A 57,541-nucleotide genomic window follows, 5' to 3' on the forward strand; every position below is an offset into this window, starting at 1 on the left:
TTCCGTATAATCCTCTTCATGATAAGGGATATCCCAGTATCGGATGTGCTCCATGCACAAGAGCTATTATGCCAGGCGAAGATTTCAGGGCCGGCCGCTGGTGGTGGGAGAATGAATCCACTAAAGAATGCGGACTGCATTGGGTGGATGGAAAACTGGTAAGAAAAAAAGGATCAGAAGTATGACGACTAGAACTCGATTGTCGCATCTCCAACAACTAGAGGCGGAATCCATTTATATACTTAGGGAAGTTGCAGCTCAATTCGAGAGACCTGCACTTTTATTTTCAGGGGGGAAGGATTCGATCACCTTGGTCCACCTTGCACTGAAAGCGTTCCGTCCTGGAAAATTCCCATTTCCATTGGTACACATCGATACGGGCCATAACTTTCCGGAAGCATTACAATTTCGTGATGATCTTGCGAAACGTATCGGAGAAAAATTAATCGTTAGATACGTTCAGGATTCCATAGACCAAGGAAAAGCTGTGGAAGAAAAAGGTAAGTTCCCTAGCAGGAATGCGATCCAAACCGTTACTCTATTGGATACGATCGAAGAGTTCAAATTCGATGCATGTATAGGCGGAGCCAGAAGGGACGAAGAAAAAGCGCGCGCGAAAGAAAGAGTATTTTCAGTTCGCGACGAGTTTGGAAGCTGGGACCCTAAACTGCAAAGACCCGAGCTTTGGAATATTTATAACGGAAAGATCCACGTGGGAGAGAACGTAAGAGTTTTCCCAATCAGTAATTGGACCGAGCTGGATGTTTGGGAATATATTAAGGCCGAAAATATTCCTCTTCCTTCATTATATTTTTCTCATAAAAGACAGATTGTCTGGAGAGAGAATGTAGTATTTCCCGTTTCAGAATTCGTGACTTTGGATTCTTTCGATAAGGTGGAAGAAAAAACCGTTCGTTTTAGAACAGTGGGTGATATGACTTGCACTGCTGCGGTGGAATCCGAAGCGAATTCCTTAGATGATATTATTCGTGAGATCCAAACTTCCAGAACTACGGAAAGAGGATCTAGATTGGACGATAAACGTTCCGAAGCTGCGATGGAAGAACGTAAAAGAGGCGGTTACTTCTGATGGACTTATTACGTTTTATTACTGCGGGAAGTGTAGACGACGGAAAATCCACACTGATCGGTCGTCTTTTATACGATAGCAAATCGGTATTCCAAGACCAGTTAGAAGCGATCGAGAAAACAGGCCAGGTAAACGGTCAGATCAATTTAGCTCTTCTTACGGACGGACTAAAAGCGGAGAGAGAGCAAGGGATTACGATCGATGTGGCCTATAAATACTTCTCCACTCCGAAAAGAAAATTCATCATTGCTGATGCTCCGGGACATATCCAGTACACTCGAAATATGGTGACAGGCGCTTCCAATTCAGAGCTTGCGATCATTTTGATCGATTCTCGTAAGGGAGTGATCGAACAAACTTACAGACATTCATATATCGCTTCTCTATTAAAAATCCCTCATGTAGTGATCTGCGTCAACAAGATGGACTTGGTGGATTTTTCCAAAGAACGTTTCGAAGAGATCGTGGAAGATTATAAAAACTTTGCCTCCGATCTGGATTTTAAAGGGTTGGAGTTCATACCGATTTCCGCTCTGAATGGAGATAACGTCGTAGATCCTTCTCCCAATATGACTTGGTGGAAAGGTAAAACTCTTTTAGGTTATTTAGAAGACCTAGAGATCGAAGTGGATGAGACAAAACACGAACCTAGATTTCCGGTTCAGTATGTGATCCGTCCTCAAACGGAAGACCATCACGATTACAGAGGGTATGCCGGTCAGGTCAGAAGCGGCGTTTTCAAAAAAGGAGACGATATAGTTGTTCTTCCAAGCGGATTACGTTCTAAGATCAAATCCATTCATACTTACGAAAGCGAAATAGAAGAAACTTTCGCTCCAATGTCTGTTACTATTCTTCTGGAAGATGAAATAGATATTAGTCGCGGCGATATGATCGTAACCGATAAACACCAGCCTACTGTCTCACAGGATCTGGAGGCCGAAGTTTGTTGGATGGACGCTAAGTCTTTGGTGCCGGGAAATAAATATCTTTTAAGACAGACCACAGGTTCCGTGAAATCCGCAGTTAAGGAAATTTCCTTTAAGATAGATATCCAAACACATGAAAAATTGGAGTCTTCCCAATTAGCTCTGAACGAGATCGGAAGGATCAAGATCAGGACAGCAAAACCTATCGCGTTCGATAGTTATTCCGAAAATCGCGGAACAGGAAGTTTCGTTTTAGTGGATGAAGGTACCAATAATACTGTGGGTGCCGGAATGATCGTAGGAGCCTATTGATCTAATTTGATGAATACCGAAGTGGGAAAAGTATATTTAGTGGGAGCAGGTCCCGGAAATCCGGAACTTATGACCTTAAAAGCCCTGAGAATATTAGAAAAAGCAGAAGTAATTCTGTACGACGCTTTATTAGATTCTTCCTTTTTGGAATTTTTTCCTTCTACTTCGATTGTTCATTATGTGGGTAAGAGAGCGGGCCAACATTCCGCAACCCAAGAAGAGATCCAAGATCTGATTGTTAGATATTCTCTCCAAGGTAAGACCGTCGTACGTTTGAAAGGAGGGGATCCTTTCGTATTCGGCAGAGGTGGAGAAGAATTACTAACTTTAAGAAAACATAAAATTCCATATGAGATAGTTCCGGGAGTAAGCGCTTTGAGTGCAGGATCTTCCGGTGCGGGTTTTCCTTTAACTCATAGAGGATTATCCAGACAGGTTCTGATCATGGATGGTCATACCGTTCTGCAAGAAGACACTGATTGGAGATGGTTTGCAGAGTTCAAGGGAACAATCGCTCTTTTTATGGGGACTTCATCCATCGTACAGATCTCTAAAAATTTGATCGATAACGGAGCTTCTTCTCTTGTTCCGGTGGCTCTTGTGGAAAACGCGAGTTTAAAAAATCAAAAGACAACCGTAACAAGTTTGGGTAGAATTATCGAAGAAGGTTTATCCAAACAAAGTTCCGGACCCGGAATTATATATATAGGTCCGGTCGTTCATCTGATCGGGGAAAATCCTGAATTAGATTTTCAAGGATTTGCTTCCCAAGGAGAAGAAGTATGAACAAACTTCTTCCTGTTTTTATAAAATTAGAAAATAAAAAGGTGCTAGTAGTAGGCGGAGGAAATGTCGCTCTCGAAAAATTGCAGCATCTAAAAGATACTGGCTGCACGCTTACGGTCATCTCTAAAGAATTCAAATCGGAAACCGTTCGTCTGCTTTCATCCATTAAAGATGCGAAGATAGAAACAAGAGAAGTCCAGCTTTCCGACCTAGACGGTTTCGATCTGGTATATTCTGCAACCAACGATCGACAGACCAATCGTGACTTGGTGGAATACGCCAAACAAAAAAAGATTTGGATCAATTGTGCGGACGATCCTTCTCTTTGTGATTTTTATTCTTCTGCATATTTCGACAGGGGGCCGATCCGTGTGGCGGTCTCCACCCAAGGAGGGTTCGCGGGACTTGCCGGAACCATCCGTACTATTCTTGAAGAGATCCTTCCTAAGGACCATGACCAAGAATTGGAAAACTTATTAGAAATCCGTAATTTGAGCAAACGTAAATTAGGTGATCCGGAAGAAAGGAAAGCCGCTCTCAAGTTTTTGTTGAGCGAGTTTAAACAAAAATACTTATCAACGGATACGAAATAATAGGAAGCTAATCCAAAAGGACGAATACGATCGATGTCAGAGCAAAAAGAACTTAGCGAAGTCGAGCATATAAAAACCGCCTCTAAGGGACTAAGAGGAAAGATCGGAACTGCTATCGAAACAGGTGCAGAAGGATTCGAGGAAGATGACAAACAGTTGATCAAATTCCATGGAATGTACCAGCAAAAGGACAGGGACCGTAGAAAGGACGAGGCCGGAGAATTTATCGAAAACCCGACCTCCTTTATGATCCGTGGAAGGATCCCTGGAGGAAGGCTTACTTCTGAACAATACATGGTTTGGGATGATCTGGCCGATAAATTCGGCGGTGGTGCTTTACGTTTAACTACTAGGCAGTCCATCCAAATGCACACGATCCTTTTAAAGGATCTGAAACCGATCATGCAAGCGGTGCATAAGGTAAATCTTTCCACTATGGGAGCGTGTGGTGACGTTGTGCGTAATGTGACTCAGGCTTTGAATCCTTGGGGAAACAAAGAACTAACCCAGTTGGATCCGATCGCTCAATTATTATCCGATCATTTTAAATATAAAAGTAATGCATACGCCGAACTATGGTTAGGCGAGAGCCAACTTAATAAAGAGGATGAGCCTGATCCGATCTATGGGACCACTTATCTTCCTAGGAAGTTCAAGATCGCCGTTACTCTTGCGGGAAATAATTCGGTCGATATTTATACGAACGATATGGGATTCGCAGCGACTTTAGACGAAAACGGTAAAATAGACGGTTATTTCGCTTTTGCAGGTGGTGGACTCGGCATGACTCACAATAAGGCTGAGACTTATCCTAGAGCGGCAGACTTGCTCGGTTGGATCCCTGAAAAAGACCTGATCCCAGTTGCAGAAGGTATAGTGACTTCTCATAGAGATTTTGGAGATCGTACCAACCGTAAACATGCTCGTCTAAAATACGTTTTAGCGGAGAAGGGTGTGGAATGGTTCCGTTCCGAAGTGGAGCGCAGATCCGGTGCAAAATTCGATATTGCTCGTAAACTTCCAAAATGGGAAACTCCGAATTATTTAGGATGGACTGAAAGAGCGGACGGAACTCTTGCATTAGGATTCCATACACTTTCCGGAAGGATCAAGGACTTTCCTGAAAAACCGTTAAAGACGGCTTTAAAAGATATCATTTCCACTTTCAAATTGAATGTCCAGGTAACTGCGGATCAAGATTTGGTCTTAATGGGGATCAAAAAAGAGGATAAGGAAAAGTTAGAATCTAAATTAAAAGAATATAATATTAGTCCGGCCTCTCCTAAACCTTTATATGACCGCGCGCTTGCATGTCCTGCACTTCCTACTTGTGGTTTGGCGTTGACCGAATCCGAAAGGACTTTTCCTCAACTATTGGAATCTATCCAAAAAGTGATCGATAAATTGGATCTGAACGACAGAGCTCCTATCGTGAGAATGACCGGATGTCCAAACGGTTGTGCTAGACCTTATTCAGCAGAAGTGGGTATCGTAGGGCAACAAGCCGGAGGGAAATATTCCTTATTCTTCGGTGGAAATCCGGAAGGAACGAAAGTAGGAGACTATGTAGCTAAGAAGGTCCCATTCGCGGAGATTCCTGTCCAACTAGAGAAGGCATTCGAAGTTTGGAAAAAAGAAGGAAACCCGAACGAAAGATTCGGAGACTTTGCCGCTCGATATTCCTTGGATAAGTTTAGGGAATTATTGGGGTCGATGTAAATCGGATCTACCTAAAAAAAGCGCTCCAATCGGGGCGCTTTTTTGTTTAAAAAAACATTTCTAAAGTTTCAAACTTCCACTTCCAGATTTTTTGAGTGGAAAATCCCGCAAGTAAAACTCCCGATCCGTATTGTAAAGCGGAAGTAATCGATCCCAATTTATCCGAAGTATTATCCATCAAAGAAAGACTAATGTCGCCTTCTTCATTCATGGAAAGTATATAGGCTAATTTTCCTTCTAACGGGCGAAAGAAAAACGGAAGTGCAGCGATCGTCTTTTTCAAGATCGGAAAGTTTTGTATCCTATCGATTGCCACATGTCTGGGAGAAGATAAAGCGATCCAAAAATTTCTCTGAGAGTCCGAGGTGATCAATGCAGGGCTTCCAGGAAGATGTGTGATCATAAACTGGTCCTTACCCGCATTCTTCCCTTTTAACCAAAAACGAGAAATACGATGTCTGTATTTTTCTCCGAAAACCAAAAAATCTTCGGAAGAAGATAAACTGATCCCGGTTGGATGATATAGATCTTCTAGAACTGTTTTTACTTCTTGGGTCCTTGGATTGTAAGAAAGAATTCTACCGTTAGGTTTGGATTCCAATTCTTCCAAATATGAATCTTCGTAAGAGAATTTTTTGCTAACTTCCGTAAAGTAAACGGTTCCGTCGGATGCGATATCCAAACCGAAAAGATTGGTTAATGGATTTCCGTCTGAATCTTCTCGGAGTAATACGTTCTCATTTCCTTTTGGATCGTAAAATGTAAGTCCTAGTCCAGACACGCAAGCTACTAGATTTTCTTTTCCGTCGAATGCAAGTCCTAAGGCTCTTCCCGAAGTTTTTGCAAATAACTCGGTTTGTCCGTCCGTTTTGATCTTATAAATATTTCCATCGGATGATCCAGTATAAACGGCTCCTCTGGAATCGACCGCAAGGCCGAAAGGTTTTTCTATAGGGGACTTTTCGTTTACTGGATTAGAGATAAATAATATATCTCTTTCTTCTTGGCGGATAATATCGTCAGGTTCGTAATCCGTCGGGTCCGTTTTGGTCCAACCGAATAGAATGAAGATCCCGAAGATCAGGAATAAAAAAGTAATAGGGATAAATATCCTAACTGCAGGATTGGAAAGTGATCGTTGGAGCATCAGACATGACCCTTAAATATGGGCCTTTGTCTCAAACTATTTCTCAATACTTCAAAATGTAAATGAAATCCGGTGGCTCTTCCGCTCATTCCGACTTCTCCGATCAATTGGCCTTTTTTAACTTTAGCACCCGCAACAACTAACAATTTACTTAAATGTCCATATTTGGTTTCGTACCCCGATCCATGTTTTAAGACGATTAGACTTCCGTAACCTCCTCTTGTCCCAGAAAAGGAAACTTCTCCGTCTGCGGACGCGTAAACCGGTGTTCCCTCTTCCGCCGCAAGATCGATACCTCCGTGAAAGGTATCCTTTTTTGTGAACGGGTCCTTTCTTCTTCCGAACTTAGAACTCAGTCTTCCTTCTTCCGCTAGCGGATCGGAGAATGCTAATCCATAAAAAAAGTTTTTCTCTTCTTTAGGTAATCCTCTTCCTGGAACGAACCAGGATTTTCTGAGGTCATCATAGTATAAGAACTTGGGAGAGATCCGAAAACGGGCTGCGACTTTTTTGCGGGAAAGTTCGTCGGGAGAATGTTCTTCCGAGTCATAAACTCCTCTCATATTCGGGATCAAAAGTTCCATCCCAGGATATATGTCTTGCGGAGAGGCTAATTCGTTTACCGAGGAAAGTGTGTCCAAGTCCATTCCGGTCCTGGCCATAATCTTAAAAAAAGTGTCTTTGGGTCCTACTTTGTAGACAAGGAATCTAAGATGGACCAGATCTTTTTGGTCCAAATTGGAAACTGAAATTTGAAGGTTATATTTTATCTCTTCTCTGACTCGGATGATCTTCGAGTCCGAATATTCTAAACTTTTTAAGGGAAGACGATCGTAAACCGCGTGGACCTCGGTTAGTGAGATTAGTATGAGTGCGGATAATAAACTGAGATGTCTTTTTAAGGAAGGCATATCGTTTCTCTAGTCGGCAGATTATAAAAAAACAATGACGCAAAAAATCCCCCATAAATGATTGGAAGGGCCCTTTGGAATGGATTTAGAAAAGGAAGATCAAAAACTCGCACCCGGCAGAGACGTTCTGCTTATGGGTCTGATCCAGGTTTTCGTACTGTTCATCGGTATGTATTCCTATATGAGGATTACTCGATTCCAAGTAGAGAGCACTCTATCTTTAAAAGTTTCCAAACAAAATTTCACAAAAGCAAAAGAAGTGATAAATACGGTTCCTTCCGAAGTGGTTTGGAACGAACCTGCTTCCGCTGAAAAGGCTGTTAGAGAATATACCGAATTTGTAGTAACTAAGCGCCCCTGGTTATTGTCTTTGGACAGGATCATATGGGGATTATGCTTTTTGGTCCCCTCTTACTTTTTTATCCGAAAGATCGCAAGGATCGAAACTGCAGAGTTTACAGACTCCGCGAGCGGTAGGGATATACTTGCAGGAATTGCCACCGGATTTGCTACATTCTGTTTTGTGAATGTAGCTAGTAGCCTGATCTTTTTTATCATCGGTAAGCCCCAATCTAATTATCTAGAGATCATCCTAACCAAAAATCTTTTCCTAAATTGGAAATTGTTAGGATGGACCTTAGTCGCGATCGCATTCGGAGCCGGAATTTTTGAGGAATTTTTCTTCAGAGGATTTTTGCTGAAATACTTTGAGGAAAAAAACTTAGGCTCGATAGGGCTAATCATCACCTCCGTTATTTTTGGAGTCGTACATTTTAACGGAGGATCCTATGTGGCGCCGATCCTGCTTATATTTGTAGGGCTTTCATTCGGAATTTCTTATTTAAAAACCGGTAATATATGGGTGCCTGTGACTGCGCATATCACTTATAACGCATCCATGCTTTTGGCCGGATTTCTCCTTGGGGATCGGATCTCTTAATGAACATGCAAAAAAGTATTCAACATAAAATTTCAAAAATCATATTCGTATTTCTATTTCTGTCTTCTTTCTCTACTATTTACGCTGGAGAAGTATTCGAACTAGAAGGTGATCCCGGAGAGAACGATATCCGACTTCTTTCCGCATTGAATCGATTGACTTATGATAGAGTATTATCCAACCAAAACACGAAAGGTTTTGCGTTTAGATATACTTCTAAATGGTATTCTCCCTTACAACTAGACGTATTCGTTTTGGGATTGGCAAAAAGAGATAGGATGAGCTTGATCCGAATCGAATCCTCTAAAAAAGGATCTGAAAGAGTTTTTAGGAATTTTTTACAGGAAGAACTTACTAAAAAAGAGTTAACCGGCGGGTTAACGAATTATAGCGATGTTTCAGAAGACGCTAAATTCGAACCATATCGTAAAAATTATTTTTGGAGCGAATCATTGGCGTTAGTCCAACCTGCCGCCTCCGTCTTTTATAATTCTTACAAATCCCCTGTTTATGGCGGTTCGGATAGAGTAAAAAGTATGTTCGGTTATATCGGTTTGGATCTTTTGCTTGCGGGCATTGGATACTATTACGCGACCACCACGATGGAAAAGAACAGTGCACTCGAGACATATTTTTTAAAACCTACTCCTTCCGGAAACGTTTTGGACTCTCCTGGAGCTCCAGTATTTATCGGTCTATTGATCCTTCCTAGATTGTATAGGATGATAGGCGGCTGGCAGGATACATATACTCATAATCGGATCATGGAGATTTCAGTTTCCAAATCATTTTAAGGATCTTTTATGTTTGGAAAAGTTTTCTCTCAATTCAAACAGGGACTGTTATCGTCTTACTTTACGATTAAAGGTAGAAGGTCTTTATATCTATATTGCGTCCTGACGGGTATTGTTTCCGGTTTAGGCGCCCTTCTTTTTTCGAGAGCGCTTGCATGGGCGGAATACATCTCCTTAGAATCTGTATCAGGTTTACATAATACTCATTCCGGTGGAGAGTTTTATGTTTCTCTGGAACCGATCGCTTCTATTCATATAGGAAGGTGGGCACTATTGGTAATTCCTCCTTTAGGAGGGCTGATTGCAGGTTGGATTATTTGGAAGTTTTCTCCTGATTCTGCCGGAACGGGAACTGATTCCTTAATAGATTCTTTTCATAATAAAGAAGGTATGGTAGATCCGAAGGTACCTCTGATCAAGTCGATTGCGACCGTATTCACATTATCGTCCGGAGGAAGCGGAGGAAAAGAGGGTCCGATCTCTCTCATAGGTGCAGGATTCGGTTCCTTGGTCGCAAATTTAACAAAGGCAGGCGCAAGAGCGAGGCGTACTTTACTACTCGCAGGAACTGCAGGCGGACTAGGTGCCATTTTTCATGCTCCTTTGGGAGGCGCATTAACCTCCGTAGAGATGGTGTATAGAGAAGATATAGAAAGTGATACGTTGGTTCCTTGTATTATTTCTTCGGTTACTGCATTCTTAACATACTCTTCATTTAACGGATTCGGTTCCGTATATAAGGTTCCCGAGATCGGATTTATAGAATATAAAGAACTGATCTTTTATTTGTTTTTAGGGATCTTATGTTATCTGAACGGCGCCTTTTTAATTAAGATCTTTCAATTTATGCAGGATTGGTCCAAGTCCTGGAAACTTCCCATGTGGATAAAGCCGGCTTTAGGCGGAATTCCCGTCGGACTGATCGGTTATTTTTTGCCGGAAGTTATAGGAACAGGTTCGGGCGTTTTACAAGATGTGTTAGAAGGTAGTTTTCAATTTCCGAATTACAGTTCTTATTTGGATCGAGATCTGCAGATCATATTCTTCTTTTTACTTCTTGCATTCTTAAAAATTATCACTACGTCGTTTACTATCGGGAGCGGTGGATCCGCAGGAATGTTCGGACCTTCTTTATTCATAGGTGGAATGTTGGGAGGAGCACTCGGTACATTTGCAAAATTAGTTTTAGGTTACCAGGTATCGGTCGCTTCTTTTGTGTTGGTAGGGATGGGCGCTTTTTATGCGGGGATTGCGAGCGCTCCGATTGCAGGAATGGTAATGATCTGCGAGATCATAGGAAGTTATTCCCTTCTTCCCCCCTTGATGATCGTCTCTATCATCACTTTCGTTCTTTCTCACAAACTGAATTTGTATAAAAGCCAGAAGAACACTCGCTTCCAATCTCCGGCACATGATTGGGATATGAACAGAGATTTGTTGGAAGGGATCCGAATAGAGGATATACGAAACAGATTAAGAAATATCGCAGAGGTCAAAACATCTGTTCTTCTTTCTAAGTTGGAAGAGGAGGCTCTCAAGATAAATGCCAGCGACTATATCGTCTTAGAGGAGAACGGAAACTATTTCGGAATGATCTCTCTTCGAACCAGCCGGTTATTTTTAGAAGGAAGAGATCTAACTCAGAACTTGGTTCTTGTAAAAGATGTAACTGACACATCTATCTTGCCGATTTCTATCCGGACAAACCTTGCCACTAGCTTTAAAACCCTTTTGGATATGGGGATGGATAAGATTCCTGTGGAAGAGAATGGAAAATATTTGGGATATTTACGTTATGCTGACATCATTTCGATATATTTTGAAAAGACTCGGTCCACGAATCCTGTTCCAGGCGTTTAGATCGAGTTTTTGGTCCTTCTTTAAAACCTAAAAATATATGTAGCGTTCATTCTTTTATGATAATGAGCACTTATCTTTTAATATTGCTTATTTTCTTTATATTACGATTAAAAACGCCTAAAGGCTCTTTTTTTGATTTTGGTGGACAATTTTAGGCTTTCCGCTAAGATACGGAAAATTTTTAAAAAATAACTGATGTGTAATAAAGAGATCAGCCAATTCTAAATGGGTTAGGGTAAGTTATGGAATTGGTTCAAAGCAGGAAGGAAAATGCGAAACAGAGTTTCTAGTCAAAAAATTATCTCCGGGTCGAGGATTATCCTCGCAGTTTTGGGGATATTAGGAGTCGGCACTTCTGAGCTGACTGCCGGTAGTTACGGGGATATTTATGGCGCCCATGCAGGTGCAGCCGGGATGGCTGGAGCAGTTACAGCTACGGTTAATAACTCATCTGCGGTTTTCTATAATGTTGCTGGTTTGGGACGATTGAACGAAGCGGATTTGTTCATCTCTCAATGGGAACAAAAGGAAAAAGAAAAAGAAGCAGCGGCTAGCGGAGAAGCTCCTAAGGATGCAAATGGGAATCCTATTCCTCAGGAAGGTCCCTTGCTGAACACCGAGCCTCAAACTGAGGAAGGTGGAGCTCCTGCTAAATGGTACAAAAGAGCCTGGTTTAATTTCAGAGACGGTTTTGCGAATATGGGAAAGGGGATGTTCACGTATCAACCACTTCTCCGCCCGAACCGTCCTTATCATGAAGTGTCTTTTTTGGGAACTTACGCTAACCCTACGTTAAAGAACAACGCTCCTAAGAACGAAAACACTAAGAACCCAGACGATAGTTATGTTGGTCTGGGTTTTACAATGAACCTAAACGAAATTTTCGATATAGGTAGGACCATTCGTTTCGGATTGAATGCTATCGTTCCAGCTTCCGGAAACCTGATGGTAGTTAACGATCAGAACCCAACCGTTCCTAGATACCTTCAATCAGGAAAAAGTAATGAACGCCCTACCATCATGGCCGGTGTCGGTGTGGAACTTTGGAAAGATCGTCTTTTTGCCGGAGTCGGTATCACCGCGCTTGCAGGTGGTTCCGGTGCGATCTTGTTAAAAGACGTTCCGATCTCTCCTGATCCAGTTCAAGCGAACTCACAAGTAGTTCTAACTTTAAAACCGATCATCAATCCTACTTACGGACTCCAATTCACTTACGGTAAATGGAGCGCCGGGGTTTCTTATAAAAGGGAGACTTATTTGTCTGCCGATCCGATTCCTGCTCGTGCTCAGACTACTCTTTTAGGGATCCAATTGGATTTTGATCTTGCTTTGTTGGATCAGTATAACCCGAGAGTTTGGTCTTACGGTATCGGATTTAGACCCACTGAAAAACTTTTATTAAACATGGATGTAAACAGAGAGATCTGGAGTTTGTATAAACTATCCAGAATTAAGGAAAAGTATTCCGAGCCTCTAGATTTTCACGACACTACTAACGTTCGTATGGGAGCAGAATACGCTTTTCGCCCATTCTTGAAGTTCAGAGGAGGTATCGGAAAAAGACCTAGTCCGGTTCCTCATTATGCGGGCGCAAATAACTGGATGGATAATGATCGTATGATCTATTCCATTGGTGTTTCCTATATATTCAACGGAAGGAACTTTGCATTCTTGAAAGATAGATTGAAAAATCCCGTAATTTTCGATTTAGCGATCACGAACCAACAGTTGAAAAATGTGGAGATCAATAAAACTTTCCCTTCGGAAAGGAATCCTAGCTATAATTACGGCGGATATATCTGGTCCGTAAACTTCTCCGTAAGCTTATTCTTCTAATCTTCTTCCCTTTTCTGGGAAAATGAAATAACATCTGTTATCTAATAGCTCCATCTGAGGCGGAATTCAAAAACCGCCTCGGTTCTTTTTCTTGACCGAATGATCGCTACAGAGATATTCGAAACTCGGTAATAGAGATGGAAAAGAATATAATAGAACTGATTACTCCCGTATTTTTCGTTTTGATAGTCGTAGAACTGCTTTATTCCGTGTTTGGTAACAAACCGTTCTATCGTTTTAAGGACTCCATCAATAATCTTTCGGCCGGCATTTTTATGCAGATCTTTACGGTGTTTATCTCCCTTGGATTGATGGCTGTTTATTCCTTAGTATATGCAAAATTTGGAATATTGAATATTTCAACCGATTCTTGGATAGGCTGGGTGTTTTGTTTCGTTCTGGCCGACTTCTTTTATTATTGGTATCACAGATTCGGACATGAGATCAATATCTTTTGGGCTTCCCATGTCCCTCACCACCAAAGCGAGGATTATAATTTTACGGTGGCCTTAAGACAAGGAGTCACTCAAAATACATTCTCTCTTCCTTTTTATCTTCCTTTGGCGTTGATGGGATTTCCACCTATCATGTTCCTTCTTTGTATACAGATCAATTTTGCATACCAGTTCTGGCTTCACACTAGGGCAATCCCAAAGTTGGGAATTTTCGAGTGGGTTTTCAATACTCCTTCTCAGCATAGAGTCCATCACGGAAGAGATCCTAAATATATAGATAAAAATTATGCGGGAACATTTTCGATTTGGGATAGAATGTTCGGATCTTATAAAGAGGAAGAAGAAGAGCCTATTTTCGGGATCGTAAAACCTATGCAGACTTGGAGTCCTCTTTGGACACAATTCCATTATTTCGAAGAGTTGTTCCTTCTTTCCTGGCAAACCAAAAGCTGGAAGGATAAATTTTTAGTTTGGTTTAAACCTCCTGGTTGGAAGCCGAAAGATCTGGGCGAATCGGTTGTTCCTCCGGAGATTAACCGATCTACTTACCAAAAATTTAATACATATATTCCTTATACATTGTTGGCGTATTCTATAACTCAGTTCTTTTTCGGGCTGGGAGCTTCGATGGTTTACATAGAGTTTAAAAAGGAATTACCTCTATTTGAAATGTGTGCTTTAGGTTTTTATGTTCTTTGGACTCTTTGGAATATTGGCGCTATTTTCGAGCTGAAAACTTCGGGTATCGTTTCCGAATTGATCCGTCTGGCATCTATCGCGGCATTAACCTACGTATATCCTTTCGACTTTACTCATGTGGAAAAATTGACTGCTGTCCTTCCGACAGAGACTTTACAGTATCTTCCCCAACTAATGAAGCAGGTCGCATTGATCTCATTCTTTGTATTGGGAGGCTTTCTAATATCTCAAAAAAGGTTTTTCAGTATCAAAGGATACACGCCTAAAACAGTTTAGTTCCGGATTTTTGAGCTAGTTTTTAGAGTGAAAAGCGCCTTTTCAAATAAGGCGCTTTTTTTATGGTCGTGAAAATAAATTGACGAACTTTGTTTCGGCAATATCCACTTAGAACCTATGATTTCTCGTTTTTCTTCTTCGGTTCTTGCAATATCCTTCTTGATTTTGTTAGGGTCTAATTTTTACGCCCAAGAGTCTGACCCTTCTGCAAGCGAGACACCCACTGCCATTACGGAAGAGGAGAAGGCTTCTAAGTCGCCAGTCTCCGTTTCTTATGCAAAAATCGATTCAGTTCTTCTGTATTCCGACTTAGTCTACGTCACTAGACAATCCGAGGTGAAACTTCCTGCGGGAGTTTCGGAAGTTTTATTGGGAGAGGTCCCGATCGCATCTTTAGATAAGAGTGTGATCGTCACATTTACTGATCCGAATAAAAAATTTAAGATTAAAGGAATCAGAGTTTCTGAAAAAGCTTCTAGAAGGAAAAAATCCCAAGAAGCGGAAGAATTAGAAAAAAGGAAAGAAAGCCTTCTTTTGGCTTTGAGTACAAAATCCAGAGAGGTCCAAGATCTTTTGGATTGGGAAGCTTCTATCAAATCGATTAAACCTGCGATCCGAGAACAAGATGGAGTAGTGGAAAAGATAGATTCCGAGAATTTTTCCTCCTTCCGAAAAACATACGCAGAACTTGCGGAAGATAATACAAAACTCAGATTAGCAAAGCTTGAAGAGTTAGATCGTATCCGAGAAGAATTTTATATAGTCACAACTAAGATCGCTCATCTTGCAGAAGGGGATACTCTTCGTAGAAAAGAGATTCGATTAGATGTGGAATCTGATTCTGCAAATGTTTATCCTTTTGAGTATAAATATCTGATCCGAGGTGCGAACTGGTATCCTCGTTATACTTTGGAATTGAATTCTAACGGACAAGAAGCGGAGTTAGGTTGGCATGCTTTGGTTCGAAATGAAACGGGAGAAGATTGGAAGAACGTTCGATTAGAATTTTCCACAGCAAACCCGAACCAAGATATAGATTTACCCGAATATAGGGAATATAGGATCGCTTCCAAGGAAGTTGCAACGTATTCCGGAGACGAAGATTATTCTCCTGCGGATAAGGAGTATGACGCGCCTTCTAAACCTTCTGCAAATGCTGGAAGCGTACTCCGGAGTAAAAAAGAGTCCAAAAAAGCGGCTCCTGCTCCCAAGGTCTCTCAAAGAAGTAAGGCAGAACAGAGAATTGACGATGTGTATTATCAGGAAAAGAACGATAGTCCTTTGATGCAGTCTCGAGCGTTGATCGAAGGAAATTATAAGGATAGATCCAATTCGCTTCGAGTAGAAGAGAATATGAACAGACTGCAAGGAGAACTTGCGAACCAAAAATATTCCTTTGACCAAGGATCTTACGAGGAATCCATTCGATACGGAAAAGAAGCACTCCGTAGATTTTCGGGTTTAAGAGAAACTTCCAGAAAAGAATTAAAAGAACTCGAAAATGAAGTACAAAATCTTTTGAATAGGTCTTCTCAATTAAGTTCTGATAAAAAGTATTCCAATCAACTGATCGCCCCGGGAATTTCTTCCGAAGGATTTGATTTCAGATATATCGCTCAGTCACGCGAAAGAATTCCTTCCGATCGCACTTTGAATAGAGTCTTTCTTCGCAAAAGAAATATCACAGTTCGTCCCGGCTATGAGACTTCTCCGCTCACTAACGATGGAGTCTTTCTAAATGTGGTTTCTTCCAATACGGAAAGAGAACCTTTGCTTGCGGGACCTCTCGAAATTTATTCCGGCGAAAATCTTCTCGGAACAACCACTGTCTCTACTTTAAAACCGGGACAAGAGATCAAAATGGAACTTGGACCTGATAGAGATATCAAGGTGGAAAGAAAGCAGGAAAAACTGGACGATAAGTCGGGGATCATCTCTCGCAAAAAGAATATCCGATATAGAGTTACCGTCTCCATTAAAAACAATAAACGAAGGGCGGTACCTGTCCGTTTGATCGATCGTATTCCTTATACGAACGACGATAGTGTGAAAGTGGAATGGTCGCCCGGTACTGATAGTCCCAAGTCCAAAACGGACGATGGAATTCTGACATACGAGTTAGAAATCGGTGCAAACTCCCGCAAAACCGTTCAATTTGAATACACAGTCTCCTATCCAGCGGACAATATTTTAAGAGAAACTCCGGGTTCGGATTCTTATTGAGGCTTATTATGAAAAATTATAAAAATATAATGTATTTGTCTTTCGTTAGGTTTTTTATCCTTTTCGTTTTGGTTTCTTTACCGGTTTTCGGAAAAGAATTCAGCCTACCGATCAAGGAGGTGACTGTTCACCAAGGCACTGCTCAAATCCTTAGATCCGGAAAAGTTCAATTGGAACCCGGAGCAAATAAGATCGAAATCTCTTATTTGCCTGTATCTCTTTTAGAAGAGACTTTAACTGCAGCGGTAACTTCTCCTCAAGTCGAGGTAACTGGTTCTAGGACTTGGAAAGAAGAAGGTACTGCGGCTTCCAATCCGGAGGTTGCTCTTCTCCAGAAAAAAGTACAACAACTGGAGAAGGACCTGGAAAGTCTTTTGGCGAAGGAGAATGATCTAAAATCCGAAAAGGATCTATTATCCGAGATGCGTAAAAAAGTTTCGGATGTTGTGGGCCGAAATCTTCTCTATGGAAGGATAGAAGGAGATGGAAAAAATTGGGGAACGTATCTCAAAAAAACCAGAGATGAAGCTATTTCCATTTTTGCTTCCTGGGAGAAGTTGGAAAAATCCAAACGTAAGGTCCAAACCGAGTTGGAGGAATCTCGGGCCCAACTTTCACTCTTACTGTCGCAAGCAGAAAAAAGTACACGCACTACTTGGGTTCAGATCGTAAATACAAGTTCCGAGGCCAAAAGTATAGAACTCCGTTTAAGCTATTTGGTCCCGAATGCGGATTGGAGGCCTGCTTATATTTTGACTGCGGATGATTCTTTGGCCAAAGCGAAGTTGGAATATATCGTAGAGATCCGACAAGAATCAGGGGAAGATTGGAAAGGTGTACAACTTTTGCTTTCTACTACTAGGCCAGATCTATCTCTTAGAAGAGATAGACTTCGTCCATTAAGATTATTTGATGTGGAAGTCGATTCCAAACAGGAAATTCTTACTAATCAGACTCAGGCAGTTGGCGCTGCTCAGATGCCTAACGAAGAATCGAACATTCCTGCGACGGAAGAGCCTTCTCGTTCCAGCGAAAGAGGAAGCGGATTCTTATTTAGACTTCCTAAGACGATTACACTGGCTTCTCAAAAAGAATCCAGAAAATTCGAGATGTTATCCTTTAGCGCACCGATCCAGGTAAAAACTGTGGCTTCCCCTAGGTATAAACCGTTTCCTTTATTGGAGGCTGAATTCCAAAACTTAGGAGAATTTCCGATCCTTCCCGGAGAAGTTTCCTTATTCAGAAGTTCAGGTCTCGTAGGAAGAACAAAAGTATCTTATGTTTCTCCTAAAGAAAACCTTTCCGTTTCTTTAGGTACGGAAGGTAGTTTACGACTTTCTTATAGAAAAGATTGGAATCAAACTAAAGAAGGTCTCATCTCCACGCAGAAAGTAATGGAAAAGAAAGTTTATCTAAGTTTGGAAAATTTCGGCAAAGAAACGAAAACCGTAATCGTAAGAGAACAAATCCCTATCTCGGAATCTGCAGGTGTAAAAGTAGAGGTGAACCAAGAAACAAGTACTCCTGGTTCTAAAGAGTATCGTACTAACTCCGGAATTTTAGAATGGAGTTTGGAGATACCTCCTTCCGGCAAAAAAGAGATCAAGTTGGAATATAGAGTAACGTATCCGAATCACCAAAACTTGGATTTTTTAAGATCCTTCTAAGATCTTATTCGGTTAGATTTCTTTCTCCACTTTTGTCGACGGAACTTGGGATACCTTTTGTGTCCCAAAGTTCCAATTCTAAGTTTAAGGGAAGATGTGCCGGTGCATAGATTTGAAATTCTCCTTCTCCTTTTCTAGTTTGGAAACAGATTTGCTCCGTTCGTTCAACTCTCTCAGGTTCAGCAGCTCTTTGAGGATTCCAGTTCGTTATCTTAGAAGGAAGGGAACTTCTTCTTTTTAAATTTAAGATCACACATTGGTTGTCAGAATCTGAGTTTTCAAAAGCGAATTTTACTTTGTAAAAATTTTCTTCCGAATCGTTTTGATTTTTTTCGATCCCTACAATTCTGATCTTTGGTTTACGTCTTTCAGGTTCCACTTCCGTTTTTTTAGGAAGAGGTTCTCGTTTTAAAAGATCTTCCATCGCGAGAAAAAAGTCGCTGTCTTCTTCTACATTATAATATTTTCCGTTTCCCGTTTTGGCCAAAGACTGCATGATCCTTTTTTCTTCCGGTTTCAAACCTAAACCAAAGATATGCAGTTTAAAATTAATACCTTTTTGTTGAAGTACCTGAAGTTCTTTTTCCGGATTTCCATAACAGCTTTCGATTCCGTCAGTTACTAGTATAAGGTCAGTCGGAGATTTCCGTCGGATAATATATTCTCCTGCGATCCGAATGGATTCAGCGAGCGGAGTTGCACCCGAAGGAGTGAGTCCGAAAAGTTTGTTTTGGAATCCGAGGCGATTTCCTTTTTCTAAGGGTTGGTAAAGTCTGGAAGATTGGCAACCTGGGAGACGATTTCCGTAAGCGATAAAACCTACGTCAGTTTCTTCGGAAAGTTTATCCACATAGTGACGAACATACTTCTTGGCCAGATGTACTTTTTGGTAAATCCCAAGATATTCGTTCATTGAACCGCTCGCATCTAAGATAAATAGTTTGGCGCTTTCCGGTTGTGCTGGTACTGCAAGCCCAGCAGATGTATCTGAAACAATAAAAGAAGGAGCAAGAAGCAAAGATAAAAGAAGAATACACTTTAGCTTTCTATAATAAAGAATAGATTGTGATCTGAACGTTCGGAAAGAGAGCATGAGGGATTCAAATACTATATTCCTTATCGGATAAAACTAAAAACACCTTAGTGATCTGATCTTTCTGTTTATGTCGTATTTGTTAGGTAAATTTACTTCTTATTCCAATATACGAACTGGGGATAAGATTGTATTTCTCCGAAACGGACCTTGAAACAGGAAACGGATCCATATTCCAGAACCAATCGAAACGAATTCTCTAAAGGAAAACCCAGTACGATAGAGGACAAACATCGGATCGGTCCTCCATGGCTTACCCAGATCGTTTTGTATTCCGAGGTTTCTCCGTCTTCTTTCTTTAGATTTTCCCAAACTCTTGCTTCTTGCAGACTTTCTTCCCATGATTTTAAGAGCCTGGTTTTCAATTCGGAATAGGTTTCTCCGCCTGGCGGTCTTCTATTCACATAATCTTCCATCCAATAGTCCGTTTCCGATCTAGGTAGGTCTTCCCACAAACGCCCTTCCCAATCTCCGAAATCCAATTCTTGGATGTTCGAGTCCACCTTCCAAGCGGGAGTAATCGATTTCGATTCTAGATGTTTGCTGATATTTTCTGCGAGGCTATAACATCTGAATAAAGGACTTGTACGAATAGAATGTATATTTTCGGGAAGAAGTTTCAGAACATTCTCTGCTTCTTTTTCAAAACTAGAAGGGAGTCCTAGATCCGATTTACCGTAACATGTCCCAGGCTCCACTTCGGGAGTCGTATGTCTGACTAAAAAGATTTCCATGCGGCAACAATCCCGATCAGATACAATAATTCGGTGACTTGTTGGACTGCGCCCAAACAATCTCCAGTATACCCACCTAACCATTTTTTATAAAAACTTCTGAGATATAAATAACCAAAAGTCTGCAAAAGGAAAGGGTACAACAAAAATCCGAAAACTCGATCCGAAGGAAGATATTCGTTGTGCAAAAATGCAAACCAAGGAGCTAATCCCCAGATCCCTGCGATAATTACATTAGAAGTTTTTAAAGTTTGAATGATCGGTTTAGCTTTGGAGAGTTGGTCTTCTCTTACGTAGGAAAGTGTTTTTGCCGTAAGCAGCGCCCAAAATCTACTAGAAGAATGAGAGGAAACTATCGTAATGAACAAGACTTCGATGGAAAATTCTTCCAAAGATTTATAACATACGAATTTAAGAAGAAGGACTAACATGATCCCGATGGTCCCGAAGGCACCAATCCTACTGTCCTTCATGATCTCCAGGATCTTTTCCTTGGTCCAACCTCCGCCGAATCCGTCGCATACATCCGTAAATCCGTCTTCGTGAAAAGCTCCGGTCATCAAGACCGAAACGGCCATTGCCAAAACGATACTGATCTCCCAGGTCAATGAAAGATCGGAAACCCATAGAACGAACCATGTTGCAATTCCAACAATCCATCCTACTAAAGGAAAATATCTGGAAGAAGAATTGAGATATTCGTCGGAATGTTCGACCCAAGATGGAACGATGATACGAGTATTATAACGTACGGAGGAAAGAAAAATAATCAGTTCTTTGCGGATAAATCCAAACATGCAAAGACGAACTTATTCATTCCTCCGATTCGGGCAGCGAGAATTTGATCCTCACTTAGTCTTTTTTTTCGGAAACTCCGGCAGATTCGAAGCTGGCCATTTCTCTCAAGAATGCTAATGCGGATTCTAAGATGGGGTATGCCAATGCGCATCCGGTCCCTTCTCCCAAACGAAGCCCTAAGTCCAAGATTGGATCCGCATCGAAAAACTCTAGGATCAGCCTATGACCCTGCTCGGAAGATCTATGAGCGAATACCGCATTACGAACGATTTTTGGTTCTATTCTGGAAGCGGTCAAGAATGCGGAACTTGCGATAAAACCGTCCACTAAGAGTAAACGATTTTCTTTATAAGAAGAAAGCATTGCTCCGCAGATCATTGCGATCTCGAAACCTCCGAACTTAGAAAGAACTTCGATCGGATCTTTGGGGTTGGCATGGTGTTTTGCCCTGCAGTCCGCTAATATCTTTTTCTTACGTTCCAAGGATTCGTCGTCTATACCTGTTCCTCTTCCGGTAAGATCTTCTGCAGAACGATCTAAAAATACGGAGGCGAGTAGGGCAGCGCTGGAAGTATTTCCGATCCCCATTTCTCCGAAGCCGATCACATTACAATCTTTTGGTACTTTGGTAGTTGCGATCTCTCCACCGATACGGATTGCTTCTTCACATTCTTCCCTTGTCATTGCCGGTTCGTTCAGAATGTTCCTTGTTCCGGCTGCGATCTTTGCAGGAATAAAATCAGGATGAGATTGTTGAAAGTTTCCGGAAACTCCTGCATCTACGACTAGCAATTTGATGCCGTGTTGTTTGCAGAATACATTGATCGCCGCTCCTCCATTCAAAAAGTTTAATACCATTTGGTAAGTCACTTCTTTCGGAAACGCTGAAACTCCGGAGTCTGCCAGTCCATGGTCTCCGGCAAATACAAGCAAATGAGGATTGGATAATATTGGATCTACTGTGTTCTGGATCGTGCCGATCCGGTAGGCAAGATCCTCTAATTTTCCCAAGGCACCTAATGGTTTCGTCTTGGTATCTATTTTATTGCGTAAACATTTATCTAAGTTCAATTGGTGTACATCTTTTGGGCGGATCATATTGTTTTCACTTGTAAAAATTTTAAATTATTAAACCGAAAAAAGATCGGAAGATCCTTATTCGGCTGGCTTTAGGTTAAGGAGTAACAGATTTTGCGATAACTCCGTCAATATCGGGATTTGCATGAGCTGAATCGATAGGCAGAGAGGTTAAAATCGTTTTAGCAGCCGATATTTTGATATAAGTGAATCCATTCGTTTGGATTTCGCTTTTTAAAGTTCCATCGCAACCGGAACCTGAATTTCCAAAATTAGAATCGGCTAAATCGAAACCGTCTCCTCCCCCTCTACCGTTAACGATATCCGTATCAAATACTTCCGAAACGGTCATAGGATTTGTATCCTGATTATAAGCGAAAGGGGTGATGCCTGCGAATCTAGCCCAGTAAATCGGATTTCCTACGAATGTGTTCGGATCGGAATTTGTATATTCAGGGTCCCAACCGCACCAATTGGTCAGATCGTTACCTACTTCTACTATTAGAGGTTCCATAAAAACGTTGTCGAAGGAATTAGTACCGTTTTGAACTCCCACAAAGAAAGGGTTTTCATAAACTATAAAGTCAATACCGCTTGTAGGAAGTACCTTTACACCAGCCCATCGAAGTATGATCGCTGATCCACTTCCGGAATCTTCCAAACTATAAACGTCTAAAGAACCGTTAAATTTACCCTGACCTCGAATTCCATCTACCAGACAATTCGAATCTTTGAATCCGATCCCGTTGCTAGTTGGTGCCGAAACGATTTCATCCGCTACAAAAATTCCTCTGCCTGTTTCAGGATTTCTCAAATCGCAGGAGCTTAAGAGAGCAGATCCTCCTAATCCTAAGGCGAGGAGAGACTCTGCGGAGGATGAACTCTTGGAATCCTCACAATTGACGAGTCCAAAAAAGAAACAGGTCAATATTACGGAAATTTGAAATATTTTCATATGAATATCTTGTTCTACCTGTTTCTCTCGTTCGATTTTAGTTCAGTTCAAGCCTGCTCCAAGGAGCCGGATCGAAACCGCTATTTAAACCGCAACCTGCATTAATATTGCTTGGGTCGGAATAATAATCCAAATCATCGTCCTTCGCAGACGCTAAAGTTGTTTGAGTGGATACGTCGGAAAGGTCCGGACAAACATAAGTTTTACCGTCTTTAACAGTCCATCTGTACCAACCGTAATTTCCTTGAGAAAAAGAAGAATCGGATCGGAAGCGAACATAAATGACTTTTTTAGTCGTATCGATTTCTTGGATCTCTCCATATAGGTAACTGTTTCCATATGTTTCGTCGAACATGGTTTGTGCGACTAAAGAAAGAGAAATATTGTATGTCCCTACAATTTCATTTCCTGGAGCGGTATAGGTCCCTCCAGCATAATCAGAAGTTCCATTGTAGTAATTATAATTACCCGCAATCGGATTTAATCCAGCTAATGCCACCAACGCAAGTGTGCTCGGATCGTCTGATTTTTTTGACTCTCCTAATTCGAAACAGTTAGCGAATACGAATAGTGAAGTGAGGGTTAACAGCGAAGCTGCTTGTTTTCTGAATTTTCTCATTTTTCTCTCCTGGTTCTGCCGGATATCGCGGAAAAAGAAAATATAAGCAAAATAACGTTAGTCGACCATTGATCTTATAAAGATCTGAACGATTTTGTATTTGCGGTGGTTTCTTTTTTCCGTTCGAGAGCCCCGACATTTTAACTTTCGGGGCCCCATCGCAGAAAGCGCTGATGCGCTAAAGAGCGAGATTTACGATACCCCCCAACCTCGAGGTCTAAGTATCGCGGGGAAGATCTGGCTTATTCCGTATAGACGGACATCACAGTTGCGGGTCAGCGCGGGATTTTCACCCGACTTCCTCCCTGAAAGCGTAATTCCAGGTTTTGGTTTAGCACTTCCTCTGGCAAGGGAAAAAGTATGAAAGTAAGAAAGCTATCTATTCCTTGCAATATACGAATAAATCGGCGATATTTTAGACATACGAACGATTAGGAAGGATTCGGTACATAATTTCAGCTCGATGAGACATTCTATTCCGCAAAAAAATCGGGAAAGATCTTTCATAGACCGAAAATAAAAGAGAGAGTTCTAATAAAACTTCCAAGAGGAATCCGATGAAAATTACCCGATCTACTTTTCTGAAAGCCGGAATTTTAAGTGCCGCAGCTTTATTAGGAAGTCGTAAGGGAAATTTATCCGCTCAGAATACGAACACCGGAAAAAAAGTGATCGTACTCGGCGGAGGACTTTCAGGACTTTATTCAGCATACATATTAGGAAAAACCGGAAGTAAGGTTACTCTGATTGAAGCCACAGACAGAGTGGGTGGAAGAGTAAGATCTATACAAGATCCTTCCGGTCACATTGTCGATATAGGAGCAGAATGGGTATCTTCGGAAGATAAAACAGTTCGCAGCTTAGTTAGGGAACTCGGTTTAAAATTGCAATCTTCTCCTTTGGTCCCGGATCTGTTCTTAGGGACTTATAAAAAAGCGGGTACTTGGGAACTTTCCCCAAAGTCCCAAGAGATCCTTAATAAGCTTGTATCACAAAATTCTAAATTAGATACCTCTCAGCAGCAGGCGTTAGATCGTATTAGCTTTTATAATTATTTAATATATCAAGGAGTCAGTCCAGAAGATCTGACCTTGCTCGGTCATAAACTTTCACTTCACTATGGAGATAGTATCCGAGTTTTATCCGCCGAAAAAGTTTTGGGCGATCTTGCACAATTTCCTCAAAGGAATAGCAGGGTAGAAGGTGGAATGGAAAGTATAGCGAAAACTTTGGTGATGAATATCGAAAATACTGAGTTTGTTTTTTCTGATCCTGTTCTTTCCGTAGATCAGGATTCGACAGGGGTTACGGTTACTACAGCTTCCGGAAGAAAGTTTACCGGTTCTACTTGTATCTGCACTTTACCTGCGAACCAGATCTCGAACGTAAAATGGAATCCTGGATTGGATAAGGAAAAACTTCTCGCTGCATTAAGAGTTCGTTATTCTCAAATTTATAAACTGTTTTTGGTTTTAAAGGAATCTCCCTGGGAATCATCCCCATTTGCAGTTCATTCCGATGCGGCAGCTCAATTCTTGTATGATGCGGGAACCAAATCCGATGTTTCGGATAAAGTTTTAGGAGTGATCGCAAACGGAGATAGATTTTCCGTATTTGATTCTGCCAGCCAAGACCAAAAGGTGGAATATATTCGTCTTACTTTGGATCGCCTAGGTTTGAAAAAGGATCTACAGATCCAAAGATTCTATTTTACGGAAGCTAAAAAGGATTACGTACCGAACGGGATCGCTGAATTCCCGCCGGGAAGTTTCGGATCGGAGATCATTCTACGAAAACCGTTCGATCGTATCTTCTTTGCGGGAGAACATACAGGAGAAATTACAGGAACAGTAGAGGCCGCCCTGAGCTCTGCGATCAAGGCGGTAAATCTCGTTTAGTCTTCGATTACGCTCATAGCGTATTCGGAGATTGCGTCCCTTCTTTGTTCTGCAAAGTCTTTGTGGAACCAAAGGTTCTGGATCTTAGAAGCCTCTTTTTTGTTCCCGATGGTGATCCTAGTCATACACTCATCTACTGCAAACTTCATTGCTTCTTTTCCGGTCTCTCCGAGTCCCTTGTTCCGTTTTTTACGGACGATTTGGCCCCCGGACTTTTCCACTCGTTTGACTAGAGCGTCATAATCCTTATCGTCGATACAGAATATCGTCTCTGTTTTTTTAGAATCTCCACCTTTAATATCCACCTCGTATAAAGGAGCGCTGGAAATATGGATGAGCCCTAAATCGAAAAGTTCAGGCCAATATTCGTAAAAGAATGAAAGCATCAAAGAACGTATTGCGTATCCGTCAAAGTCCGCATCCGTGATGATACTTACTTTTTCGTAATTCAGTTCATCTAAAGATTTTACTTTTTGATCCAGAGGAAGTCCCAAGATCGCTACTATATTCTTTAACTCTTCGTTTGCGATCGCTTTTGCAAGAGAAACACCCTTACAGTTCATCGGCTTTCCTCTGAGGGGGAATAGACCATGAAGCTTCGGATTTCTTGCAGGACGAAGACCTGCGATTGCGGAATCCCCTTCTGCCACGAATAAAACTCGACCAGGATCATTTGGTTTTCCAGTAGGAGGCATGAGTTTAGGTATATTCATCTTACTTGCTTTTTTGAGTCCGCGTTGTGCGTCTTCGAAAGCTTTTAGCTGAGTTCTTTTCTCCATTTGGAGCTTAACTTCTTCCAATAATCCGGTTTTTTTAATGAACTTATCTAAGTGTTTGTCCACCGCATTACGGATGTCCTCGTTCAAGTCGTTGATCAGATAGGATTTGTCCTGGGATTTAAAACGAGGGTTCAAAAGCCTCATGTTTACGTACATGTGAAAGCAGTTTCTGACGTCGTTACGAGTACAGCTTGTTTTGAGCTTTTTCTCTAAAGAAACGATCTGACTTTTTTTACGGACTTCGTCGCATAGTCTGTTCTCTAGGTACTCGATCGCAGAACCGCCTTGAGGAGCGAAGATCGAGTTTACCCAAGTCAGGTTCTTATTCTGACCGATCACCAAATAAGCTTCCAGATGTAATTGGGATCCGGTAGCAGGTGCATTGTAATCCATTTTGTAATAAGTCAGGTCGGAATGAGAGAATATCTCATCCAAACCTTTTTTGAACTTATACTTTTCCTTCTTACCTTTGTGAACGAACTGCACTTCCAATCCCGGATTGGTCATTGCGATGTCTTGTAGATACTGTTTCATCAGATCTACGTTAAAGGAAGTATCTATATTATTAAAATATTTTGGATTCAGTTCGAACTCGACGGAAGTTCCGTGATCTTCTTTAGAAGCTTTCTCTATCGCTTCGATCATATTCGTTTTTTTGGCGATCGGAACTAACTTTTCGATCTGATCTTTTGTAAGAAGAGGACAATCGTCGAATTTTCCGTGCTCGTCAAAGTATAAGAAAACTCTTTCAGTATCTTCTTTAGAAAGTTTATAAGAACGGATCTGTTTTTTTGCGTCTTCGTGAAGAGTGAATAGTTTTTTAAAAGTGCTTCCGTCGTTTGTAGTTTTTACTTTAAAGTAAGAAGAAACCATTCTTACCAAAGAAATACCAACACCGTTTTGACCTGCCACATGGTCTTGTTTTACATGGTCGTCAAAGTTCTCTCCATACATCAAATGCAGATACACGCCTTCCGCATTCTTTGCCGGGATACCTCTTCCGTTGTCTGTAACAGTTACAGTCTTTTTGTCGGAAGAAAGTTGGATGATCAGTTTGGACATCTTATCCTTTTCAGGAATTGTTTTGTCCTTTTGGTTCTTGCGGTACTCGTCTACCGCATTCATACAGGCTTCGTCCAAACATTTTAGTTTGGCTGGAACATCTTCAAGTTCCTCATGTACGATCTCGTACAAATTGCCGCTATTCTTACGGAAAAAATGCTGCTCGAATGTGGAAGCGGAGTTTTGCCCCAACCACATTCCGGTTCTCATCCTTACGTGTTCAACGTTGGAGAGTTTTTTGAAGTTCCGTTCCCCTCCGGTCGCGGGCTTCTTTTCGGTTTTGGTTTTAGCAGTGCTCATTCCTTGTCCCATTTATCCTTCAGCTCGGCTAATTCCCCGACCATGAATTCCGTTAATTTTTTATCTTCTTTCACAAGTCCTTGGTACCTGGAAAGGGCGGTTTTTGCCTCTACGATAGCTTCTTCACATTTGCGAACTTCTTCTAAAGTCATTCTGTAAATCGGGATAGAAGCCAACCATTCGTAGTACTTAAATTTTGCCTTTTGAAGTTTGTCTTCGAAATCCTTCTTAGATTTGATCCCGATCACTTTTTCGTTCCATTTTTCTTTGATGAAACGGATCAACTCGGAGTTTCTTTCGATCTTCTCTTCTTCCAAACCCGCCAAACGTTTGAATCTGCGGATCAAGTGAGTCTTTCTGAAATCGCAGAAACGTTTGATGATCTCTTCCGGTCCGAAGTTTTTCAGACGACCATCGTAAGTGATCACGTTATTCGCTAGAGTTTGTGTATCTTCTTTGGAGATTACCGCTGCGATCTCTTTCGCGCTAGGTTTTTCTCCTTTCTTATAATTCAGTTCTATACGGAAGGTTTGGCTGGAATGATCCACATAGTCTTTCAGCCAAGAATCCTTTCTTTCCAGAATATCATCTAAAAGATTGATTACCTTCTCCCTGTTCCAGTTCATAGGAGCGTCCGTAAGATACAGAGTGTCTCCCTCCCAAGTAAAACCGAAAGTAGTGGTCATTGTGATATTGCCCGCTTCGGTTTTTGCCATTTTCACTTCGCCTTTATAATCCTTGTACCAAGGTTTTAAAGGCAGAGGCTTTTTGGTTTTGAGATAATTGATCTGAGAATTTATAATATCTGAAAGTTTGTGGCCCGGGATGAAACAACGGAAACCGGTTGCGATTCCCATAATATTGTTCAGAAGAACGATCGGAACTTTTCCTACGAAGTGGATCGGCTCGTCCTCAGTCTCGTCGTAATTTTTAACGTAATCTATATCAGGCAAACTTTCGAAAAAACCTAGATCTTTTACGAAGTCTGAAAGTTTTACCTCGGTATATCGAGGAGAAGCGATCGCACTGGGATCCAAAACATCTCCGAAAGTTCCTTCACCTGCAACTAAAGGTCGATTGTTTGCGAATGTAAAATCCTGAGCCATCTGAGAAAGAGCGTCTTGGATGGATCTATCTCCGTGAGGGTGATATCCCATTGCGAGTCCCGCAACTTTAACAGTCTTAGTGAAACGGTTACGTGCGTCCGAATTCCACATAGCCCAAAGAATTCTTCTCTGTACGGGCTTTAAACCATCGATTTCGTGAGGAATTGCCCTGGAATCGCAGACGTATCGAGAATATTTTCTCTGATCGTCGTTGACTTGGTCCTCAAATGGTATTTTAGGGAAGTTTTCTTTGCCTGATTTATTGGAATCTTTCATGGGACTTTTATTGCCAAAGGATTTTAGGACGGTTTTACTGTCAACCTTTTAACGTACTACCCGAATTCGTACATACTTTTTAGGAAGAAATCGACTCAAGTTGCAGTAATTCTTACTTTCTCGTTGGGAAACACCGATAAGGAAAGAAGATTTCCCGGTTTTTCCTTGAAGATTCGGACAAAACCGGGAAGTTTTTCAAGAAATCCTCTTTTTCCGGCTGTATTTTTTTGGAACCGAAGTCTCGATCTTATTTAACAGCAACATTCTTATCGCTAGGTCTGACCTATTTCTTTTTTCTAATGTCCTGTTCTCTTCTGACGGAATGGACGGAAGAAAAACCTTTGGTCTCCGATCTTCCTAGCATTCGGATCTATTCTAATATTAGTTCGATCCCGGCTAGTTCTGAATCTTTCCGGAACCAACCTGGTCATTTAAGATATTTAGTATTACAGACTCTCCCTTCTAAAGAAAAAATTTGGACTGGAGAAGTGGATCTTTGGGAAACAAAAGAAGATTTTCATACTTCTCTTCCTAAAGGGATTGTTTTTCCGAAATTAAGTTTTAAGGCCTCCTTATTCTCCGGTTCCGCCAGATTGGAAGATGGAGAATATTCTTTTCCTAAACAAGTTTCCTTTCATCCACAAGGTGTTCTTTCTTGGAGTTGGGAAGGAGAAAGTCTCAAACCCGGGACACAAATTTCCTCTCCTAAACAACTCAATGTTTCCGATTGGGGGATCCTCTATAATTTTTCCCAATCAGGGATTGTATGGGTTGCTAAAGAATACAGAAACTTAGGTAAGAACGTAGAACTGAATTGGGAAAATGTGCGCAATAGCCGGACCAGTTTGAGTACTGATTATACTAGCCCGGGTGGTAGAAGTTTTCCTTACGCGGACTACGATTATAAGAACCAAATATTCCAGTACGTAAATTTGATAGAAGGTAGACTGCCGGTTTGGACCTTCAGAGGGGAAGGTGAATACCATTGGGCTTGGGGAATTCTTCCGGAGGATCTATTGTCCTCAAAGAACGTATCCCAATGGAAACAAAAGAGAAGGGAAGAATTCGTATCCATGCATTTTTATGATGCTGCGAATAATATTCCGTTTACTGCCTTGGCCGATTTGAAGAACTATCCAATCATCCTCTTAAAAGATTACGACAATGCCAGAAAATAAGGAAGTTAGGACCAGGTTTGCACCGTCACCAACCGGTTTCCTTCATGTAGGCGGAGCTAGAACCGCTTTATTCAATTACTTATACGCCAAAGCCCAAGGCGGAAAATTTTTATTAAGGGTAGAAGATACGGATCAAGCCAGATCCACCGAAGAATCTTTTAAAACCATCCTGGAATCCTTAAAATGGTTAGGGATAGAATGGGACGAAGGTCCTCATGTAGGAGGTCCTTACGGTCCTTATGTTCAATCCGAAAGGATCTCCATATATAAAGAATATACTGAAAAGTTGATCTCCGAAGGAAAAGCCTACCGCTGCTTTTGTACCCAAGAAGAATTAGAAGCAAAGAAAAAACAGGCAGAGGCAATGGGAGTGCCGTATGTTTACGACGGACTTCATGCAAACATGAGCGAAGCGGAAGTTCAGGAAAAACTGAAAGCAGGAATTCCTTATTCTGTTCGTTTCAAAACTCCTTCTAAAACTTTGATCTTCGACGATATCATCCAAGGAAAAGTGAAGTTCGAAACAAAACTGATCGGTGACTTCATCATCGTAAAATCAGACGGTTTTCCTTCTTATAATTATGCTGTGGTTGTAGACGACGGGCTCATGAAAATTTCTCATGTGATCCGTGGCGTAGGGCACCTTTCTAACACACCTCGCCAGATCCTGATCTATGAGGCATTGGGATTTCCGGTACCTGAGTTTGCCCATGCTTCTGAGATTGTGGGAATGGACGGTAAAAAATTGTCCAAACGTGCAGGAGCGACTTCTATATTAGCGTTTCGTGATTTAGGTTATTTGCCTGAGACATTCTTGAACTATATGGCATTACTCGGTTGGACGTCTCCCGACGGTCAGGAATATCTGCCAGGGGATATTCTTCCTAAAACATTCGATGTACATCGTTGTTCCAAATCTCCTTCTACTTTTGACGTATTCAAAAAACCGAAAGGTGGAGACGAAGAAGTTGCGACTAACTTCTCGAGCCTGGACCAGATCGCTGAAGCGATGAATCCTAAGTCCAAATTGAATTGGCTTTCTAATAAATACATTAGGGAACTTCCGATCCAAAAGGTCGCGGAAAGTCTGGCCCCATTCTTGGAAAACAGAACGGATATTCCGGTAGAATACAGAGATCCAAAGAACCAAGAATTACATTCTTTGGTGGATAGTGTTAGAGTGTATTTGGATAATTTACGCCAGGCACCTGACTATATCGCAGAATTTTTCGTATCCGACCTAAAAGTGGAAGATGGAGAAGCGAAAGAAATTCTTTCCCAAGAATTTTCTCCGAAAGTTGTCTCTACATTTTACGAATTATTAAAAAAGTCGGATCCCAAAACCGATGAAGATTATAAGGCTTTAATGACCCAAGCGGGAGAGCTGAGCGGACAAAAGGGAAAGGCCCTGTTTATGCCGATCCGAGTTTCCGCTACGGGAAAAGCTCACGGACTTGAGTTACCTATCCTATTCCCTCTCTTAGGGAAGGAAAAGCTACTCAAACGAATAGAGAAAATCGCGGTACAAGTAGGAATTTCTTTACCTTAGGATTTTTTCAGGGGTTTTTTGTTGCAAAACCCCCCTTTCGGTCTGTATTAATATACTAGAGGACTTCTCAGATAAGAAATGAGGGATACGGCCGATTCACTTTTGGTAAGGCATCATTCGGGTTCGTACGTTATGTTCTTACCTCCCGACTTAGCTAGTATTCGGGAGTTTAGAAGAGCGCTTCGTGAGTCCCTAGAAGAGAATACATTCATCTCCAAAGATATCCAGCAAATAGAGCTAGCTGCAGACGAGGCTCTCACCAACTCCATCTCCGCAAATTATAATTCTAGTTCCGAAGAAACGATCATCTGCAGATGGATCGTGAACAATTCTAAGTTCACTTTATGGATCGTGGACTATGGTTCCGGTCTGAAAAAAGAAAAGATAGAAGAGCAAGTAAGGGAAGCTAAACCTTCTTCTCTCCAAGAGTTCTTAAAAAAAGTAAAAACTTACCAAGAAGGAAAATGTGAGGTGCTTCCTAATAGAGGAAAACTTACCCAGCATAGGAACTTGGGAAAAGGTTTACTCATCATGCAATCATTAATGGACTCGGTGAAGATCATGTATCATTGTAAAGAAGGAAGAATTTCCTCCGACCCTACCGATTCAAGTATCCGCGGGTCCATTATCGAATTAGCATTCGATTCTAAAAAACACTGACCTTGACTTTAAACGAATACGCCCAATTTCTTTTAAGCTCTCCCAATTTAGAGGATAAATTATACTCTCCGGAAAAAATACCGGACGATATTCTGTGGCCTGATTTTATTCCTAAAGATAGGCCTGAAAGATCTTCTAAAATAATTTTCTCGGATAAAAAATCGAAAATGCCGAGAGTGGAACATTTGAATTCCGAAGAGAATCGGATACTTTCCCTACATCATTTTGCAAATCATGAACTTATGGCTGTGGAGATATTTGCCTGGGCTATATTAAAATTTCAGGATGCTCCTTCTTCCGTACGTAAAAGTTTGTACAAGACTATTCTGGAAGAACAAAAACATTTGAAACTTTATTTAGATTCTATAAGAGAATGGGGAATGGACCTAGGGGATCGTCCTCTCAATTATATCTTCTGGAAACAAACTCCGAACATGCAGACATTGCAGAAATTTTTTGCGATCATGGCTCTTTCTTTTGAAGGTGCGAATTTGGATTTTTCCATGATCTACCAAAAAGCGTTCGAAAAATTTGGGGACCAAAAGCGGGCCGATATCATGCAGATCGTTCATGATGATGAGATCAGGCATGTAAAAAGGGGAGTCAAGATTGTGTTCTCGGATGGAGTTTCGCAAGAAGCGCAATGGGAAAAGTATCTGGAGCTTTTGACCCATCCATTCACTCCCAGAAGAGCAAAGGGATTTTTATATTTTCCGGAGCTTAGAACTAAGGCCGGATTGTCAAAAGAGTTTGCAGAGGCTTTAGGAGCTTATTCGGACGAATACGATGGTACTACAAATGCTAGGATCGTAAAAAATGTATTCGGCATGGGGGCTAGTTAGGGTCTAGGAAATCGATAGACATCTGATTTTCGCGGAAAGAAGCTGTAGTTCAGAATATGTTTCGTTCCGTTTTTTTTTCCAGAGTATTGATCCTTTTTTCAGTATTCATTCTTCTCGTAGCTTGTAATTCAAAAACACCATCCGATTCCAAGATCATTTCTTTGACCATTCCCGAATCCGAAGAAAAAAGCCCGGACGTGGTTCTCAAAAAACTAGGCAACCTGGACGAGGACCCTGATCTGGAAGTTTTCTCTTTAGTTCGTAACGGTACCGAAGAGATTCTAGCGGTTTTCAAAAAACAAAACGGAGAATGGACACTCAAGTCCAAGATAGGATTTAATCTACTGAACATAGGTCCTTTCGCGTATGATCCGAAAGCTTCCACATGGAAAGCCGGAGAGGGTGAAAACGAGAAAGAATCCGGATATGTAGTTAAGAGAATTCTAATGGAAGAACTTCCGGGAGATTCTTTTAATTCTCTATTTTTAGAAGTTCTAAGCGAAGAACCTCCTTTAGGTCTTTTTTCCGTTCCGTATGTAATCCGCAAGGGTGAAAAAATTTTAGATGGGCTCGCTTCCCTAAAGGACCATCAGTTTTTAGCAAAATCAAAGCGGATAGATTTCTCTTATAATAAAGAAGAAAAAAATCTTACCATCTTTCCGAACAACCGCACTTACGCTCAGAATTTTAATTTCAACGGATGGGAGTTAGTTCCTGACGTTCCGAGTGTGGCCGCGCCAGGTTTACTGAGTTTAGAAGCTCCTACAGAATGGAAAAAGGGCGTTGTGTCCGAAGTAGTTATTTGGTTCAAGAACAGAGGATCATATGCAGGCACTACATACATTAGTCTTTCCTTTCCGCAAGGTGGGAAAGTAGAAATAGATTCAGGCAAGGAAGGGTTAAGGTATTATCCTCCTGGATCTTCCGTATATTCTTTCGAAAAAAAATATATAAACTCCAAGGTTCCTCTATTAGAGATCACGAAAGAAGGTTGGGCAAGAAATCATAAGTATGGAGTCCGTTTTAAATATACTCCGGAGACTGATGGTATTCCGAATTTATTGGTGCGTTCTAGTTCCAAGTCTTATAGAGATACGATCAATCTTCCGACTGATTTCAGTTCCGTAAAAACGGAAATAGACCAACAAGGTTTTAAAAGTTATCCTTTACCATTGGTATCGAGAGGAAAGTCCAAATAATATTCGGATAATATCGTGAGTAGTTTCGAAGAACATAAACTTAAACATGCCAAGATAGAGATCGTTCGAGCTCAGGTAGAAAGATTTCGCAAATTTTACGCGGACTATTTTCATCTGGAAGAAACGATCTCTATGGTGGAATATTTTTTCGAAACCATTTACAACTTAGATGGCAAGGAAGCTTGGATGCATCTCGCCTTGGACACATACCAAAAAGTAAAAGGTATGATGAAGGAAACCACCAGGGCAAATCTAGAAACTCTAATAGAACTAAACAATCTCACGGATCATTTGGATTCGGAGATGGCGCAGTTACTCATCCAGAGAGACTGGGACGGCAAAAAACTTTCTAGAGAAGAATACGACGATCTATACAGAGCATACGGCCATAAAGAAGAAAGAGAAAAGCAGTTAGAGATCGTTCTTCATAATCTTAGGACATTTTACGAGTTAGCACATAAACCTATCTCTGCATATTTGATTAGGCCGGCTCGATTTATGGCCTCATTATTAGGAGTCTCTATTTTATTCGATTCAGTCGAGAAGGCATACAACGCGGTTTTACCCGTATCTCCTGAAATTTTTGTTTCTTTTATCGAACAGGTAGAGAGAAGAGAGACGGAATATCTAGAGTCCGCTTTCTTAAATGGAAAGCAGCCTAAGGAGCCGTCCGCTTGAACGGAAGATCACGTTTTTCAAGATACAGAAAGCCTATCGAAGCCGGAGATGAGAACCGGGACAGATGGCTTTTAACGTATGCGGATATGATCACCCTTCTTCTAGGGCTTTTTATTATTTTATATTCCATTTCCCAAGTAGACCAAAACAAACTGAAACAAGTTGCCGACTTGGTAAGAGGCGGGTTCGGTTTAGGAGAATCTTTTTTCGAAGGTTCCAATATCACATTAGAAGAAGATCCTTTATTACAGCCTAGAACGCAAATGTTTCGATTCTGGGAGAGAATCTCTTACGCATTAAAGAAGCTGAAAGAGAGAACGAAATTATTCATAGGCATTAACGAAACAGAAGAGATCCGTATCCAAGTATTCGCTCCATCTTTGGGCGAGGGCGAATTCCATCCGGACGAGGATACGGACTTTACTTTCAAAAAAGTGGCCGAGGTTGCGCAGGGAATGGATGTGGACATCACATTACGGGTCCAAGTTCCTTATGCAGAACAAGCGGGCCAAGGTTTCAGGAATATTTGGGAGTATAATGCTCATCGCGCTGGTTTGATCGCGGAAACATTGGCGGAAAAATACGGGATCTCCAGAGAAAGACTTTCAGTCCAAGCATATCACGGATTTCGAAAATTAGGACCGGAAGAAGGTCCCAGCCCGGAAGTTAAGGCTTCTCAAGAAAGAATAGAAATCATTATTCGTAAACGAGGTAAGGAAGAATAAGGAATGGTCTCTAAAATAAACAAAACTGCAATTCCTTTCGGATTCGTCCTCATATTGATAGGAGTATCTCTTTCATTCGGTTGTTCCAAAAAGAAAAAGACCCCGGCCGCGGTGGAATCTCTTTGGAAAACGGATCAGAATGGAGTGGAGAATACTAGCGGGTTTGCATGGGTTTCCAAGTATTGCGAGAAGGTTAGACAATGCGCCGACAGCGATATGAAAACTTTGGACTCTGACTCGGAAGCAATTTTGGAAAAAAGATTAAGAAAGGATTTTTGTTTAGAAAAATTTAAAGAATCCAAAGTATATACCTTAGCTACGCAAGAACCTAAATTGGTGATTGATAGGACCATTTCCTGTTTAAAAGCGGCAACGGAAGCTGATTGTTCTTCGATTAAAAAGGGAGTTTCAGGACTTTCTGAAGATTGTAAGTGGTTACAAGCTGTTCAAAATTCTAAAGAATAAAAATATAAAGGTCTCAAAAAGACCCGGGTTACAAAACCCATCCGTGGACAAAAGATACGATCTGAATTTTTCGGAGGCGAACCTTGCTCAGAGGTATCAAAAGACTGAATCGATACGAGAAACGATTGCTCAGGATCGCAAAACTTGGCGGCAAACTCGTAAAAATCAACCAAGCAGGTTTTTCCAGAAGGACTGACGAAGGTTTCCGTTTTCCGATCTATAGTTTGGAAATAGGGACCAAAGAAGGTTTGGAAAAACATCCCGTGGGGATCACTGCGGGCGTTCACGGATTGGAAACCATAGGGATCCAGATCCTAATCGACTTTTTGGAATATATAATTAGCCCAAAATCCACTGGATTTCTTCCTGAATTAAAAAAAGGTAAATTAGGATTAATTGTTATTCCAATTGTGAATCCTGGCGGAGTCGCTGCGAAGACCCGATCGAATCCCGGTGGTGTGGATCTAATGAGAAATTCCGGTATAGATGCGGAAAAACCTCTTCCCTTTTTCGGGGGCCAAAAGTTCTCAAATAAACTTCCTTATTTCAGAGGGCATGGGTTGGAGCCTGAATCTAGGACACTATCGCGAACCGTATTCGAAAAATTCTTTCATGTCCAGGATTCTATTCTACCTATTCTGGATCTGCACTCCGGCTTTGGAACTGTGGATAATGTTTGGTGGCCTTACGCTTATACTCATAGGCCTTGTACCGATACAGCTTTGTACGAAAAAATTGCTTCTCACTTTAAAGATCATTGTGGGCATATTAATTTTGCTTACGGTCCGCAGAGCGCGAGTTATACGACTCATGGAGATCTTTGGGATAAATTTTACGATCATTACCAAGAATTGTATTCCGAACAAGAGAGCTGGAGTTCCAAATTTCTTCCTTTAACATTGGAAGTGGGGACTTGGTCCGATATTAAAGAGGAACCTATGAAGTTATTCTCTAAAAAAGGGATATTTAGACCGGCCGAACATAATAAGAGCGAAGTTTTGACTAGATACAGAGGGTTCTTACGAGACTTTGTTCGCTTAGGCCTGACAAAACCGAAGGATTGGACGGAAGCTGAATAGATCTACGGATGTTTTACGGAAATTAAGAAGAAGGTCCCAGTTTTTCTAAAATTTCCTTGGGAGTTTCGTAAATCCCTTGGCTTTTATAGATCCAAGCAAGTCGATCTAATTCTTTTAGATGTTCTAATACTTTAGAATCTTCTAAATTAGGATTTTTCTTTTTTAATTTTTTTAGTTCGGTAAAAAAGGAAATATTATCCCGATTTCGATTCAGAAGATGTCCGGACAATCCTATGCAAGGACATGCCTTGTTATTATCGATCCACATTCCGCATTCTTTGGATAAAAACTCCGATAGCTTCTTTTTGGAACGGGAAAGTTTCTGGCGGAAGTTTTCCGAACTGATACTCAAAATTTCGGCTCCTTCTTCGCTACTCATACCGTAAACAGAAGATAAAACAAATACTATTCTGTCCGCGGAATTCAATTTTAATAAAACTGCATGTACACATCCGAATCGGATTTCTTCCTCCAAGATCTTATCTTCTACCTGGTCTTCTAATGAGATCGAGTTCGGTTTAGATAAATATTCTTGGCGTATTCTACTTAAGTACACGATGTTCTTGGGCCTTTTGACTGTAAGAAGATGATTGCTAGCGATAGAATATACCCAAGTAGTGAATTTGCTTTCGAATCTAAATCCTGAAAGTTTATTCGAAATTTTGAGCAGGATCTCTTGGGTTGCGTCCTCTGCTTCTTGAGGATCCCATAACATTCTTAAGGAAAGATTAAAGATATAGTCTTGGATCTTTTCCAAAAGTATTTCCATCGCCCTAGGTCTTCCTTCTAGGGCGATTCGGATCGTATCCGTAAACTCGTCTTGTATTGTTACGGATTTTTCCATTCTAAGCCGCGATCCCTTTTTTTCTAAGATAATGTTCCAAGTTTCTTGCGGCTTCCGATCTGACCTTTCCTTGGACTAAAGGTGACCATCCCAAAAGAATTCCAGGAACGCCTAAAGCCATTCTGGTCCATTTCCAGAGAGGAAATCTATCCTTTTGTTTAATTACTTTTCCGTTTTTAAATTGGAATTCGGATCTAATATGATTCTGGACTTTTCTTCCGGTTTTTGAAAACAGATATGTGGCCACCCAATATGCAGTTCCTTTCTCAGTATCAGCATTAGCTTCTACCAATTCAATCGTTGCATTCGGATCCATTCTTTCTAAAAGCATGGACCACATTCCTGGAACTGCCCCACCTTTTAATTTTGGAAATACCGGGTCTGAAAATTCGACGTCTTGCGAATAGAAGTCTGAAATACTTGCAGAATTCTTGGAATGAAAACTTTTATAAAAGTCTCTAATTTTGGCTTCGTTTGGATGCATGTGAATATCCTTCTTTGATTTCGCATACTAGGATCGAATTTTCAAATTTAGTGTGACTGGATTTCGGAAGAATTTTTAGAAAAAGATAAAAAAAAGCCCGCTATAAAGCGGGCTTGAAAATCATTCGGACAAGCGGATTAAACTCGTCCGAGGCAAGGCGAATAGAAAACGCCGTAATGGCGTTGGTGTAAACTCCAGTTAACGTATATGAATTAAGTAATAATTCATACTGGAGAGTAACATTACGATAATATACTAAATAGGATCGAAAATCGTTCGGAATTATATACATGAACGTTTTTTGTTTGCACCTAATGGAATTACGAAAAATTGTTTTTTAACGCATGATCCGAATTTCGATCTTTTTTCTCGTTCTTATTTCGAGTTTCGGTTCCATCTTTGCGAAAGAACTTCCGTTCATTCTAGAAACAAACGAACATAATAAAAACATTACTCCTGAACTTTATCTTTGGGAAAAAACCTATACCGAAACTATTCCGCCTCCTCCCAATCAAATCGACGGTTGGAAAAAAATTGGAGCAAGCTCCTTAAATTTCAATTTTTCTAAAAGAGCATATTGGTTAAAATTCCGAATTCAATTTCGGAAAGAAATTCGTGAAAATCTTTACTTTGTGATTCGATGGAAGGCTCACGATTTAGCGGAATTATATACCTCAAATGGGGTAATCCCGATTCAGAGAGTTGGGGATACATTATCAAAAAGTAATTGGCCTGTGAAAAATGTTCTCTATCCGACCTTACTCTTACAAGGAGAACCTGGAGAAGAAAAAGAATTTATAGTTCGCATCAAATCTGAATCCATTATGTCGTTTCCCATCGATATTATGGACGAAGCCGGTGTCCGAGCGAACCTTGCTATCGAAACAGGTATATTTTCGCTTTCCGCATGTTTATACGGAATGCTCATATTGGTTGCGTTATTATATTATAGGGCGACAGAATATAAAGAATTTCTACTATATATCTGCTACGCTTTTTGTATGGGAGCTTCTTACGACGTAAATTACGGAAATGCGATAGAGCTTTTTTGGGAAAATTCCCCCCTTTGGGCGGAAAAGATGAATTACTTCTTCTTTAATTTAGGCGGTATTTTCGGATTTCAATTCATTCGAAAGTTTTTGGAAACGGATACGTTCCTGCCTTGGGTGGATCGGATCTTATTCTTTTTTTCCGTTATTTTAGGTCTGACACTTCCGCTCATTTTTACGATGGATAGTATCGCATATCTAACGGTGACCAATGAGATAATATATTCCACTTCTATTCCTATGATATTGATCTCGGGTATTTATTTAAGGGGGAGGGGAAACAGAAAATTAAATCTGTTTTTGGTCTCTTGGGGATTGTATCTTACTCTAGGATATATTAGCATTTTTTACTATATGGGAATCTTGGAATATGGGTTCTTTACTGTATATTCGGTGCCTCTTTTCTTTCCAGCGGACCTTCTAATTCTTCTGTACAATATCATCCAAAAATATTCTCAAAATATAGAAGAGAAGAACAGCCTTCTTGAAACATTGAGAGGTTTTATAAATAAGCCCAGATACGCTCGTTCCAAGATTTCCGGTTTGGACGTAGATGAGTCTTTGAACGCTCTGGAACATCTAATGAGTACCGAAAAATTATTCGCAGAGGAAGAGGTTACCATTCAGATGGTTGCTTCTAAGATAGGCTTGAGCACACATCAATTGTCTGAACTTCTGAATTCCAGACTCGGCATGGGATTTGCCGCTTACTTGAATTCCAAAAGGATAGAAGAAGCTAAACTCCTTTTAAAAAACGATACAGAGGACAATATCCTAAATATCGCATTTGCTGTAGGTTTCGGTTCTAAAACTTCTTTTAACGTGGAATTTAAGAAGGCGACCGGTCTCACTCCTAAACAGTATAAAAGTTTCGTACAAAAAGTGATTTTATAGAAGCGTCGAGATTTTTTCGAGTCCTGCTTGAAACGATTCAGTTTCAGAGATTAAGCTGATCACTATACCTCCGGAATTTTCTTCGAATCCGAACATAGAACCCGGATGAACCAATACTTTCTCTTTTTCTAATAATCTAAAGCAGAATTCTTCGTCGTGCAGGAAGGACTCGGACTGTAATACCGCATACCATCCTCCCTTAGGTGGGGAATAGACGATCTCAGGATGAGAAGAGTGAAAACTTTTTAGAGCTTGGAGATTTCTGCTTATTCTTCTGAGAACTTGGCTTTGGATCATATTTCTCCACTGTAACAATTCACGAAGAGCGAGTTGGATAGGAGTTCCGACAGAAAGATAGGTATCGGAAATGATCTCTAATCTTTCCTTACATTCTTGTTTCCAATTTGGAGGACCTCCAACATGGATCCAGGAGAGTTTCATTTGGGGAAGTGCAAGTATTTTAGATATCCCATTTACCACAAACATTGGAAAATCAATATGAAAGAAATCGATTTGGTTCGGATTTTCCGCGTGAAGATAATCTGAAAACACTTCATCCAAGACCAATGCTATCTTCTTCGTTCTAGAAATTACTTTTAATTTTTCGAATTCTTCCGAGGTAAGTAAGTTTCCCGTCGGGTTATTAGGAGAAACCAAAAATAGTATTTTAGTTTTGTTAGTGATCTTAGAATTTAAGTCTTCAAAATCTATTTTCCAGTCGTCTTCCCGATTCAGCTTGTAAGAATTAAATTCCACCGCATCCAATAGGGATAAAAATTCGAAGAGCGGATATCCTGGACAAGGTATGAGAACTTCTTCTCCAGGATTACATAATAACTTTATTAAATAAGAATATGCTTCAGAAGAAGAAGACGTTAAGAATAGATCTTCTTCTGAGACTATATGACCTTTTTCCTTGTAATAGTCTACGATGGACTTTCTGGCGTTTAGAGTCCCCTTTGGATTGGGATCGTATTCCAGACTTTCGGGTTTTTCGAAAGAATGTAATATTGCCTCTCTTGGGAAAACTAGTCCTACTTTTGTAGGATTGGAAATTGTTAAGTCGATCCAATCTTGCCCGGATCTTCTAAAGGAGTCCAAGAGCGAATATAGCTCGTTCTCTCCCGGAAGGAATTCGAATCGGTCGCTAAAGCGAGGAGTATTTTTCGAATTCATAAGTATTTCTTAATGTATAAATCTATTCCAAAGATACAGAAGAAGAGATAGTCCGATGCTGATCAGAATGGAAGTTGCAAAAGGAAAATAGAATTTGAAATTTTCTCTTTCGATCTTGAAGTCTCCCGGTAGATTTCCGAGAGAAGAGATAAACGGAAGTTTGGGGCCGAAAACGAAAATAACCCCAACAATGAGGAAGAATGCCCCGATCCAAAGAAAAGTTTTGCCTAGCGGTTCCATATGAGATCCACTTGGAAACAAGAACTGGCGGAGAGGGGGGGATTCGAACCCCCGGTAGGTGTTACCCTACGCTTGCTTTCCAAGCAAGTACCATAAACCGCTCGGACACCTCTCCGGTTCTTGGTTGCGATTACGATGTTTTTCCAAGGAGCGGTCCGGTCAAGGAGATTCGATCCAAAAGTTCCGAGCGGGAGGCTCAGGACTTTTTCTCAGAAATAAATTGGGCGGCTCTTTTGGAGAATGCCATGATCGTATAGCTTGGGTCCACGGAAACTGCCGTCGGGAATACGCTGGAATCGCTTACATATAAATTTGAAATCCCATGTACCTTATGTTTCCAATCTACAACGGATGTTTTAGGGTCTAGTCCCATTCTACATCCTCCTGCAGGATGAGGAGCGGCCATTGCCATTGAAGCAGGTGTTAACGGAAGTGAATCCACAACACCTACTTCTTCCGGTTTAGTTAATACGGTTCTTTTCAGATCCGGAAGAATAACCTTATATGCTCCTGCTTTAAAGTTCAGAATGACTTGTTTACGAATACAATCTTTGAGTATTTCTTTAGTGAGCGGTCCGAAGCTATATTGCACTTCTCTTTTTCCGGCGGACGTAACATCTATTCTTCCTAACTCGGTATCGGGATCGTCGATCCAGCCGATGGTCCCTCCGAGTCGAGGAAGTTCTTTCATGATCTCGAAATGTTCCTCTCCGAATCCCGGAACCAAAGCACCTATCGCTCCTGGTTGTAATTGGTTGGCCATGATTAGATAACCGCCTTCTCTGTAAGTTCCTCCCGCATAACGTGCCAATCTAAACTCTTCCACCCCATATGCGGATGGAATATTTCTCCATTGGATAATAGATTCTTTGTAGAGAGCGTGAACGAACGGAGAAGGATTGATCGCTAAAAATTCCCCTAACGCAGGTAACTTTTTCTTAAGTCCGTTTTTTAGAAGAAAGGTAGAACTTCCGAATCCTCCTGCTGCGACCACGACTGTGTCCGCTTTAAAACGTAACTTTACTTCGGATTCTTTTTGAGAAGGTCTGTCTATCACAACTGCTTCTAAGCCGACAACCTTGTCTCCTTCAAGTTCCAATTTTAATGCTTTAGTATCCGCGTAAAGATCCGCTCCTAAAGCCATTGCCATCGGTATATGGGTAATCAATTGACTTTGTTTTGCTCCGAACATACAACCTTGCATACAATGTCCGGACTTTTGACAGTTCTTTCTAGCTTGAGGGACCGGATTTCCTTCCCATCCCAACTCTTTAGAAGCTTTGCGAACCAATTGGTTCATTCTGTTGTAATTTTCTTCTTTAGCTGGATGGACATTCAGTGTGTCGTCTAACTCTTTCCAGAAAGGCTCCAAATCTTCAGCTCCATGGCCAAGCACTCCGAATTTATCCTTCCAGAGTTCCAATCTGTCAGTAGGCGTTCTATAACTGTCCGCCCAGTAATGAACGGAAGCACCGCCTACATTCTTTCCGTAAACTATATTCACCGTTCCGTCGGCAGTGGTGGCCATATTTCTCTCAGCGGAAACTTTTCCTGCCATATTCAATTCATGATTATCAAAGGATCCTGTATGATAGTAACCTCCTTCTTCGATCAGAATTACCTTCTTTCCTGCCTTAGCTAGTTCGTAAGCTACGGTTGCACCGCCGCAACCGGTTCCTATCACTAAAACCTCTGTGCGGATCTCTTTGGATTCTCCCAAATTTTTCCATTCGTAAATTTTACCCGACATCGGAACCTCCTACTAGTTTGCGATAATAGATCCTGGACTCGCTCAACTTTTCGGGAGGATTTAAAAATGGTCCGTCATACGAAATCGCTTTAAAAGTGGATTCATGTCCGTAATACATTAGAAAAATAGGCATTCTTAAATTTGCCCATACCGCTCTTACCGTGTCCGAGTCTGAATGGTTCAATTCAGATAAGAACTGTCTTCTGGATTCTAAAGAAAGCTTGGAGAATCTGGAAAACTTCCAGTGAAAGAAAGGAAGATATTCCAAAACCATGATTAAGGTTTTAAAGTCGTCGGATAAGAATGGATCTACGAAATAAAATTCTTCATCTAATCTTTCCAATACCTTAGCTTCTTTATATGTTGGAGCTCCAACAGCTTCGGGTAAGATAGCTTCCGATAATGCGGCTAGGGTTTCTAATTCGGATTCGGAGAAGAATAGTACCTTAGGTAATTGTCTGGAAGATCTGTTTAAGATACAAACCGATCCCCCTAGTACTAGAGCGCCCGAACCGGCGAATCCCAATCTCAGGAATGTTTTGCGGGAAAAACGCTGGGCTGAATTTGCCATTGCAGTGTTTTCCTTTGATTCTCGGACTTGTCAATCCTATCTACCCGTTTCTATTCAGAAAACCAACTTGACGTTCCAAACGTTCGATAATCCTTAGTATTCATGGCAGATAAGAATGATAAAGTTCCGGAAAATGTTCCGGGAAAATTCTATATTGATAACAGCTGTGTCCCTTGTAATGACTGCTTGGAAGAGGCCCCTCAACTTTTGAAATATACCGACGATGAGTCTAAGGTTTATTTCCATAAACAGCCTGTTAGTCCGGAAGAAGCGATTGCTGCTCGCAAAGCTATGGAAATCTGTCCTGTTGAAGCGATCGGAGATGACGGAGAGTAAGTAGATCGACTTGAAGTTTTTCGGTCTTATTAGGATCGGAAAACTTCCACCCAGAAAAAGAATTATGTTTTTTTAATTTACTTTTCTTCTTTTTTAATTCTTAAAAAGATAAAACCCACGCGAAAAATGGTTCCTTCTTCGGAACCGAATCCTTAAAAGCAGATCACTTGTCCTAAAACGAAAGGTTTAGCTCCGAGTGAAATTTGAAATCTTAGATCCGTTTATTTTGCGGAAATAAATCCCTTACATTTTAGGATTTTGGGCCTTTTTTATTTGCAATGTACTCGTCTAAGTTGTCTTTATATGCATTAAGTTAATAGAGCAAGTTCTTGCATTTTATGGAAGGAAGACCGGGTGAGGAAAAAGTCAAATTGGATCAAAACCAAGATTTGTACCGGATCTTAATCGAAACAAGTCGAGAGCTGATCTGCTTACACGATCCGGAAGGGATCTATCTTTATGTAAATCCTATCATCGAAACTCTTACCGGTTTTAAACCGGAAGAAATGTTGGGTCGTAATCCTTACGATTTCATCCATCAAGACGACAGAGAACGAATTCTGAGGGATTCTCATAATCCTGCAAAAGAAGGAAAACCTACGGTAGCCACTCAGTACCGTTTTTTAAAGAAGAACGGAGACTATGTTTGGTTCCAAACCTTAACTCAACCAATTAGGAACGAAGACGGTAAGGTTACCTACTTAAACACAACTTCTAGAGATGTTACCGATCAAGTAAGACTAACGGAGAGTCTGCAACAGGAAAAAAAATTCTCCTCTATCATGGCTGAGCTTGCGAAAGTTGGAGCTTGGGAATCTAATCTTGAGACCGGAATTTTGTATTGGTCTTCCGAAATTTATAAGATCCTTGAAAGAGATCCTTCTCTGGGGATTGATAGAGATACTGTTTATCAAAAGTATTCTTATCCTGAAGATCTTGAAAAATTAAGAGAGAATAACTTACGAGTTTATCAAAAAGGTGAGACTTACTCTGTGGAACATAGAATGGTCACAGGGACAGGAAGAATAATCTGGGTCCGAACTCAAGGTAAACCTGCATATTCCGACGGAAGGATCGTGGGAGTATACGGCGCTATGCAGGATATCACTCTTTCCAAACTAGTGGAAGAGGAGATTCGTTTAAGTGAGAAAAAATTTTCGGAAGCGTTTCATAGCTCGGGTAATGGGATCATTCTTCTGGATAGGAATGGGCACTTTTTAGAACTCAATCAGTCCTTCGCTAAGATGTTAGGATATGAACCTGACGAACTTCTTTTTAAATCTTTCCAAGATGTAACTTATCCGGAAGATCTGAATGTAGGTGCAGAAGCATTTCGCAAAATAATCAACGGAGAAAGGGACAGCGCTCAATTTGCAAAGAGATATCTACATAAAAAAGGACATATAGTCTGGGTATTTATCACCGGAGTTGCAGTTCGAAAAGATTCGGGAGAACTGATGTTCATCGTTTCCCAGATCCAGGATATTTCCCGCAAAAGGATCTTAGAGAATATTCTGAGAGAAAAAAATGCAAGGCTTAGATCCGTCGGCAACCATTTAAAAGAAAGGATCTCTCAATTGGAGGAATTCAACCAGATCGTCTCCCATAACATGAGATCTCCTATCGGGAATATTTCTACGCTCGTCAAGTTTCTAGAGGAGGCTGAAACAGAGGCAGAAAGAATAGAATACATGGATTATCTTAAGACCACCTCTGACCAATTACTTACTACATTAAACGAAATCGTAGAAGTGATCAAAATAAGACAAAACCCTAAGGTTATCTCAGAAGAAATCCAGTTTGAGTCCGTATTTTCTAGAGTTAAGGCAATGTTTTTAGGCCAGATACTTGAATATGAGGCCGAGATTCTCGCAGATTTTTCAGAATCTCCTTCGATTATATATCCTCCGGTCTATCTGGAGAGTATATTCTTGAACCTACTTTCAAATTCTTTGAAATATAAAAGTGAATCCCCTCATCCGGTGATCCGATTTAGGACGTATTGGTCTCACGGAAATCATATTTTGGAAGTGCAAGATAACGGTTTAGGAATTGACTTAAATAAACATGGGGATCAAATTTTTAAATTACACAAAAGATTTCACCGAAACACGGAGGGAAGGGGTTTGGGGCTATTCATGACTAAAAACCAAATCGAATCCTTGGGTGGAGAAATCCATGTGGAAAGTTCTCCCGGACAGGGCACGAAATTTATTATTCATCTTTCTAAAGCAAATGAATTCGCTATCTAAAAAACAGAAACTTTTACTTGTAGATGACGATGCGATCTTTGTTGAGATCGCTAAAAGGACCATCGAAAAAACCGGCGCAGTCGAAAGCTTAAAAGTGTTCCCGGATGGAGAAGGTGCGATCAGCTTTTTGAAAGAGCACAAAAGTGAGCCGGATATCATTCCTGATTTTATATTTTTAGATATTAACATGCCTTTTATGGATGGCTGGCAATTTTTAGAAGAGTACGCGAACTTCGTCAATGCTCTCAGTAAAAAGCCGGAAATTTATATGGTTAGCTCTTCAGTTGACGATTCGGACTTAAGAAGAGCTAAAGAAATCCCATTAGTAAAGGATTATATAATCAAGCCTGTATCTTTGGATTCGTTTAAGAAGATCTTAACGAATGGCCATTAATTTATTCTCCACCACCTAAGGAGAAGGCTCTTTTTCCTTCAAATTTATATAAGTTGTCGGTTTGGATACTGTCTAATCCTGCTTCCGAAATTCTAAGTAATAATTTTGCGATCTGTTCGGGTTGGATCTTTATAAAGCCGTCTCCTGAGTCTGTATCAGGAGTTTCCGGATTTACGAATCTACATCTCCAATGATCTGTTAAAAAAGTTTCAGGAGCTCCGTTCGGATAGACTTTGACTCCTCTATTAGTGATCATTCTGAGTTTCAGATCTCCGGATATCGTGCTCAGTTTTTTAGCTAGCTCTTCCGAAGTTCCTGGCACCCAATCTAAAAATACATCCACTCCGACTAATTCTTTTTGCAGAGCTTTTCTTTTGTATTCCGGAATATGGATCGCTTTCGCTTTTCCGAAAGAAATAGGTTTGAATTTTTCAGGAAGATGTCCTAGGTTTCCGATGACCGCTTCTCCGAATTCCTTTGTTCCGACTTTAATCCGACTTACACCGGCTTTGTAAATATCTCCTGTGTGAATTCCTTCCTCGATAGTGAGCAACCAAGCGTTTTGGATTTTGGCTGCGATATCAGGTTGTCCTAAGTGAACTAACATCATTACCGCTGCGTTGATCAGTCCGCTAGGGTTCGCGATATTTTTTCCTGCGATGTCTGGAGCAGAACCGTGGATCGCTTCAAACATAGAAACAACTTCTCCAATATTCGCAGATCCTGCCATACCGACCGAACCTGCCACCTGAGCGACTATGTCTGAAATAATATCTCCGTATAAGTTTAGTGTAACAACTACGTCGTACGCCTGAGGTCTTTCCGCCAAATGAGCGGCACCTATATCAATGATCTCACTTGCAGCTTCCAGATCGGGATATTCTTTTGCAATTTCTTTGAACACATCATGGAACAATCCGTCTGACTGTTTCATGATATTGTCTTTTACCATTGCTGTTACTTTTTTTCTGCCGTACGCTTTTGCGTATTCGAAAGCATAACGAATGATCTTTTCGGAGCCTGGTCTAGAAATTAATTTTAAACATTGAACAGTGTCCGAAGTTTGTTTGTGTTCTATCCCGGTATAAAGGTCTTCTTCATTTTCCCTTACGATAACTACGTCTAACTTAGGATGTTTTGTGTCCACATAAGGATAGAGAGATATACAAGGTCTAACGTTTGCGAAAAGCCCTAATGTAGTCCGAACGGTTACGTTCAAACTTTTATAACCGCCTCCTTGAGGAGTAGTGATCGGGGCTTTAAAAAATACTTTAGTATCGCGGAGAATATCCCAAGACGCAGGTTCTATTCCTGCACTATGCCCTTTTTTATAGACTTGTTCCCCAATATCTATAAAGACCGGTTCGATGCTCGCACCTGCCGCTTCCAAGATCCTGAGAGTGGCGTCCATGATCTCAGGACCGATCCCATCTCCCTTAGCAACAGCGATTTTTTTCTTCGAGCTCATATCGACCCCCAGCGAAATATTTTAATTTTTTCGAATATCCGCACCCGATGTAGGAGCTCCTACAACCGAGGACTGTGTTTGTAAGCCCGATGTAGGAACTCCTACAAACGTTTGTCTTATTTCAATCGATGAGGCGAATGGGTCAATCTGGATTAAGTCCAGGGATAGAATTCCAGCAAATCTCCTTCTTTCAGATTTTCCGTTTCCGAAAATTGGACTCCGAGCCCATCCGAAAAAATTCCGGCACGAATGTCTCCGCTTCCGTTAAACTTCTTTTCCGATAAAAAAGTTCGGCCTTTGGTCTCATAAGAAACCGGGAAGAACTCGGTCAGTTTGTTTTTCTTTTTTCTATCTCCCATAAAAGGCAAAGAGATCGGTTTCTCGGAAGAAAGTCCTAAAAATTTTCGTAAATATGTTTCCACGAAAATCCTAAAACAAACCTGCACGCTAAAAGGATTCCCAGGGAGACCGAAGACCGCTTGCTCATTCTTTTTGCCGAACCAGATCGGTTTTCCAGGTTTGATCTTTACCTTATGGAAAATTTCCGTCACTCCGGAAGCTTCCAGAATTTTAGGGACCAGGTCTAGATTCCCCATCGAAACTCCGCCAGAGAGAATTAAAAGATCCGAATCCAGACCTTCTTTCACTGCTTTTTCCAAAAGAATCGGATCATCGCCTACACGAGTAACGGATAATGGAACTATACCATATTTTTGTAATAAAGATCGGATAGAATATGAATTGGAATCCCTGATCTGCCAAGGTTTTGGAATTTCACCGGGGCCTACTATCTCGTTTCCTGTGGAGATCACTCTTACACGAGGAAGTTTAGAAGTTTGAACTGAATATTTTCCCAAAGAAGAAAGCAAAGAAAGAACCGATGCGCTGATCAAAACCCCTTCATTTAGGATTTCCTGATCTTGCTTTAGATCTTCTCCTTGGATTGCTATATTGGAGAAGGAGCCGGATTTTTCAGTATGAAAGCGGACCTGTTTTTTTTCATTAGAAATCCCTAAATCTTCGGAATCTTCAATTTTGATCACTAGATCGAATCCTTCTGGGACCGGTGCACCTGTCATGATGCGGATTGCTTCTTCTCCGCTTTCTAATCGGAAAGATTCTCCCGCATGTAGTTCTCTTGTATAAGAATAAATCCGATCTTCTGAAAAACCTTCCGACTTAAGAGCGAACCCATCCATGGTCGCTCGATGAAAAGGAGGATAATCCCGATCCGCATAGATCTTTTCTCTCAGCACTTTTCCAAGAGAGTTTTCCAAGTTCGTACTTTCGAAAGAAGATATGTTTGCAGAAGATTCTACAAGTTTTAACGCCTCTTGGACTGAGATCAATGTCCTTCTCCTCTCATCATTTTTTTAGCATGGAATACTGCAGGGAGAATCGCTTGTAAACTTTCGGTAGCGCCATTCGTACTTCCTGGAACGGATACGACTAAGGTCTTACCGATCCTCCCCGCGATGGATCTGGATAACATTGCAAATGGAGTTCTGTCCTGGCCGAAAGATCTCATTGCTTCCGCAATGCCTGGGATTTCCTGTTCTAAGATCTCTTTGATTGCTTCGGGAGTATTGTCTCTTGGGCCTAGTCCCGTTCCGCCTGTGGTGATGATCAGGTCCAGCCCTAGTTTAGACCATTCTAATATTCTATGTCTGATCTGTTCCGGTTCATCCGGTAGAATTTCGGATTTAACGGTTTCTACATCATGTTCTTTTAATAGGTTTAAGATAGCCTTTCCGGAGCTGTCCTCTCTTTTTCCTTGGAAAGTGGAATCGGAACAAACTAAGATCCCCGCTTTGGAACCAGCCGCAAATTTTGTGATCTGAGAATCAGTTTTTCCCCCCTTCTTTTCTAAAAGGCGGATAGAGGATATTTCCAGTTCTTTATCTATAGGTTTTAGTAAATCATAAATTACTAATGAAGCTACACTTACACCGGTCAAAGCTTCCATTTCTATACCGGTTTTTCCGATGGATTTGGCGGTGGTCAAGATTCGGACAGCGTTTTTGTCGGAAAGAACTTCGAATTCTATTTGGAAAGAATCAATAGAAACAGGATGACAATGAGGAATAAGCTCAGAAGTTTTTTTAGAACCGAGAAGTGCGGCTGCCTTTGCCACTCCGAAAAGATCCCCCTTCGGAAGAGTATTTTCTTTTATCCTAATTATTGTTTCCGGTTTGCAGAATACAAAACCTTCTGCTTGGGCAGTTCTAAGAGTTGTTTTCTTTCCGGTAATATCGTTCATGCTTCCTCTTAGCGGGAATCCGCAGGAATCAATATAATTATGCTTAGGAAAACTGCGAGTAAATTATAACAGTTTGTTTGAGTTCCAACATCGAGTTCTAAGACAAGATCCCGCATGTAGGAGTTCCTATATGCGTATAAAAGGAAAATCCATTAACAGTAGGAGATCCTATCTTCTTCCTTCAATCTTTGCAGTTCTGTATAAAAATTCACGATTTCCCCGAAGATCAAAAGTGCAGGAGTTTTGATCTGAAATTCGTCCGCTTTCTCTAGACAAGTATCCAGATTTGCTAAAACCAATCTTTGGTTGGGAAGGGTAGCGTTTTCGATGAATACCATAGGGGTAGAGCCGGAGTTTCCCGATTCCAATAAATTTTCTCTGATACTTTCTAAACTGTTCAGTCCCATGTAGACCAAAACTGTTTTACCTTCTAAGCTTAAGTTCTCAAAACTTTCCGGATTTTTGCCGGTCTTTTTATGACCGGATAAGAATAGGATCTCTCTAGCATATTCTCTATGAGTGAGCGGAATTCCTAAACTAGAGGCAGCTCCGGAAGCGGTTGTGACTCCTGCTAAAATTTCACATTCAATTCCTAAGGAAGCTAGATATTCTATTTCTTCTCCCGCTCTTCCATAAATGGAAGGATCTCCGCCTTTTAAACGAACTATATTAGAATATTGTTTAGCGTATTCTCCTAATTTTTGATTGATCTCGGTTTGAAGGCAACTATGTTGTCCGATCCTTTTTCCCACGTATTCCAAGACCGCGGATTTTTTACAGTATTTCAAAACTCCTGCGGAAACCAAATCGTCGTATAAAACAACATCAGCTTTTCTTAATAGTTTTACTGCACGAACTGTGAGAAGATCCGGATTTCCCGGACCTGCACCTACTAGATATACTTTTCCCGCGGAAGAATTCATTATCTTAACCCTGATTCCCCGGAGTTTCGATACCGATATAAACGGTTCCGTCCTCGATATGGACCGGATATGTTTTTACGGAATATTCTTCTCCGCTGATACAAGCGCCGGTCCTAAGCGAGAACGATTTTTTATGCATTGGACATGCGACTTTAGGTTCTCCTTGAGAATCACCTATCATTCCTCTAGAAAGGACCATGTCTCCCGTATGAGGACATTTGTTTTCGCATGCAAACCATTCATTTCTAGAACTGAAATGAAAGATCGCGATTTGTTCTCCGTAAACTTTGGCGCAGACTCCACCGTCATCCGGAAATTCACTAACGGTACTTACGGGTATCCAAACAGGTTCTTTTGCGGTTGTGTTCATTTTTATCTCCTAGTTCGAAACCAATTCTTTTTTAGGCCAATCGACGGGACGTTTTTGTCCTCTTTCTTCGATGAAACGTACCGTAGGGTCTGAATCCTCGCTGTTTACGAAATGTTTATATTTTTTTTGTTTTTCAGGATCATCTACTACATCTTTCCATTCGCAAACATATGTCCCGACAAGATTGTTCATCTCTTCTTCCAGATCTTTGTTGATCCCAAGTCTATCGTTAATGATCACATCTTTCAGATATTCTATCCCGCCTTCTAATTGTTCTAACCAAGCAGATGTTCTTACAAGTTTGTCGGCGGTCCTGATATAGAACATCATGAACCTATCAATGTATTTAACGCAGGTCTCTTCATCCAAGTCTGCTGCGAGAAGGATTGCATGTTTAGGATTCACTCCTCCATTTCCTCCGACATAAAGGTTCCACCCTTTTTCAGTGGCGATGATGCCAAAGTCTTTGCCTCTTGCTTCTGCACATTCTCTGATACAACCTGAGACTGCCGATTTTAGTTTATGAGGAGCACGAATTCCTCTGTATCTTTCTTCGATATGAATTGCAAATGCAGTACTGTCTTGTACTCCGTATCTACACCAAGTGGAACCAACACAACTTTTAACTGTTCGCATTGCTTTACCGTAAGCATGTCCACTTTCGAAACCTTCTTCCACTAAATCTTTCCAGATGTCAGGAAGCTGTTCCATTCTTGCGCCAAGTAGATCTATTCTTTGGCCGCCGGTAATCTTACAGTAAAGATCGTACTTCTTAGCGATCTGACCGATAACGATCAACTTATCCGGAGTGATCTCTCCACCAGGAATACGCGGAACAACGGAGTAAGTTCCACCTCTTTGGATGTTTGCAAGATACTTATCGTTAGTATCTTGTATCTCTCTATGTTTTTGGATCGGTTCGTTGTAAATACTCGCGATGATAGAAGCTACAGCGGGCTTACAAACTTCGCAGCCGTTCCCCATTCCATGAATGCGGATCATTTCTTCGAAGCTGCGGATCCCTTTTACTTTTGCGATCTGGAACAATTCTTGTCTTGAATATTTAAAGTGTTCACAAACATGCTCAGTCACTACTTTGCCTTGTGCACGAAGTTCTTCCTTCAAGATAGAGTTCATCTGAGGAATACAACCACCACAACCTGTTCCGGCCTTAGTACATTCGTTCAAACCTTTTAGGTCGGAACAAGAGCCGGAGCGGATCGCATCTAAAAGATCTCCTTTAGAAACGTTATTACAAGAACAGATCTTTGCATCGTCCGGAAGGGAACCGAATGCGGAGCCTTCTTCTGAAGGAGTTCCGACAATTAAGGATTCAGGCTCAGAAGGAAGTTCTACGTTATTTAAGTAAAGAGTGAGAAGATTAGAATATGCATCCGCATCTCCTACGAGTATTCCTCCTTTGAGTTTTTTACCGTCGGTAGAAAGAACTAATTTTTTATACACACCTGTTCTAGGATTCGTGTAAGCGATTGGAAGATGTTCTGTTTGCCCTAACGCATCTCCGAAAGAAGCGACATCTACTCCGATCAGTTTTAGTTTTGTAGAAAGATCGGAGCCTGCATAAGATTTAGTTTTTTGACCGGGACTGCAAAGATTATAAGCTAGAATCTCCGCCATTTCGTAACCTGGTGCGACAAGTCCATAGATCATTCCTTTATGAAGCGCAACTTCCCCGATTGCGTATACTCCGTAGACGTTCGTTCTTAACTCATCGTCTACGATGATCCCGCCTCTTTGCCCGACCTCTATTCCGGAATTTTTTGCTAGTCCATCTCTGGGCCGGATACCCGCGGAGACAATCAACATCTCCACTTCTAAAACGGAACCATCTACGAATTCTAAGCCTTGAAAGCTAAATTCACCTAATGCCTGTTTGGTTTCTTTATTTAGATGAATACGAACGCCTAAGGATTCAATCTTGGATTTTAGAACGGAAGAAGCCGCCTCATCCAATTGTCTAGGCATCAAGCGCGACGCGAATTCCACTACATGGCTTTCTTTTCCCATGTCTAAAACCGCCTTGGCAGCTTCTAAACCTAACAAACCGCCGCCAAGTACCGCTACTTTGGAAACTTGTTTAGCATAAGACATGATCTTTTCTAAATCTTCGATCGTACGATAAACAAAGACTCCTTGTTTATCCACGCCTTCAAAATTCGGAACGAAAGCGGAAGAGCCGGTAGCAATCACCAATTCATCAAAAGGTAATTCAGTTCCGGCAGAAGTAGTCACCTTTCTGGAAACTGTGTCCACTGAGATGGCAGGCTCTGAAAGTAATAAGCGGATACCGTTGGTTCTGTACCAATCGGAAGGAGAAAGATAAAGAGAATCTGCGGATCTATTCGTAAAATATTCGGAAAGATGAACTCGATCGTAAGCTCTTCTAGGTTCTTCTCCCAAAATAGTTACTTCGAATTTTTCAGTACCACCGTACTCTGCGATTTTTTCGGCGAATCTGTGACCCACCATTCCGTTCCCAAGAATTACTAACTTCCGTTTCATTTTTATCTATCTCCTTTCCCTTTTAAGAGCCGGCTTAAGCCGACTCCAATTCTAAGGATTCGTTTTTTCTATTTTTTTCCCAAACATAAGTATTCATCATGAATAGAAGGAAGGCGGATAACGCAACCACCACGGATAATACTACGAATCCGACTGAGAAGGTTCCTGAGATCGCTTTCAAACTTCCTAATAGATTTGGAACGAAGAATCCTCCCAAACCTCCGAATGCTCCGATAAATCCGGTGATGATCCCGATCTCCTTGCTGAATCTAAGTGGAACGAGTTGGAAAACAGAGCCGTTTCCTAAACCTAAGAAGATCATTAAAGTGATGAAGGTCGGAAGTATGATCTCCACGGAAGGCAACCAAGAAACCGCGATCAGACAGGAAGCAACTCCTGCGAATACCGCTAGTAGAACCGTTACTCCTCCGAATTTGTCGGAAAGATATCCACCGATTGGGCGAACTAAACTAGCGCCCAGGATACAATAAGATGTATATAATCCAGTTGTGACTTTATCCACACCGTATTGATCATGAAAGAAAATAGGAAGGAAGCTTGCTATACCTACGAATCCGCCAAACGTTACGCTATACAGCAAACAGAAGAATAAAGCGTCTCTGGACTTGATCGGCACCAAATATTGTTTTAAAGGTTTTTTAGAAATCGTTCCCGGACAATCTTTTGCAAAGAATAAGAAGAATAGGAAAGCAAAAGCTAAAGGAATGAGAGCGATACCGAAAACGGCATGCCATCCGTAGTTCCTAGCAAGATCAGGAGCAAAGAATGTAGCGATCACTGATCCGCTATTCCCTGCGCCTGCGATACCCATCACCAAGCCTTGGTATTCCTTTGGATACCATCTGCTGGCTAAAGGAAGAGCTACTGCGAAACTTGCTCCCGCAGTTCCTAACAACAATCCAACAAGGATAACTTCGGATAGAGTGTGCGCGAATTTCCAACCTAGTAATAGGGTGAACATCGTGACGCCCATTCCACAAAGACCGACGATCTTAGATCCGTAACGATCGGAAAGTAGTCCTAGGGGAATCCTTAATAATGTTCCTCCTAATAAGGGAACGGAAACCAGCATGCCCTTTTGCGCAGGACCCAGTTTGAATTCCTCTGAAATAAAGACGCCTAAAGCGGCAAGCAGCATCCATACCATGAAGCTGAAGTCAAAGTATAGAAAGGAGCTTACGAGCGATGGAAAATGACCGATGGCTACGAATTCACGAAATTTTTTCATTTAAAGCTCTCCGTTAACGAGCAAAGTGCTCACATACAGCTTGTAGCAAAAGTCATGCCAAGTTGAGAGACATGTTTTTGAAAAATATTATATTATGGAAGAATCATATAAAAATTTAGATTGAGGCCTTCTTCTTCGAATTTATCTGTAAAATTCGACCTTAGCAAATTTAAGAATAAAGAACAGAATTGCTAGAATTTATACATATTCTGTACATCATGCTTAATATAAATACGCTTAATTTGAAATAGTTCATTTTCTATTCTGAAACAATGCGAGTTTACGCGAATCCTTTATAAAATTTATATATTGGCATGAAAATTGCTAATAATGGATTTGTGAATACAGAAAATGGATTTCGAAGTACCTGTTCCTATTGTGGGGTCGGATGCGGTGTATTGATTCAGAAAGAGAGCGAGACCAGTTTTACGATACAAGGAGATCCGGATCATCCTGCAAATAAAGGAATGCTCTGTTCCAAAGGAATGAATTTACATCACACCGTTTTGGATAAAAGCGATAGGCTTTTGCATCCGATGGTAAGGAATCCTAAAACGGGAGAATTACAAAAAACCGATTGGGATTCGGCGTTAGGAGAGATTGCTTCTCGTTTTAAGAATCTGATCAAGGAATACGGGCCTGATTCGGTGGGTTTCTATGTTTCCGGACAATTATTGACGGAAGAGTATTATGTGGTGAACAAACTCACCAAAGGTTTTTTAAATACAAATAATATAGATACAAACTCCAGATTATGTATGAGTTCCGCAGTTGTGGGATATAAGATGTCCTTGGGTGAGGACAGCGTTCCTATCTCCTACGATGATATAGAAATTGCAGATTGTTTTTTGATCGCCGGCGCAAACCCTGCTTGGTGTCATCCGATCCTTTTCAGAAGGATAGAAGCCAGAAAAAATTCGGATCCGAACGTTAAGATCATCGTGGTTGATCCTAGAAAAACGGAAAGTTGTGAGAATGCGGATTTACATCTACAGATCATACCTGGGACCGATATATTATTATTCAATGCGATCGCAAGAGTTCTGATAGAAACAGACTCCTTAGATCCTAATTTTATCAAATCGCATACGGAAGGATTCGAAGAACTAAAAGAAAAAGTATTTTCGATGAGTATGGAAGAATATGCAGACTCTTGTGGAGTTTCAAAGGAGTCCATTCGAGAAGCGGCAAGTTTGATCTCGAATGCAAATGGATTTTTAACTCTATGGGCAATGGGACTTAACCAAAGTGTGGTAGGAGTTAATAAAAATTTAGCATTAATTAATTTGAATCTGATCACAGGAAAGATCGGCAAACCAGGGTCCGGTCCATTTTCCTTAACAGGGCAACCGAACGCCATGGGGGGAAGAGAAGTTGGCGGTTTATGTAATCTTCTTCCTGCACATAGAAATCTTGCGGATGAAAATCATAGAAAGGAAGTGGCGGATT

Annotated in this window: 51 protein-coding genes, 1 tRNA gene and 1 riboswitch (2 of these 53 only partly in view); of the genes, 28 read left to right on the top strand and 24 right to left on the bottom strand. The window is 41.0% G+C overall.

What is annotated here, in order from left to right:
• The 6 genes in view from LEP1GSC185_RS03655 to LEP1GSC185_RS03680 are tightly spaced (at most 33 nt apart) and all read left to right on the top strand, a layout consistent with a single transcriptional unit that may run on beyond the window.
• Positions 1 to 185, top strand: the 3' portion of a protein-coding gene (locus LEP1GSC185_RS03655) for a phosphoadenylyl-sulfate reductase (RefSeq protein ID WP_008594078.1). It extends 547 nt beyond the left edge of the window; 185 of the gene's 732 nt are visible here — the last part of the coding sequence; its start codon lies off the left edge, out of view; its stop codon occupies positions 183 to 185.
• Positions 182 to 1,090, top strand: a complete 909-nt coding sequence (gene cysD, locus LEP1GSC185_RS03660) for a sulfate adenylyltransferase subunit CysD (protein WP_008594934.1) — start codon at positions 182 to 184, stop codon at positions 1,088 to 1,090. Before LEP1GSC185_RS03655 ends, cysD begins: the two co-directional genes overlap by 4 nt.
• Positions 1,090 to 2,331, top strand: coding sequence for a sulfate adenylyltransferase subunit 1 (locus LEP1GSC185_RS03665; RefSeq protein ID WP_008593776.1), 1,242 nt, complete (start codon positions 1,090 to 1,092; stop codon positions 2,329 to 2,331). The genes cysD and LEP1GSC185_RS03665 overlap by 1 nt, the downstream gene beginning before the upstream one ends.
• A 9-nt stretch (positions 2,332 to 2,340) precedes the next feature.
• The gene (gene cobA / locus LEP1GSC185_RS03670) at positions 2,341 to 3,117 is read left to right on the top strand and encodes a uroporphyrinogen-III C-methyltransferase (RefSeq protein WP_010513992.1); all 777 of its coding nucleotides are present in this window, start codon (positions 2,341 to 2,343) and stop codon (positions 3,115 to 3,117) included.
• Positions 3,114 to 3,710 carry a precorrin-2 dehydrogenase/sirohydrochlorin ferrochelatase family protein gene (locus LEP1GSC185_RS03675; RefSeq protein ID WP_008595395.1) on the top strand — a complete coding sequence of 199 codons (597 nt, stop codon included), beginning with the start codon at positions 3,114 to 3,116 and terminating at the stop codon, positions 3,708 to 3,710. The genes cobA (LEP1GSC185_RS03670) and LEP1GSC185_RS03675 overlap by 4 nt, the downstream gene beginning before the upstream one ends.
• 33 nt (positions 3,711 to 3,743) lie before the next feature.
• Positions 3,744 to 5,429: an NADPH-dependent assimilatory sulfite reductase hemoprotein subunit gene (locus tag LEP1GSC185_RS03680; RefSeq protein ID WP_008594243.1), complete on the top strand. Its 1,686-nt coding sequence runs from the start codon at positions 3,744 to 3,746 to the stop codon at positions 5,427 to 5,429.
• 46 nt (positions 5,430 to 5,475) lie between these two features.
• Here LEP1GSC185_RS03680 and LEP1GSC185_RS03685 read toward each other — a convergent pair whose 3' ends face one another.
• Together LEP1GSC185_RS03685 and LEP1GSC185_RS03690 are read right to left on the bottom strand one after the other, a co-directional pair.
• Positions 5,476 to 6,576: an SMP-30/gluconolactonase/LRE family protein gene (locus tag LEP1GSC185_RS03685; protein WP_008595206.1), complete on the bottom strand. Its 1,101-nt coding sequence runs from the start codon at positions 6,574 to 6,576 to the stop codon at positions 5,476 to 5,478.
• A complete protein-coding gene (locus tag LEP1GSC185_RS03690; RefSeq protein WP_008593857.1) occupies positions 6,576 to 7,487 on the bottom strand; it encodes a M23 family metallopeptidase in 912 nt (303 codons plus the stop codon). Before LEP1GSC185_RS03690 ends, LEP1GSC185_RS03685 begins: the two co-directional genes overlap by 1 nt.
• A 79-nt stretch (positions 7,488 to 7,566) precedes the next feature.
• Here LEP1GSC185_RS03690 and LEP1GSC185_RS03695 point away from each other — a divergent pair, with 79 nt between their 5' ends.
• The 7 genes from LEP1GSC185_RS03695 (at position 7,567) to LEP1GSC185_RS03725 (ending at position 18,237) form a co-directional block, all read left to right on the top strand.
• Positions 7,567 to 8,427, top strand: coding sequence for a CPBP family intramembrane glutamic endopeptidase (locus LEP1GSC185_RS03695; RefSeq protein ID WP_008593675.1), 861 nt, complete (start codon positions 7,567 to 7,569; stop codon positions 8,425 to 8,427).
• A complete protein-coding gene (locus tag LEP1GSC185_RS03700) occupies positions 8,427 to 9,221 on the top strand; it encodes a hypothetical protein (protein WP_008595259.1) in 795 nt (264 codons plus the stop codon). The genes LEP1GSC185_RS03695 and LEP1GSC185_RS03700 overlap by 1 nt, the downstream gene beginning before the upstream one ends.
• Before the next feature lie 9 nt (positions 9,222 to 9,230).
• Positions 9,231 to 11,081: a chloride channel protein gene (locus LEP1GSC185_RS03705; RefSeq protein WP_008595914.1), complete on the top strand. Its 1,851-nt coding sequence runs from the start codon at positions 9,231 to 9,233 to the stop codon at positions 11,079 to 11,081.
• Positions 11,082 to 11,351: 270 nt separating this feature from the next.
• Positions 11,352 to 12,917 carry an OmpP1/FadL family transporter gene (locus tag LEP1GSC185_RS03710; protein ID WP_008596363.1) on the top strand — a complete coding sequence of 522 codons (1,566 nt, stop codon included), beginning with the start codon at positions 11,352 to 11,354 and terminating at the stop codon, positions 12,915 to 12,917.
• 137 nt (positions 12,918 to 13,054) lie between these two features.
• Positions 13,055 to 14,347, top strand: a complete 1,293-nt coding sequence (locus LEP1GSC185_RS03715; protein WP_008595233.1) for a sterol desaturase family protein — start codon at positions 13,055 to 13,057, stop codon at positions 14,345 to 14,347.
• Between the two features lie 117 nt (positions 14,348 to 14,464).
• Entirely contained in the window at positions 14,465 to 16,570 is a 2,106-nt protein-coding gene (locus tag LEP1GSC185_RS03720) for a mucoidy inhibitor MuiA family protein (protein WP_008593802.1), read from the top strand.
• Positions 16,571 to 16,578: 8 nt separating this feature from the next.
• The gene (locus tag LEP1GSC185_RS03725) at positions 16,579 to 18,237 is read left to right on the top strand and encodes a mucoidy inhibitor MuiA family protein (RefSeq protein ID WP_008595578.1); all 1,659 of its coding nucleotides are present in this window, start codon (positions 16,579 to 16,581) and stop codon (positions 18,235 to 18,237) included.
• A 4-nt stretch (positions 18,238 to 18,241) separates the two neighbouring features.
• Here LEP1GSC185_RS03725 and LEP1GSC185_RS03730 read toward each other — a convergent pair whose 3' ends face one another.
• From LEP1GSC185_RS03730 to LEP1GSC185_RS03755, 6 genes are all read right to left on the bottom strand, one after another.
• Positions 18,242 to 19,330, bottom strand: a complete 1,089-nt coding sequence (locus tag LEP1GSC185_RS03730; protein WP_008594174.1) for a vWA domain-containing protein — start codon at positions 19,328 to 19,330, stop codon at positions 18,242 to 18,244.
• A 92-nt stretch (positions 19,331 to 19,422) separates the two neighbouring features.
• Positions 19,423 to 20,064 (bottom strand): histidine phosphatase family protein, encoded by a 642-nt coding sequence (locus LEP1GSC185_RS03735; protein ID WP_008594557.1) that lies wholly within the window; start codon positions 20,062 to 20,064, stop codon positions 19,423 to 19,425.
• Positions 20,049 to 20,861 (bottom strand): adenosylcobinamide-GDP ribazoletransferase, encoded by an 813-nt coding sequence (locus LEP1GSC185_RS03740; protein ID WP_008595516.1) that lies wholly within the window; start codon positions 20,859 to 20,861, stop codon positions 20,049 to 20,051. Before LEP1GSC185_RS03740 ends, LEP1GSC185_RS03735 begins: the two co-directional genes overlap by 16 nt.
• A 55-nt stretch (positions 20,862 to 20,916) precedes the next feature.
• On the bottom strand, positions 20,917 to 21,960 hold the full coding sequence (gene cobT / locus LEP1GSC185_RS03745; protein WP_008593853.1) for a nicotinate-nucleotide--dimethylbenzimidazole phosphoribosyltransferase: 1,044 nt from the start codon (positions 21,958 to 21,960) through the stop codon (positions 20,917 to 20,919).
• A 76-nt stretch (positions 21,961 to 22,036) separates the two neighbouring features.
• Positions 22,037 to 22,894: an LIC_13355 family lipoprotein gene (locus tag LEP1GSC185_RS03750; protein WP_008594905.1), complete on the bottom strand. Its 858-nt coding sequence runs from the start codon at positions 22,892 to 22,894 to the stop codon at positions 22,037 to 22,039.
• 37 nt (positions 22,895 to 22,931) lie between these two features.
• Entirely contained in the window at positions 22,932 to 23,513 is a 582-nt protein-coding gene (locus LEP1GSC185_RS03755) for an LIC13354 family exoprotein (RefSeq protein ID WP_008595543.1), read from the bottom strand.
• Positions 23,514 to 23,705: 192 nt separating this feature from the next.
• Positions 23,706 to 23,832, bottom strand: a riboswitch (adenosylcobalamin (AdoCbl) riboswitch).
• A gap of 238 nt (positions 23,833 to 24,070) precedes the next feature.
• Here LEP1GSC185_RS03755 and LEP1GSC185_RS03760 point away from each other — a divergent pair.
• Positions 24,071 to 25,411 (top strand): flavin monoamine oxidase family protein, encoded by a 1,341-nt coding sequence (locus tag LEP1GSC185_RS03760; protein ID WP_008593931.1) that lies wholly within the window; start codon positions 24,071 to 24,073, stop codon positions 25,409 to 25,411.
• Here LEP1GSC185_RS03760 and LEP1GSC185_RS03765 read toward each other — a convergent pair.
• Both LEP1GSC185_RS03765 and LEP1GSC185_RS03770 read right to left on the bottom strand, forming a co-directional pair.
• On the bottom strand, positions 25,408 to 27,552 hold the full coding sequence (locus tag LEP1GSC185_RS03765) for a toprim domain-containing protein (protein ID WP_008594120.1): 2,145 nt from the start codon (positions 27,550 to 27,552) through the stop codon (positions 25,408 to 25,410). The genes LEP1GSC185_RS03760 and LEP1GSC185_RS03765 overlap by 4 nt on opposite strands.
• Positions 27,549 to 28,934 carry a DNA gyrase subunit A gene (locus LEP1GSC185_RS03770; protein WP_008595655.1) on the bottom strand — a complete coding sequence of 462 codons (1,386 nt, stop codon included), beginning with the start codon at positions 28,932 to 28,934 and terminating at the stop codon, positions 27,549 to 27,551. The genes LEP1GSC185_RS03765 and LEP1GSC185_RS03770 overlap by 4 nt, the downstream gene beginning before the upstream one ends.
• A gap of 227 nt (positions 28,935 to 29,161) precedes the next feature.
• On the opposite strand from LEP1GSC185_RS03770, the gene LEP1GSC185_RS03775 reads away from it, so the two are divergent.
• The 9 genes from LEP1GSC185_RS03775 to LEP1GSC185_RS03815 all read left to right on the top strand — a co-directional run bounded on the left by LEP1GSC185_RS03775 (position 29,162) and on the right by LEP1GSC185_RS03815 (position 37,309).
• Positions 29,162 to 30,112, top strand: coding sequence for an LIC_13346 family putative lipoprotein (locus LEP1GSC185_RS03775; protein WP_008594765.1), 951 nt, complete (start codon positions 29,162 to 29,164; stop codon positions 30,110 to 30,112).
• Positions 30,099 to 31,661 (top strand): glutamate--tRNA ligase, encoded by a 1,563-nt coding sequence (gltX, locus tag LEP1GSC185_RS03780; protein ID WP_008593767.1) that lies wholly within the window; start codon positions 30,099 to 30,101, stop codon positions 31,659 to 31,661. The genes LEP1GSC185_RS03775 and gltX overlap by 14 nt, the downstream gene beginning before the upstream one ends.
• A gap of 78 nt (positions 31,662 to 31,739) precedes the next feature.
• Positions 31,740 to 32,321, top strand: coding sequence for an ATP-binding protein (locus LEP1GSC185_RS03785; protein ID WP_024863895.1), 582 nt, complete (start codon positions 31,740 to 31,742; stop codon positions 32,319 to 32,321).
• 2 nt (positions 32,322 to 32,323) lie between these two features.
• Complete coding sequence (locus tag LEP1GSC185_RS03790; protein ID WP_008594021.1) at positions 32,324 to 33,163, top strand: DUF455 family protein; 840 nt, start codon at positions 32,324 to 32,326, stop codon at positions 33,161 to 33,163.
• A gap of 56 nt (positions 33,164 to 33,219) precedes the next feature.
• Positions 33,220 to 34,362, top strand: a complete 1,143-nt coding sequence (locus LEP1GSC185_RS03795) for an LIC13341 family surface-exposed protein (RefSeq protein WP_008594170.1) — start codon at positions 33,220 to 33,222, stop codon at positions 34,360 to 34,362.
• 15 nt (positions 34,363 to 34,377) lie between these two features.
• A complete protein-coding gene (locus tag LEP1GSC185_RS03800) occupies positions 34,378 to 35,040 on the top strand; it encodes an FFLEELY motif protein (RefSeq protein ID WP_008595691.1) in 663 nt (220 codons plus the stop codon).
• On the top strand, positions 35,037 to 35,765 hold the full coding sequence (locus LEP1GSC185_RS03805) for a flagellar motor protein MotB (RefSeq protein ID WP_008594955.1): 729 nt from the start codon (positions 35,037 to 35,039) through the stop codon (positions 35,763 to 35,765). Before LEP1GSC185_RS03800 ends, LEP1GSC185_RS03805 begins: the two co-directional genes overlap by 4 nt.
• A 3-nt stretch (positions 35,766 to 35,768) precedes the next feature.
• Positions 35,769 to 36,230 (top strand): LA_2478/LA_2722/LA_4182 family protein, encoded by a 462-nt coding sequence (locus tag LEP1GSC185_RS03810; protein WP_008594813.1) that lies wholly within the window; start codon positions 35,769 to 35,771, stop codon positions 36,228 to 36,230.
• An 83-nt stretch (positions 36,231 to 36,313) separates the two neighbouring features.
• The gene (locus tag LEP1GSC185_RS03815; protein ID WP_008594808.1) at positions 36,314 to 37,309 is read left to right on the top strand and encodes a M14 family zinc carboxypeptidase; all 996 of its coding nucleotides are present in this window, start codon (positions 36,314 to 36,316) and stop codon (positions 37,307 to 37,309) included.
• 22 nt (positions 37,310 to 37,331) lie between these two features.
• Here LEP1GSC185_RS03815 and LEP1GSC185_RS03820 read toward each other — a convergent pair whose 3' ends face one another.
• Both LEP1GSC185_RS03820 and LEP1GSC185_RS03825 read right to left on the bottom strand, forming a co-directional pair.
• On the bottom strand, positions 37,332 to 38,153 hold the full coding sequence (locus tag LEP1GSC185_RS03820; protein WP_008593680.1) for an RNA polymerase sigma factor: 822 nt from the start codon (positions 38,151 to 38,153) through the stop codon (positions 37,332 to 37,334).
• Position 38,154: 1 nt separating this feature from the next.
• Positions 38,155 to 38,637, bottom strand: coding sequence for a nuclear transport factor 2 family protein (locus tag LEP1GSC185_RS03825; protein ID WP_008594483.1), 483 nt, complete (start codon positions 38,635 to 38,637; stop codon positions 38,155 to 38,157).
• A 344-nt stretch (positions 38,638 to 38,981) separates the two neighbouring features.
• Between LEP1GSC185_RS03825 and LEP1GSC185_RS03830 the strand changes: the two genes are divergently transcribed.
• Positions 38,982 to 40,580, top strand: a complete 1,599-nt coding sequence (locus tag LEP1GSC185_RS03830; RefSeq protein WP_008595612.1) for a 7TM diverse intracellular signaling domain-containing protein — start codon at positions 38,982 to 38,984, stop codon at positions 40,578 to 40,580.
• Here the strand turns inward: LEP1GSC185_RS03830 and LEP1GSC185_RS03835 are convergent.
• The 5 genes from LEP1GSC185_RS03835 to LEP1GSC185_RS03855 form a co-directional block, all read right to left on the bottom strand.
• The gene (locus tag LEP1GSC185_RS03835) at positions 40,575 to 41,756 is read right to left on the bottom strand and encodes a pyridoxal phosphate-dependent aminotransferase (RefSeq protein ID WP_008595887.1); all 1,182 of its coding nucleotides are present in this window, start codon (positions 41,754 to 41,756) and stop codon (positions 40,575 to 40,577) included. The two genes, LEP1GSC185_RS03830 and LEP1GSC185_RS03835, sit on opposite strands and share 6 nt — an antisense overlap.
• 9 nt (positions 41,757 to 41,765) lie before the next feature.
• On the bottom strand, positions 41,766 to 41,996 hold the full coding sequence (locus tag LEP1GSC185_RS03840; protein ID WP_008593870.1) for a DUF2905 domain-containing protein: 231 nt from the start codon (positions 41,994 to 41,996) through the stop codon (positions 41,766 to 41,768).
• Between the two features lie 25 nt (positions 41,997 to 42,021).
• Positions 42,022 to 42,111: transfer RNA gene (locus LEP1GSC185_RS03845), tRNA-Ser, on the bottom strand.
• An 81-nt stretch (positions 42,112 to 42,192) separates the two neighbouring features.
• A complete protein-coding gene (locus tag LEP1GSC185_RS03850) occupies positions 42,193 to 43,746 on the bottom strand; it encodes an FAD-dependent oxidoreductase (protein ID WP_008595330.1) in 1,554 nt (517 codons plus the stop codon).
• On the bottom strand, positions 43,736 to 44,317 hold the full coding sequence (locus tag LEP1GSC185_RS03855) for a hypothetical protein (RefSeq protein WP_008593951.1): 582 nt from the start codon (positions 44,315 to 44,317) through the stop codon (positions 43,736 to 43,738). The genes LEP1GSC185_RS03850 and LEP1GSC185_RS03855 overlap by 11 nt, the downstream gene beginning before the upstream one ends.
• A 102-nt stretch (positions 44,318 to 44,419) precedes the next feature.
• On the opposite strand from LEP1GSC185_RS03855, the gene LEP1GSC185_RS03860 reads away from it, so the two are divergent.
• The 3 genes from LEP1GSC185_RS03860 (at position 44,420) to LEP1GSC185_RS03870 (ending at position 47,299) form a co-directional block, all read left to right on the top strand.
• A complete protein-coding gene (locus tag LEP1GSC185_RS03860) occupies positions 44,420 to 44,653 on the top strand; it encodes a ferredoxin (RefSeq protein WP_008594068.1) in 234 nt (77 codons plus the stop codon).
• Positions 44,654 to 44,991: 338 nt separating this feature from the next.
• Positions 44,992 to 46,905 carry a PAS domain S-box protein gene (locus LEP1GSC185_RS03865; RefSeq protein ID WP_008594853.1) on the top strand — a complete coding sequence of 638 codons (1,914 nt, stop codon included), beginning with the start codon at positions 44,992 to 44,994 and terminating at the stop codon, positions 46,903 to 46,905.
• The gene (locus tag LEP1GSC185_RS03870; RefSeq protein WP_008594495.1) at positions 46,889 to 47,299 is read left to right on the top strand and encodes a response regulator; all 411 of its coding nucleotides are present in this window, start codon (positions 46,889 to 46,891) and stop codon (positions 47,297 to 47,299) included. The genes LEP1GSC185_RS03865 and LEP1GSC185_RS03870 overlap by 17 nt, the downstream gene beginning before the upstream one ends.
• A 1-nt stretch (position 47,300) precedes the next feature.
• Here the strand turns inward: LEP1GSC185_RS03870 and LEP1GSC185_RS03875 are convergent, their stop codons facing one another.
• From LEP1GSC185_RS03875 to LEP1GSC185_RS03905, 7 genes are all read right to left on the bottom strand, one after another.
• Positions 47,301 to 48,767: an NADP-dependent isocitrate dehydrogenase gene (locus tag LEP1GSC185_RS03875; RefSeq protein WP_008594995.1), complete on the bottom strand. Its 1,467-nt coding sequence runs from the start codon at positions 48,765 to 48,767 to the stop codon at positions 47,301 to 47,303.
• 152 nt (positions 48,768 to 48,919) lie between these two features.
• Complete coding sequence (locus tag LEP1GSC185_RS03880; protein WP_008595836.1) at positions 48,920 to 50,116, bottom strand: molybdopterin molybdotransferase MoeA; 1,197 nt, start codon at positions 50,114 to 50,116, stop codon at positions 48,920 to 48,922.
• On the bottom strand, positions 50,113 to 51,027 hold the full coding sequence (gene moaCB, locus LEP1GSC185_RS03885; protein ID WP_008596145.1) for a bifunctional molybdenum cofactor biosynthesis protein MoaC/MoaB: 915 nt from the start codon (positions 51,025 to 51,027) through the stop codon (positions 50,113 to 50,115). Before moaCB ends, LEP1GSC185_RS03880 begins: the two co-directional genes overlap by 4 nt.
• 152 nt (positions 51,028 to 51,179) lie before the next feature.
• Entirely contained in the window at positions 51,180 to 51,950 is a 771-nt protein-coding gene (gene cobA, locus LEP1GSC185_RS03890) for a uroporphyrinogen-III C-methyltransferase (RefSeq protein ID WP_008594152.1), read from the bottom strand.
• A 4-nt stretch (positions 51,951 to 51,954) separates the two neighbouring features.
• The gene (gene nirD / locus LEP1GSC185_RS03895; RefSeq protein ID WP_008593915.1) at positions 51,955 to 52,320 is read right to left on the bottom strand and encodes a nitrite reductase small subunit NirD; all 366 of its coding nucleotides are present in this window, start codon (positions 52,318 to 52,320) and stop codon (positions 51,955 to 51,957) included.
• A 9-nt stretch (positions 52,321 to 52,329) separates the two neighbouring features.
• The gene (gene nirB / locus LEP1GSC185_RS03900) at positions 52,330 to 54,843 is read right to left on the bottom strand and encodes a nitrite reductase large subunit NirB (RefSeq protein WP_008595241.1); all 2,514 of its coding nucleotides are present in this window, start codon (positions 54,841 to 54,843) and stop codon (positions 52,330 to 52,332) included.
• Between the two features lie 34 nt (positions 54,844 to 54,877).
• Positions 54,878 to 56,092, bottom strand: a complete 1,215-nt coding sequence (locus LEP1GSC185_RS03905) for a nitrate/nitrite transporter (protein WP_008593474.1) — start codon at positions 56,090 to 56,092, stop codon at positions 54,878 to 54,880.
• Between the two features lie 314 nt (positions 56,093 to 56,406).
• On the opposite strand from LEP1GSC185_RS03905, the gene LEP1GSC185_RS03910 reads away from it, so the two are divergent.
• Positions 56,407 to 57,541, top strand: partial view of a nitrate reductase gene (locus LEP1GSC185_RS03910; protein ID WP_008596201.1) — the start only. Its footprint extends 2,402 nt past the window's final position; only the first 1,135 of its 3,537 coding nucleotides appear in the window; its start codon is at positions 56,407 to 56,409; its stop codon lies off the right edge, out of view.

The organism is Leptospira licerasiae serovar Varillal str. VAR 010, from assembly GCF_000244755.1.
Taxonomy (GTDB): Bacteria; Spirochaetota; Leptospiria; order Leptospirales; family Leptospiraceae; genus Leptospira_B; species Leptospira_B licerasiae.

What these genes read in the sequence shown, in the direction of transcription:
- cysD (WP_008594934.1), top strand. Translation starts at nt 182, where the DNA reads ATGACGACTAGAACTCGATTGTCGCATCTCCAACAACTAGAGGCGGAA.
- LEP1GSC185_RS03665 (WP_008593776.1), top strand. Translation starts at nt 1,090, where the DNA reads ATGGACTTATTACGTTTTATTACTGCGGGAAGTGTAGACGACGGAAAA.
- cobA (WP_010513992.1), top strand. Translation starts at nt 2,341, where the DNA reads ATGAATACCGAAGTGGGAAAAGTATATTTAGTGGGAGCAGGTCCCGGA.
- LEP1GSC185_RS03675 (WP_008595395.1), top strand. Translation starts at nt 3,114, where the DNA reads ATGAACAAACTTCTTCCTGTTTTTATAAAATTAGAAAATAAAAAGGTG.
- LEP1GSC185_RS03680 (WP_008594243.1), top strand. Translation starts at nt 3,744, where the DNA reads ATGTCAGAGCAAAAAGAACTTAGCGAAGTCGAGCATATAAAAACCGCC.
- LEP1GSC185_RS03685 (WP_008595206.1), bottom strand. Translation starts at nt 6,576, where the DNA reads ATGCTCCAACGATCACTTTCCAATCCTGCAGTTAGGATATTTATCCCT.
- LEP1GSC185_RS03690 (WP_008593857.1), bottom strand. Translation starts at nt 7,487, where the DNA reads ATGCCTTCCTTAAAAAGACATCTCAGTTTATTATCCGCACTCATACTA.
- LEP1GSC185_RS03695 (WP_008593675.1), top strand. Translation starts at nt 7,567, where the DNA reads ATGGATTTAGAAAAGGAAGATCAAAAACTCGCACCCGGCAGAGACGTT.
- LEP1GSC185_RS03700 (WP_008595259.1), top strand. Translation starts at nt 8,427, where the DNA reads ATGAACATGCAAAAAAGTATTCAACATAAAATTTCAAAAATCATATTC.
- LEP1GSC185_RS03705 (WP_008595914.1), top strand. Translation starts at nt 9,231, where the DNA reads ATGTTTGGAAAAGTTTTCTCTCAATTCAAACAGGGACTGTTATCGTCT.
- LEP1GSC185_RS03710 (WP_008596363.1), top strand. Translation starts at nt 11,352, where the DNA reads ATGCGAAACAGAGTTTCTAGTCAAAAAATTATCTCCGGGTCGAGGATT.
- LEP1GSC185_RS03715 (WP_008595233.1), top strand. Translation starts at nt 13,055, where the DNA reads ATGGAAAAGAATATAATAGAACTGATTACTCCCGTATTTTTCGTTTTG.
- LEP1GSC185_RS03720 (WP_008593802.1), top strand. Translation starts at nt 14,465, where the DNA reads ATGATTTCTCGTTTTTCTTCTTCGGTTCTTGCAATATCCTTCTTGATT.
- LEP1GSC185_RS03725 (WP_008595578.1), top strand. Translation starts at nt 16,579, where the DNA reads ATGAAAAATTATAAAAATATAATGTATTTGTCTTTCGTTAGGTTTTTT.
- LEP1GSC185_RS03730 (WP_008594174.1), bottom strand. Translation starts at nt 19,330, where the DNA reads ATGCTCTCTTTCCGAACGTTCAGATCACAATCTATTCTTTATTATAGA.
- LEP1GSC185_RS03735 (WP_008594557.1), bottom strand. Translation starts at nt 20,064, where the DNA reads ATGGAAATCTTTTTAGTCAGACATACGACTCCCGAAGTGGAGCCTGGG.
- LEP1GSC185_RS03740 (WP_008595516.1), bottom strand. Translation starts at nt 20,861, where the DNA reads ATGTTTGGATTTATCCGCAAAGAACTGATTATTTTTCTTTCCTCCGTA.
- cobT (WP_008593853.1), bottom strand. Translation starts at nt 21,960, where the DNA reads ATGATCCGCCCAAAAGATGTACACCAATTGAACTTAGATAAATGTTTA.
- LEP1GSC185_RS03750 (WP_008594905.1), bottom strand. Translation starts at nt 22,894, where the DNA reads ATGAAAATATTTCAAATTTCCGTAATATTGACCTGTTTCTTTTTTGGA.
- LEP1GSC185_RS03755 (WP_008595543.1), bottom strand. Translation starts at nt 23,513, where the DNA reads ATGAGAAAATTCAGAAAACAAGCAGCTTCGCTGTTAACCCTCACTTCA.
- LEP1GSC185_RS03760 (WP_008593931.1), top strand. Translation starts at nt 24,071, where the DNA reads ATGAAAATTACCCGATCTACTTTTCTGAAAGCCGGAATTTTAAGTGCC.
- LEP1GSC185_RS03765 (WP_008594120.1), bottom strand. Translation starts at nt 27,552, where the DNA reads ATGAGCACTGCTAAAACCAAAACCGAAAAGAAGCCCGCGACCGGAGGG.
- LEP1GSC185_RS03770 (WP_008595655.1), bottom strand. Translation starts at nt 28,934, where the DNA reads ATGAAAGATTCCAATAAATCAGGCAAAGAAAACTTCCCTAAAATACCA.
- gltX (WP_008593767.1), top strand. Translation starts at nt 30,099, where the DNA reads ATGCCAGAAAATAAGGAAGTTAGGACCAGGTTTGCACCGTCACCAACC.
- LEP1GSC185_RS03785 (WP_024863895.1), top strand. Translation starts at nt 31,740, where the DNA reads ATGAGGGATACGGCCGATTCACTTTTGGTAAGGCATCATTCGGGTTCG.
- LEP1GSC185_RS03795 (WP_008594170.1), top strand. Translation starts at nt 33,220, where the DNA reads ATGTTTCGTTCCGTTTTTTTTTCCAGAGTATTGATCCTTTTTTCAGTA.
- LEP1GSC185_RS03810 (WP_008594813.1), top strand. Translation starts at nt 35,769, where the DNA reads ATGGTCTCTAAAATAAACAAAACTGCAATTCCTTTCGGATTCGTCCTC.
- LEP1GSC185_RS03820 (WP_008593680.1), bottom strand. Translation starts at nt 38,153, where the DNA reads ATGGAAAAATCCGTAACAATACAAGACGAGTTTACGGATACGATCCGA.
- LEP1GSC185_RS03825 (WP_008594483.1), bottom strand. Translation starts at nt 38,637, where the DNA reads ATGCATCCAAACGAAGCCAAAATTAGAGACTTTTATAAAAGTTTTCAT.
- LEP1GSC185_RS03830 (WP_008595612.1), top strand. Translation starts at nt 38,982, where the DNA reads ATGATCCGAATTTCGATCTTTTTTCTCGTTCTTATTTCGAGTTTCGGT.
- LEP1GSC185_RS03835 (WP_008595887.1), bottom strand. Translation starts at nt 41,756, where the DNA reads ATGAATTCGAAAAATACTCCTCGCTTTAGCGACCGATTCGAATTCCTT.
- LEP1GSC185_RS03840 (WP_008593870.1), bottom strand. Translation starts at nt 41,996, where the DNA reads ATGGAACCGCTAGGCAAAACTTTTCTTTGGATCGGGGCATTCTTCCTC.
- LEP1GSC185_RS03850 (WP_008595330.1), bottom strand. Translation starts at nt 43,746, where the DNA reads ATGTCGGGTAAAATTTACGAATGGAAAAATTTGGGAGAATCCAAAGAG.
- LEP1GSC185_RS03855 (WP_008593951.1), bottom strand. Translation starts at nt 44,317, where the DNA reads ATGGCAAATTCAGCCCAGCGTTTTTCCCGCAAAACATTCCTGAGATTG.
- LEP1GSC185_RS03860 (WP_008594068.1), top strand. Translation starts at nt 44,420, where the DNA reads ATGGCAGATAAGAATGATAAAGTTCCGGAAAATGTTCCGGGAAAATTC.
- LEP1GSC185_RS03865 (WP_008594853.1), top strand. Translation starts at nt 44,992, where the DNA reads ATGGAAGGAAGACCGGGTGAGGAAAAAGTCAAATTGGATCAAAACCAA.
- LEP1GSC185_RS03870 (WP_008594495.1), top strand. Translation starts at nt 46,889, where the DNA reads ATGAATTCGCTATCTAAAAAACAGAAACTTTTACTTGTAGATGACGAT.
- LEP1GSC185_RS03875 (WP_008594995.1), bottom strand. Translation starts at nt 48,767, where the DNA reads ATGAGCTCGAAGAAAAAAATCGCTGTTGCTAAGGGAGATGGGATCGGT.
- moaCB (WP_008596145.1), bottom strand. Translation starts at nt 51,027, where the DNA reads ATGAACGATATTACCGGAAAGAAAACAACTCTTAGAACTGCCCAAGCA.
- cobA (WP_008594152.1), bottom strand. Translation starts at nt 51,950, where the DNA reads ATGAATTCTTCCGCGGGAAAAGTATATCTAGTAGGTGCAGGTCCGGGA.
- nirD (WP_008593915.1), bottom strand. Translation starts at nt 52,320, where the DNA reads ATGAACACAACCGCAAAAGAACCTGTTTGGATACCCGTAAGTACCGTT.
- nirB (WP_008595241.1), bottom strand. Translation starts at nt 54,843, where the DNA reads ATGAAACGGAAGTTAGTAATTCTTGGGAACGGAATGGTGGGTCACAGA.
- LEP1GSC185_RS03905 (WP_008593474.1), bottom strand. Translation starts at nt 56,092, where the DNA reads ATGAAAAAATTTCGTGAATTCGTAGCCATCGGTCATTTTCCATCGCTC.